The organism is Erwinia sp. JUb26 (assembly GCF_003751505.1).
In the GTDB taxonomy this organism is placed as follows: Bacteria; Pseudomonadota; Gammaproteobacteria; order Enterobacterales; family Enterobacteriaceae; genus Erwinia.
In genome coordinates this window covers 1-57,671 of sequence record NZ_RJVB01000004.1, presented here as the reverse complement: position 1 = coordinate 57,671, position 57,671 = coordinate 1, and the positions used below count along the sequence as shown (strand labels likewise).

Annotated in this window: 50 protein-coding genes and 2 pseudogenes (1 of these 52 running past the window's edge); 26 read left to right on the top strand and 26 right to left on the bottom strand. The window is 56.7% G+C overall.

The genetic code is table 11. The annotated features are described in order from the left end of the window. Positions 1–304 carry the start of a LysR family transcriptional regulator gene (locus EC836_RS11865; RefSeq protein ID WP_123333294.1) on the bottom strand. Its footprint begins 611 nt before the window's first position, so only the first 304 of its 915 coding nucleotides appear in the window; it begins with the start codon at positions 302–304; its stop codon lies off the left edge, out of view. Positions 305–1,045: 741 nt separating this feature from the next. Between EC836_RS11865 and EC836_RS11850 the strand changes: the two genes are divergently transcribed. Together EC836_RS11850 and EC836_RS11845 are read left to right on the top strand one after the other, a co-directional pair. After that, positions 1,046–1,255 (top strand): type I toxin-antitoxin system Hok family toxin, encoded by a 210-nt coding sequence (locus tag EC836_RS11850; protein ID WP_370347542.1) that lies wholly within the window; start codon positions 1,046–1,048, stop codon positions 1,253–1,255. A 635-nt stretch (positions 1,256–1,890) separates the two neighbouring features. Then, the gene (locus EC836_RS11845; RefSeq protein WP_123333289.1) at positions 1,891–2,043 is read left to right on the top strand and encodes a type I toxin-antitoxin system Hok family toxin; all 153 of its coding nucleotides are present in this window, start codon (positions 1,891–1,893) and stop codon (positions 2,041–2,043) included. Positions 2,044–2,171: 128 nt separating this feature from the next. Here EC836_RS11845 and attM read toward each other — a convergent pair whose 3' ends face one another. Genes attM through EC836_RS11830 form a run of 3 tightly spaced genes read right to left on the bottom strand, consistent with a single transcriptional unit; the run spans position 2,172 to position 5,658 of the window. Then, positions 2,172–2,963 carry an N-acyl homoserine lactonase AttM gene (attM, locus tag EC836_RS11840; protein WP_172606559.1) on the bottom strand — a complete coding sequence of 264 codons (792 nt, stop codon included), beginning with the start codon at positions 2,961–2,963 and terminating at the stop codon, positions 2,172–2,174. Between the two features lie 54 nt (positions 2,964–3,017). Further along, positions 3,018–4,178, bottom strand: a complete 1,161-nt coding sequence (locus EC836_RS11835; RefSeq protein ID WP_123333287.1) for an iron-containing alcohol dehydrogenase — start codon at positions 4,176–4,178, stop codon at positions 3,018–3,020. A 28-nt stretch (positions 4,179–4,206) separates the two neighbouring features. Continuing rightward, positions 4,207–5,658: an NAD-dependent succinate-semialdehyde dehydrogenase gene (locus EC836_RS11830; protein ID WP_304466145.1), complete on the bottom strand. Its 1,452-nt coding sequence runs from the start codon at positions 5,656–5,658 to the stop codon at positions 4,207–4,209. 74 nt (positions 5,659–5,732) lie between these two features. Here EC836_RS11830 and EC836_RS11825 point away from each other — a divergent pair, with 74 nt between their 5' ends. Further along, positions 5,733–6,536, top strand: coding sequence for an IclR family transcriptional regulator (locus EC836_RS11825; protein ID WP_123333283.1), 804 nt, complete (start codon positions 5,733–5,735; stop codon positions 6,534–6,536). Between the two features lie 71 nt (positions 6,537–6,607). Here the strand turns inward: EC836_RS11825 and EC836_RS11820 are convergent, their stop codons facing one another. Next, positions 6,608–7,480, bottom strand: a complete 873-nt coding sequence (locus tag EC836_RS11820) for a LysR family transcriptional regulator (protein ID WP_123333281.1) — start codon at positions 7,478–7,480, stop codon at positions 6,608–6,610. A gap of 93 nt (positions 7,481–7,573) precedes the next feature. Between EC836_RS11820 and EC836_RS11815 the strand changes: the two genes are divergently transcribed. Continuing rightward, positions 7,574–8,071 (top strand): lactoylglutathione lyase family protein, encoded by a 498-nt coding sequence (locus EC836_RS11815; RefSeq protein WP_233599281.1) that lies wholly within the window; start codon positions 7,574–7,576, stop codon positions 8,069–8,071. A gap of 10 nt (positions 8,072–8,081) precedes the next feature. Beyond that, positions 8,082–9,233: an L-dopachrome tautomerase-related protein gene (locus EC836_RS11810; protein ID WP_158612785.1), complete on the top strand. Its 1,152-nt coding sequence runs from the start codon at positions 8,082–8,084 to the stop codon at positions 9,231–9,233. A gap of 74 nt (positions 9,234–9,307) precedes the next feature. On the opposite strand, the gene EC836_RS11805 is transcribed toward EC836_RS11810, so the two are convergent. Then, positions 9,308–9,796, bottom strand: coding sequence for an Lrp/AsnC family transcriptional regulator (locus tag EC836_RS11805; RefSeq protein WP_123333275.1), 489 nt, complete (start codon positions 9,794–9,796; stop codon positions 9,308–9,310). A gap of 132 nt (positions 9,797–9,928) precedes the next feature. Between EC836_RS11805 and EC836_RS11800 the strand changes: the two genes are divergently transcribed. Beyond that, entirely contained in the window at positions 9,929–10,858 is a 930-nt protein-coding gene (locus tag EC836_RS11800) for a DMT family transporter (protein WP_123333273.1), read from the top strand. Between the two features lie 72 nt (positions 10,859–10,930). On the opposite strand, the gene EC836_RS11795 is transcribed toward EC836_RS11800, so the two are convergent. Continuing rightward, a complete protein-coding gene (locus tag EC836_RS11795) occupies positions 10,931–12,052 on the bottom strand; it encodes a nitronate monooxygenase family protein (protein WP_255416843.1) in 1,122 nt (373 codons plus the stop codon). Between the two features lie 337 nt (positions 12,053–12,389). On the opposite strand from EC836_RS11795, the gene EC836_RS11790 reads away from it, so the two are divergent. Beyond that, on the top strand, positions 12,390–12,824 hold the full coding sequence (locus EC836_RS11790; RefSeq protein WP_123333269.1) for a DoxX family protein: 435 nt from the start codon (positions 12,390–12,392) through the stop codon (positions 12,822–12,824). A gap of 65 nt (positions 12,825–12,889) precedes the next feature. Here EC836_RS11790 and EC836_RS11785 read toward each other — a convergent pair whose 3' ends face one another. Then, complete coding sequence (locus EC836_RS11785) at positions 12,890–14,092, bottom strand: MFS transporter (RefSeq protein WP_123333267.1); 1,203 nt, start codon at positions 14,090–14,092, stop codon at positions 12,890–12,892. Positions 14,093–14,600: 508 nt separating this feature from the next. Here EC836_RS11785 and EC836_RS11780 point away from each other — a divergent pair. The 3 genes from EC836_RS11780 to EC836_RS11770 all read left to right on the top strand — a co-directional run bounded on the left by EC836_RS11780 (position 14,601) and on the right by EC836_RS11770 (position 18,277). Further along, positions 14,601–15,083, top strand: a complete 483-nt coding sequence (locus EC836_RS11780) for a helix-turn-helix domain-containing protein (protein ID WP_123333265.1) — start codon at positions 14,601–14,603, stop codon at positions 15,081–15,083. 325 nt (positions 15,084–15,408) lie between these two features. After that, positions 15,409–16,770, top strand: a complete 1,362-nt coding sequence (locus EC836_RS11775) for a glycoside-pentoside-hexuronide (GPH):cation symporter (RefSeq protein ID WP_123333263.1) — start codon at positions 15,409–15,411, stop codon at positions 16,768–16,770. Positions 16,771–16,786: 16 nt separating this feature from the next. Then, complete coding sequence (locus tag EC836_RS11770) at positions 16,787–18,277, top strand: DUF5605 domain-containing protein (RefSeq protein WP_158612784.1); 1,491 nt, start codon at positions 16,787–16,789, stop codon at positions 18,275–18,277. Here EC836_RS11770 and EC836_RS11765 read toward each other — a convergent pair. Then, positions 18,274–19,224 (bottom strand): sugar-binding transcriptional regulator, encoded by a 951-nt coding sequence (locus EC836_RS11765; protein WP_123333259.1) that lies wholly within the window; start codon positions 19,222–19,224, stop codon positions 18,274–18,276. The two genes, EC836_RS11770 and EC836_RS11765, sit on opposite strands and share 4 nt — an antisense overlap. A gap of 313 nt (positions 19,225–19,537) precedes the next feature. Here EC836_RS11765 and EC836_RS11760 point away from each other — a divergent pair, with 313 nt between their 5' ends. Genes EC836_RS11760 through EC836_RS11750 form a run of 3 tightly spaced genes read left to right on the top strand, consistent with a single transcriptional unit; the run spans position 19,538 to position 22,792 of the window. After that, complete coding sequence (locus EC836_RS11760) at positions 19,538–20,368, top strand: transketolase (RefSeq protein WP_123333257.1); 831 nt, start codon at positions 19,538–19,540, stop codon at positions 20,366–20,368. Further along, the gene (locus EC836_RS11755) at positions 20,361–21,311 is read left to right on the top strand and encodes a transketolase family protein (protein WP_123333255.1); all 951 of its coding nucleotides are present in this window, start codon (positions 20,361–20,363) and stop codon (positions 21,309–21,311) included. Before EC836_RS11760 ends, EC836_RS11755 begins: the two co-directional genes overlap by 8 nt. Continuing rightward, positions 21,308–22,792 (top strand): FGGY family carbohydrate kinase, encoded by a 1,485-nt coding sequence (locus EC836_RS11750; protein WP_123333253.1) that lies wholly within the window; start codon positions 21,308–21,310, stop codon positions 22,790–22,792. Before EC836_RS11755 ends, EC836_RS11750 begins: the two co-directional genes overlap by 4 nt. A 23-nt stretch (positions 22,793–22,815) precedes the next feature. Here EC836_RS11750 and EC836_RS11745 read toward each other — a convergent pair whose 3' ends face one another. Then, a complete protein-coding gene (locus EC836_RS11745; protein WP_123333251.1) occupies positions 22,816–23,403 on the bottom strand; it encodes a TetR/AcrR family transcriptional regulator in 588 nt (195 codons plus the stop codon). Between the two features lie 119 nt (positions 23,404–23,522). Then, a complete protein-coding gene (locus EC836_RS11740; RefSeq protein ID WP_233599279.1) occupies positions 23,523–24,923 on the bottom strand; it encodes a sugar porter family MFS transporter in 1,401 nt (466 codons plus the stop codon). Positions 24,924–25,620: 697 nt separating this feature from the next. Here EC836_RS11740 and iolG point away from each other — a divergent pair. Next, complete coding sequence (gene iolG, locus EC836_RS11735) at positions 25,621–26,622, top strand: inositol 2-dehydrogenase (RefSeq protein ID WP_123333247.1); 1,002 nt, start codon at positions 25,621–25,623, stop codon at positions 26,620–26,622. Between the two features lie 3 nt (positions 26,623–26,625). Further along, a complete protein-coding gene (locus EC836_RS11730) occupies positions 26,626–27,585 on the top strand; it encodes a sugar phosphate isomerase/epimerase (RefSeq protein WP_123333245.1) in 960 nt (319 codons plus the stop codon). 49 nt (positions 27,586–27,634) lie between these two features. On the opposite strand, the gene EC836_RS11725 is transcribed toward EC836_RS11730, so the two are convergent. Then, complete coding sequence (locus EC836_RS11725) at positions 27,635–28,510, bottom strand: AraC family transcriptional regulator (protein ID WP_123333243.1); 876 nt, start codon at positions 28,508–28,510, stop codon at positions 27,635–27,637. A gap of 502 nt (positions 28,511–29,012) precedes the next feature. Here EC836_RS11725 and EC836_RS24975 point away from each other — a divergent pair. Beyond that, a pseudogene (locus EC836_RS24975) lies at positions 29,013–29,117 on the top strand (MOFRL family protein); the annotation flags it as partial. A gap of 17 nt (positions 29,118–29,134) precedes the next feature. On the opposite strand, the gene EC836_RS11715 reads toward EC836_RS24975, so the two are convergent. Genes EC836_RS11715 through hisD form a run of 4 tightly spaced genes read right to left on the bottom strand, consistent with a single transcriptional unit; the run spans position 29,135 to position 33,586 of the window. Then, the gene (locus tag EC836_RS11715) at positions 29,135–30,142 is read right to left on the bottom strand and encodes an alcohol dehydrogenase catalytic domain-containing protein (protein ID WP_123333241.1); all 1,008 of its coding nucleotides are present in this window, start codon (positions 30,140–30,142) and stop codon (positions 29,135–29,137) included. A 6-nt stretch (positions 30,143–30,148) separates the two neighbouring features. Then, on the bottom strand, positions 30,149–31,477 hold the full coding sequence (locus tag EC836_RS11710; protein ID WP_123333239.1) for an MFS transporter: 1,329 nt from the start codon (positions 31,475–31,477) through the stop codon (positions 30,149–30,151). A 30-nt stretch (positions 31,478–31,507) separates the two neighbouring features. Further along, positions 31,508–32,263, bottom strand: a complete 756-nt coding sequence (locus EC836_RS11705) for an SDR family NAD(P)-dependent oxidoreductase (RefSeq protein ID WP_123333237.1) — start codon at positions 32,261–32,263, stop codon at positions 31,508–31,510. A 9-nt stretch (positions 32,264–32,272) separates the two neighbouring features. Beyond that, positions 32,273–33,586 carry a histidinol dehydrogenase gene (gene hisD, locus EC836_RS11700; RefSeq protein WP_123333235.1) on the bottom strand — a complete coding sequence of 438 codons (1,314 nt, stop codon included), beginning with the start codon at positions 33,584–33,586 and terminating at the stop codon, positions 32,273–32,275. Between the two features lie 405 nt (positions 33,587–33,991). On the opposite strand from hisD, the gene EC836_RS11695 reads away from it, so the two are divergent. From EC836_RS11695 to EC836_RS11680, 4 genes are all read left to right on the top strand, one after another. Then, positions 33,992–34,276, top strand: a complete 285-nt coding sequence (locus tag EC836_RS11695) for a UxaA family hydrolase (protein WP_105591934.1) — start codon at positions 33,992–33,994, stop codon at positions 34,274–34,276. 2 nt (positions 34,277–34,278) lie between these two features. Then, positions 34,279–35,448, top strand: coding sequence for a UxaA family hydrolase (locus EC836_RS11690; protein WP_199735132.1), 1,170 nt, complete (start codon positions 34,279–34,281; stop codon positions 35,446–35,448). A 92-nt stretch (positions 35,449–35,540) separates the two neighbouring features. Next, complete coding sequence (dctA, locus tag EC836_RS11685; protein ID WP_370347743.1) at positions 35,541–36,854, top strand: C4-dicarboxylate transporter DctA; 1,314 nt, start codon at positions 35,541–35,543, stop codon at positions 36,852–36,854. After that, entirely contained in the window at positions 36,851–37,846 is a 996-nt protein-coding gene (locus EC836_RS11680) for an Ldh family oxidoreductase (protein ID WP_123333229.1), read from the top strand. Before dctA ends, EC836_RS11680 begins: the two co-directional genes overlap by 4 nt. On the opposite strand, the gene EC836_RS11675 is transcribed toward EC836_RS11680, so the two are convergent. Further along, entirely contained in the window at positions 37,833–38,579 is a 747-nt protein-coding gene (locus EC836_RS11675) for a GntR family transcriptional regulator (protein ID WP_123333227.1), read from the bottom strand. The two genes, EC836_RS11680 and EC836_RS11675, sit on opposite strands and share 14 nt — an antisense overlap. Before the next feature lie 413 nt (positions 38,580–38,992). On the opposite strand from EC836_RS11675, the gene EC836_RS11670 reads away from it, so the two are divergent. Together EC836_RS11670 and EC836_RS11665 are read left to right on the top strand one after the other, a co-directional pair. Further along, a complete protein-coding gene (locus tag EC836_RS11670; protein WP_123333225.1) occupies positions 38,993–40,051 on the top strand; it encodes a YeiH family protein in 1,059 nt (352 codons plus the stop codon). 131 nt (positions 40,052–40,182) lie between these two features. After that, positions 40,183–40,860 (top strand): type 1 glutamine amidotransferase domain-containing protein, encoded by a 678-nt coding sequence (locus EC836_RS11665; RefSeq protein ID WP_123333223.1) that lies wholly within the window; start codon positions 40,183–40,185, stop codon positions 40,858–40,860. A 65-nt stretch (positions 40,861–40,925) separates the two neighbouring features. Here the strand turns inward: EC836_RS11665 and EC836_RS11660 are convergent, their stop codons facing one another. The 6 genes from EC836_RS11660 to EC836_RS11635 all read right to left on the bottom strand — a co-directional run bounded on the left by EC836_RS11660 (position 40,926) and on the right by EC836_RS11635 (position 49,856). Then, positions 40,926–43,001, bottom strand: a complete 2,076-nt coding sequence (locus EC836_RS11660) for an FAD-binding protein (RefSeq protein ID WP_123333221.1) — start codon at positions 42,999–43,001, stop codon at positions 40,926–40,928. 27 nt (positions 43,002–43,028) lie between these two features. After that, a complete protein-coding gene (locus tag EC836_RS11655) occupies positions 43,029–44,258 on the bottom strand; it encodes an MFS transporter (RefSeq protein WP_233599277.1) in 1,230 nt (409 codons plus the stop codon). 31 nt (positions 44,259–44,289) lie between these two features. Then, on the bottom strand, positions 44,290–45,894 hold the full coding sequence (locus EC836_RS11650; protein WP_123333219.1) for a GMC family oxidoreductase: 1,605 nt from the start codon (positions 45,892–45,894) through the stop codon (positions 44,290–44,292). Positions 45,895–45,966: 72 nt separating this feature from the next. Next, the gene (locus EC836_RS11645) at positions 45,967–47,487 is read right to left on the bottom strand and encodes an aldehyde dehydrogenase family protein (RefSeq protein ID WP_123333217.1); all 1,521 of its coding nucleotides are present in this window, start codon (positions 47,485–47,487) and stop codon (positions 45,967–45,969) included. 1 nt (position 47,488) lies between these two features. Beyond that, the gene (locus EC836_RS11640; RefSeq protein ID WP_123333215.1) at positions 47,489–48,274 is read right to left on the bottom strand and encodes an enoyl-CoA hydratase/isomerase family protein; all 786 of its coding nucleotides are present in this window, start codon (positions 48,272–48,274) and stop codon (positions 47,489–47,491) included. After that, positions 48,267–49,856, bottom strand: coding sequence for an acyl CoA:acetate/3-ketoacid CoA transferase (locus EC836_RS11635; protein WP_123333920.1), 1,590 nt, complete (start codon positions 49,854–49,856; stop codon positions 48,267–48,269). The genes EC836_RS11640 and EC836_RS11635 overlap by 8 nt, the downstream gene beginning before the upstream one ends. Positions 49,857–50,354: 498 nt before the next feature. Between EC836_RS11635 and EC836_RS11630 the strand changes: the two genes are divergently transcribed. Further along, the gene (locus EC836_RS11630; protein WP_123333213.1) at positions 50,355–51,347 is read left to right on the top strand and encodes a LacI family DNA-binding transcriptional regulator; all 993 of its coding nucleotides are present in this window, start codon (positions 50,355–50,357) and stop codon (positions 51,345–51,347) included. Positions 51,348–51,451: 104 nt separating this feature from the next. On the opposite strand, the gene EC836_RS11625 is transcribed toward EC836_RS11630, so the two are convergent. Continuing rightward, positions 51,452–51,676, bottom strand: a complete 225-nt coding sequence (locus EC836_RS11625) for a hypothetical protein (RefSeq protein WP_123333211.1) — start codon at positions 51,674–51,676, stop codon at positions 51,452–51,454. Between the two features lie 187 nt (positions 51,677–51,863). On the opposite strand from EC836_RS11625, the gene EC836_RS11620 reads away from it, so the two are divergent. From EC836_RS11620 to EC836_RS11610, 3 genes are all read left to right on the top strand, one after another. Then, positions 51,864–53,123: a DUF1479 domain-containing protein gene (locus tag EC836_RS11620; RefSeq protein WP_123333209.1), complete on the top strand. Its 1,260-nt coding sequence runs from the start codon at positions 51,864–51,866 to the stop codon at positions 53,121–53,123. A gap of 124 nt (positions 53,124–53,247) precedes the next feature. Continuing rightward, positions 53,248–54,000 (top strand): DNA-binding transcriptional regulator YciT, encoded by a 753-nt coding sequence (locus EC836_RS11615; RefSeq protein WP_123333207.1) that lies wholly within the window; start codon positions 53,248–53,250, stop codon positions 53,998–54,000. An 85-nt stretch (positions 54,001–54,085) separates the two neighbouring features. Beyond that, positions 54,086–55,864, top strand: a complete 1,779-nt coding sequence (locus tag EC836_RS11610; protein ID WP_123333203.1) for a cold-shock protein — start codon at positions 54,086–54,088, stop codon at positions 55,862–55,864. A 44-nt stretch (positions 55,865–55,908) separates the two neighbouring features. Here EC836_RS11610 and EC836_RS11605 read toward each other — a convergent pair whose 3' ends face one another. Both EC836_RS11605 and EC836_RS24970 read right to left on the bottom strand, forming a co-directional pair. Continuing rightward, positions 55,909–56,802 carry a LysR family transcriptional regulator gene (locus EC836_RS11605; RefSeq protein WP_123333201.1) on the bottom strand — a complete coding sequence of 298 codons (894 nt, stop codon included), beginning with the start codon at positions 56,800–56,802 and terminating at the stop codon, positions 55,909–55,911. Between the two features lie 656 nt (positions 56,803–57,458). Then, positions 57,459–57,671 (bottom strand): annotated as a pseudogene (locus EC836_RS24970) (IS110 family transposase); the annotation flags it as partial.

Below are 57,671 nucleotides of genomic sequence, written 5' to 3'. Positions count from 1 at the left end.
GTATCGCTAACCTGACCTGACCGCGTGGCTGGACGGAGAGTTCGTGAGCCTCACTCTCTACCTCTTCTGCCTGACGATAAATATCCGCGGCTTTCGCCGCCATGCTGTGGCCAAACTCCGTCAGCGCCAGCTGTCGCGAAGTACGGTTAAAAAGCCTTCCACCTAACCGCTCTTCAAGCCGCGCTACCGCCCGGGAAACGGTGGGAACGGAAACGCCCATAACGCTGGCTGCCGCTGCGAAGGATCCCTCTTCCGCCACTTTGGCAAACATCGCCAGCCCTTCAAAATCAGGAAGTTTACTCATTTCAATTCTGCAATGATGGATTTCAAACCATTCTATTTTGAAAAGATCGACTCGTCGATATGCTTCTTCCATCGCGACAGACCGTCGCAGAACATCCAGCCCTATGAGGCGATTAGACAAACAAACGGGAGCAAACCGATGAAAAAATTTAGCGTACACTTAACCGCCTTCGCCTCAGCTCTACTACTAGGTGCGGCATCGCTTTCCACAACGGCATTCGGTGCGCGGCCTGAGGACGCTGAATGAACCTGTTACCAATGCTGATGGTACTCGGTGGTTTTACTTCCTGACACCGTGGGGATCGCAGATTGAGCTGGTGACTAATACGGGTAAAACTGCATAATAGTTTGCTTATTCCTGAGTTCCCAATCTGAAATAATAACGTGAACAGGTTAAAGGTGATAATAACACCCCTGCGTTAATTTAATTATCACCAACAAAAATGCTGAATTAAATTAATGACCAAGCCACATAAACAGGATGAATAACAAATTTAACTACAAACCCGAATACGATACCAATCAAAAAATGAATACTAAAAAAAATTACATGGAGTTTGCGATACCGTACGCAATTTCACGCATGGAGAACAGAAACAAATTTAATAACTCATGCGCTAAAGTATAATCCCGCCCGGTGCTTGAGGCTTTTTATCTCAGGTGACCGGCAGTACGAGGTTGTTGAGGGATAAAAAGAAGAAAGCCCCGAAGGTAATGTTAATCACCAACGAGGCCCACTCTTATGCCTAGACAACATCAGAGTAGTCTCTTACCCGCAGCAATGCAAGGAGCAAGAGCGATGAAACTGCCCCCCCTAATCATTATCGTGTTAATACTCTGTATTACCGGTTTGATATTTACTTACTTTACCCGTGAGACGCTGTGCGAATTACACTGGAAAAGTGGTGACAGGGAGGTGGCTGCCTTCATGGCTTGCGAATCCGGTAAGTAGCGACCTGCACGGGGGAGCAATCCCCCGTTTTCAGGCTGATGCGTCAGGGCATAGCTCACAGCACCAGCAATACGGGGCTATCAGTGAACGCTGATAGTCCCGTCCTTTTTAGAGCAACAAAAGTACTTACCTTATGTCGCCTGGGAATGGTTAGAGGGCCAGTAAGGAAAATAGCGTGGATGGTTTGGCTATCTACGATTCTCGTCGCTGGAGAAAGTAAAGTGAATCGATTACAGCCATTAATAATATCACCGAGTTAATTAATTTAATAAAAATAAAACCATCTCTATAAAACCAATAACCAAGTCACATAACACAAACAAATAACAAACTGACCTTAATTAATAGCATCAGTTCAATGCGCAGATGAAATAATAAATTAATTACACGAAAATTGCGATACCGTACTCAATTTCACGCATAGGGAGCAGAAACAAATTTAATAACTCATGCGCTAAAGTATAATCCCGCCCGGTGCTTGAGGCTTTTTATCTCAGGTAACTGGCAGTAACAGGTTGTGAGGGATAAAAAGAAGAAAGCCCCGAAGGTAATATTAATCACCAACGAGGCCCACTCTTATGCCCAAGAAACATCAGAGTAGCCTCTTACCCGCAGTAATGCAAGGAGCAAGAGCGATGAAAATACCACCCATAATCACTATCGTGTTAATACTCTGTATTACCGTTTTGATATTTACCTACTTTACCCGTGAGACGCTTTGCGAATTACGCTGGAAGAGTGGTGACAGAGAGGTGGCTGCATTCATGGCTTACGAATCCGGTAAGTAGCGACCTGGACGGGGGAGCAATCCCCCGTTTTTAGGCTGATGCATCAGGGCATAGCTGACGGCACCATCAAAACGGGGTTATCAGTAAACGCTGATAGCCCCGTCCTTATCGAATTTTCTCAACGCCTGTCAGGAATAATACTCAGGAGCTTTCTTAAAGCCCGCCCAGGCATCCGGATCGTGCCCGGTGACCACGATTGCATCGTTACGCTCGGCAACGTTACGCAACTTCTGCACCGAGCGCACGGAATCTACCGCCGAGGCCAGGAATCCCGGCAGCGCCTTTTCTTCCCAGTGATCTACCGTATAGGCGGCATCGATGGTCAGCAGCAGCGGTTTACTGTTGGGCAACCGCACCAGGAACGACTGGTGCCCGGGCGCATGTCCGGGAGAGAAGATGGTGGTCAGGGTGCCGTCGCCGTACACATCGTAAAAATCATCCTCGGTGCCGTTGAGGAACTGCCAGTTCAGCCCCGGCTTGTCGAAGTCTTTACGAATATAGCCACCGGCGGCAAACCAGTCCGGCGTGAAGGCATATTCATACTCCACGCGCTGCACGATATGTTTGGCATTCGGGAAGCGGCCAATGGCGCCGGTATGGTCAAGGTGCAGATGCGACTGCACGACGTATTTCACATCCGCCGGATCGATGCCCAGCGCCTTAATCTGATCGACACAGCCCTGATCTTCCGCCAGAACCGGCCAGTAGACATCGCAGATACCGCCCCAGTGGCCGCGAGGATCGGTGGCGACTTCAATGGCGTTGCCGCCATCAATAATAGTGTGCCCGTCAGGATGGGTGATCAGGAAAAACGGTACCGGAATTTCATAATCCGCGCCGCTGCCCTGATTCATTTTTATGTTGTGCACTTTGCATTTCAGGGTGCCGGACTGAAGCATATAGAGTCGGATATCGTTCATACTGGGCTTGCCTCTTTTTTATAGTGGGTACAGTGATACGTTTGAGTCAGGTCGTCAGAATGCTTGTTGATACAGAGTCAGTGCGTCTTGTTCCTGCACATCTACCGGGTTGTTGGTCAGCAGACGCGTTTGCAGCATGGCATCCGCCGCCAGGCGCGAGAGGCTTTCCTCCGTAACACCCACATCGCGCAGACGGCGCGGCGCTCCGCTCTCCTCCATCAGCGTCAGCATATGCTCAACAAAGGCGGTGGAACGCTGGTCGGCGTTGCCGCTGCCCGGAACGCCCAGCACGTCCGCCAGTTCGGCATACAGCGGTGCGGCGGCGCTGGCGTTGTAGCGCAGTACCGGGCCGAGCATCAGCGCGTTCGAAAGGCCGTGCGCAATGTGATAGTGCCCACCGAGCGGATAGGCAAGCGCATGTACGGCGGCCACCGGCGAGTTGGCAAATGCCTGACCGGCCAGCGTTGCGCCCAGCAGCATCCCCTCACGCGCCGCGCGATTTTTACCGTCGCGGCAGGCGGCTATCAGGTTGGCACCGAGCAGACGCAGCGCTTCGCGCGCCAGCGCATCGGACAGCGGGTTCTTTTTATGTTTGCTGGTATAGGCCTCGATCGCATGCACCATGGCATCAATGCCCGTTGCGGCGGTATGGATCTGCGGCAGCCCCACGGTGAGTTCGGCGTCTAAAAGGACGAAATCCGCGTACAGCTGCGGCGATACCACGCCCATTTTGGTGGTTTCACCGGTAGTGATGATCGAAATATTGGTCACTTCCGATCCGGTCCCGGCGGTTGTCGGGATCAGCACCAGCGGCAGGCGGGATCCGCTCACCTTACCGATGCCATACATCTCCGCCAGCGGCTGTTCGCTTTCCACCAGAATCGCCGCCAGCTTGGCAATATCCAGCGATGATCCGCCGCCAAGACCAATCACGATATCGGCATTTGCCCCACGTGCCGCGTCGGCACAGGCGTGAACAATCTGCTCCGGCGGATCGGCGACCACCTGGTCAAACAGGGTCACGGTAAATCCCGCTCCCTTCAACGAAGCCTCGATAGGCGCAATCAGTCCGGCCTTAATCAGCCCGGCATCGGTCACCAGCAGGGCATTTCGCGCCTTAAACCGGGCCGCAACGATCGTACCCAGTTCCTGAGCACCTCCCCATTTCACTTCAATGGAGGGCACGGTGCGGAACTCAAAGGGATTGATAGTCATTATTCCTCCTCTCAGGTAACGGGCATGCTCAGGCGATGACCGAGCACAGATATTTAATTTCCAGATATTCATCAATGCCGTGGTGCGAACCTTCACGCCCCAGCCCGGACTGCTTCACACCACCAAACGGCGCAACCTCATTGGATATCAGTCCGCTGTTGTGGCCCACCATGCCGTACTCCAGCGCTTCTGCCACCCGCCAGGTGCGGCGTACGTTTTCGGTATAGAAGTAGGCCGCCAGGCCAAATTCGGTATCGTTAGCCATCGCAATCACCTCTTCTTCCGTTTCAAAACGGAAAAGCGGCGCGACCGGCCCAAAGGTTTCCTCACGGGCGATTTTCATTTGCTGGGTGGCTTCGGCCAGCACGGTCGGCTGATAAAAAGTGGCCCCCAGCGCGTGGCGTTGTCCGCCGATCAGCAGCTTTGCCCCTTTAGCCAGCGCATCGGCGATATGATCTTCCACTTTTTCAACGGCGCTGGCGTCAATCAGTGGTCCGATAGTGACGCCCGGCTGGTGACCGTCCCCAACTTCCAGTGCGGCAACGCGCGCCACTAGCTTCTCGGCGAAGGCGTCATAAACACCGGACTGAACGTAAATACGGTTGGAACAGACGCAGGTCTGGCCCGCATTGCGATATTTCGACGCCAGCGCGCCTTCGACGGCCGCATCCAGGTCGGCATCGTCAAAGACGATAAATGGCGCGTTGCCGCCCAACTCCAGCGACAGCTTCTTGATCGTGGGTGCCGACTGCGCCATCAGGATCCGGCCGACTTCCGTCGAACCGGTAAAGGAGAGTTTTCTGACCGTGTCGCTGGCGGTGAGTACCCCGCCAATTTCTTTTGCATCACCGGTGATCACCTGCAACACGCCCGCAGGGATTCCTGCCTGCTCCGCCAGCACGCCCAGCGCCAGCGCGGTCAGCGGCGTCTGTTCGGCGGGTTTCACGATCATCGTGCAGCCTGCGGCCAGGGCCGGTGCGGCTTTTCGGGTGATCATCGCCGCCGGGAAGTTCCACGGGGTGATCGCCGCACAGACGCCGATCGGCTGCTTCATCACGATGATGCGTTTATCGCTGGTGGGTGCAGGAACGGTTTCGCCGTACACGCGTTTGGCTTCTTCCGCGAACCACTCAACGAAGGAGGCGGCGTACAGCGCTTCTCCTTTTGCTTCCGCCAGCGGCTTACCCTGCTCGGCGGTCATCAGCGCGGCGAGATCGTCAGCATTCTCAACCATCAGCGTAAACCAGCGGCGAAGAATGGCGGTTCTGTCCTTCGCCGCCATGCGACTCCAGGCAGGCAGCGCGGCTTTCGCGGCGGCGATGGCGCTTTCCGTCTCGCGGCCTGTCAGCGAGGGCACCCGAGCAATAATGTTGCCGCTGGCCGGATTATCCACCTCAATCTCACGGCCATCGCTGGCAGAAATCCATTCTCCATTAATCAGGCAGCGGTCACGCAGCAGTGCTGAATTCTTGAGCTTGATCATAGCTTCTCCCGTCAAATTAGTTCAACATATTGAACCAAGGTCTGTATTATGAACTTTATGCGAGGGGCAGTATGTCAGGGATTTCCAGTGCAAAAAGCGATCAACCGCTCAAAAGCGTCGATTCGGTGCCCGCTCTGCGGCGCGCGGTGACCATCCTCGATCTGGTGGCGGCAGCCGGCGGTTCGCTCTCGGCGGCGGAGATCACCCGGCAGCTGGCACTGCCCAAAAGCACGGCACACGGCCAGATTAACGTTCTCACCGAGCTGGGATTACTGGTCAGAACGGCGGAAGGCACCTATCGTCTGGGGCCACACCTCATGCACTGGGCGGACGGTTTCCTGTCGCAGATGGATTTTGTTGCACTGTTTCGCGACTACTTCGCCACGGATAGCGAGCTGGACGGCTACACCATCACCCTGACCGTGCTCGATCGCGATGAGGTGGTATACGTCAGCTGTCGTAATGCCGATCAGCCGCTGGGGCACAGCTTCCGCATCGGCAAGCGTCTGCCCGCCCCCTTCACCGCCACCGGTAAAGTGCTGCTCAGCGAGCTGGAATATGGCGAACTCGAACGGATCTTTGCCGATCGCTTTCCCGCGCCGCTGACGGCCTCCAGCGTCAGCAACCTTACTGAACTGCAGACGGAATTTCCCGGCATCCGGGAACGGGGATTTTCGATTGATAACGGGCAGATCCACGAAGCGATGACCTGCGTCGGCGCGGCAATTTACGATCATAGCGGCAAAGTAGTGGCCGGGATTGCCACCAGCTTTCTCAGCAGCGAGGCCCGTTCGGATATGACCACGCGTCTGGGAGAGAAGATCCGCCATGCCGCGATCGCGCTGTCGCGGCAGAGTGGCTATCGCGGAGGGTAAGCAACAGGGTGAGGATGGCACTTTTCTGCATGGGATATCACGGCACGTCGCTTTTATCCGAAACGCGTGCTTCAGCGTTCCAGATGATCTTTCAGCCACGCCAGCGCCTTCTGCGCCCGGCCCGAAAGCGGCCATTCCGCTCGATGAATCAACCAGATCCTGTCCACCACCGGCACGGTACAGGGCATCACTTCAATTTCGTGCTGCCCGGCAAACGCCAGGCGTGCAAAGCGGGGGAGTACGGTAAAACCCAGGCCGCGGGCAACCGGGCTGAGGATCAGGGCAATCTGATTGCTGAAGCCGTGGCACGGCAGCGAGCGCACGCCGGGGTTGCCGGGAAAGACCCGACTCAACAGCCTTGTGGCCATTGCCTGGCCGTCGGGGTGATCGATAAATCCCAGCGCGGCCAGATCCTGCCAGCTTTCCACTTTTTTCCCTGCCGGAAAGACCAGCTCCAGCGGTTCCCGGGCGAACGGTTCAGCAACCAGGCGTGCGTCGTCGGGCTGGCGGGTCATCAGGCCCAGCTCATAGCGATTCTCCAGCACCGCTGACAGTACCTCATCATCGGGTGCAAAACGGTGGCGGATTGCCAGACCGGGCAACGACTGCTGCAAACTCAGCAGCAGCGGATAACAGCGCAGCCCGATGCTGCCGGGGGTGATCAGGCTGATATCGCCACAATCCCGGTCATTTTCCTGTAACCGCATCTCCAGCCGCTGGCTGGCTTTTTCCATTTCCCGGCAGAACTCCAGCAGCGCAATCCCTGCTGGCGTCAAATCGAACCGCCGTCGGCTGCGAACGATCAGCTGACCGTAGTGATTTTCCAGATAGCGCAGATGCTGACTAACGGCCGCCTGGGTGATCCCCAGGCTGTCGGCGGTGCGGGTAAAGCTCTCCTGCTGGCAAAGCAGGGCAAACGAGCGGAGCCATTGCGGATTGACCATAATGATATTTTATAAAAACCATAAGTCTGACGATATTTTCATATTACACCTGCACGCTTACTCTACGCTTTTCTGTTCGCCACGAGGCATATCATGACCCCTTACCCGCGCAGTTTTTCCCATATCGGCCTGTCGGTCACCGACCTGGACGCCGCCGTTAAATTTTATACCGAAGTGATGGGCTGGTATCTGATTATGCCGCCGACGGAAATTACCGAAGACGACTCCGCAATTGGCGTGATGTGCAGCGACGTGTTCGGTGCGGGCTGGCATTCATTCCGCATTGCGCACCTGTCCACCGGCGACCGTGTCGGGGTGGAGATCTTCCAGTTCATGGATGCGGTGAAGCCGGAAAACAACTTCGACTTTCGTAAGTCAGGCGTTTTCCACTTCTGTATTCAGGATCCGGATGTGGAAGGGCTGGCGGAGAAAATCGTGGCGGCCGGCGGCAAACAGCGCATGCCGGTGCGCGAATACTTCCCGGGCGAAAAGCCCTATCGCATGGTGTATATGGAAGATCCGTTCGGCAATATTATTGAGGTCTACAGCCACAGCTACGAGCTGACCTATTCCGCTGGTGCCTACGCCTGATGAGGTCATGATGATCGCACTTTCCCGACGTTCGCTGCTGATTAATCTGGCAGCAGCTAGCCTGAGCAGCGCACTTCCCCGGATCTCTGCGGCGGCTACCAACACAACGCTGCCGCTAAAAGTCGCCGCGCGATCGCCGTGGATGGCGAACCAGGTGGCCCTCACACGTGACAACGTCATGTTTCTTGGCCTGCCGCGCTACGCCAAAGATAAATCCACACCGTCACTGGTGCGACGGGATGCCAGCGGCGAGTTCCAGCCTTTTCCCGGTAACGCCTGGAATGACTGGCAGCGGGGAAAGGATGGTGCGAACGCCTTTGTCTATCTCAATTCGGTGCATATCTTCGCCGATGATACGGTATGGTGCGTCGATCAGGGGTCGTTAAGCGCCGGCGTTTTCTCTGCGGCCGATGCCGTTCCGCAACCGGGCGCGCAAAAGCTGGTACAGCTGGATGCCCGCTCCGGTGAAATCCTGCGCATCCTGCGCTTCGACAAGACGATCCTGCCTGCGGGCGCGCAGCTGAACGACATGCGTTTCCACGGCTCCACGCTGTATCTCTCCGACTCCGGGCTGGGTGGGATCATTGTTCACGATATGCAGAGTGGACAGACGCTGCGCCGCCTGTCAGGGGCCAGCGTAGTGAAAGCCTCGGCGGCAAAAATCCCGTCAATCCTGGCGCACGTCAAGGGAGGGAAAACCTTCCATCCGCCCAACAGCGACCTGCTGGAAATCACCGCAGACGGCAAATGGCTGTACTGGGCCGCGCCGACCGGGCCGCTTTACCGCATCGAAACACACTGGCTGAAGGATCGGGCACTTAATGATGGACAGTTAGCGGAGCATGTCGAACAGGTGTATGCCAATAACTTTGCCGGTGGCTGCTGTATGGACTCGCGCGGCAATGTCTATTTTTCGGAAACCGTCACAGGCAATATCACCCTGCTGTCACCCGAAGGGAAAACGGTGGTTATCGCCTCCGATCCTTCGCTTATCCGGCCGGATGGCACCTTTATCAGCGCCGATTGTAAACTGTACATCCCGGTGAAACAGCCCATTCCGGACGCCAGCAGCCTGGATACGCCCTTTGTGATTTACGCCGTCGACCTGCCTGAATCATTTGCCGGTATAGCGATTGGCGGTGCGGTGAATGGCCGCGCGTGAGTGCCGTTCAGATTCGCCGGGTATCCCCAGGTGGCAAATACGGCCGACATCAACCGCCCGCATCTGCCTCATCATTAGCGCAGCAGATGCTCGGTCGGCAGTGCGGTAGTGTACTTCACCTGGCTCAGGGCAAAGCTGGAACGGATACTCGCCACGCTGCGGATTTGCGTCAGGCACTCCTGAATAAACACCTGATATTTCTTCAGGTTTTCCACCACCACGCGCAAAAGATAATCGGCTTCCCCGGTCATCAGATAGCATTCCATCACTTCAGGCCGGTTGCTGACGGTGCTGGTGAACTCCTCCAGCGACTGTTTATCCTGATGCCTGAGGGTGACGTGGACGAAAACGTTGACCTCCAGCCCCAGACTTTCCGGATCCACCAGCATCACCGAGCCACGGATTACCCCTTTTTCGCGCATTTCGGTCACCCGTCGCCAGCACGGAGACACCGACAGCCCGACCCGCTCGGCCAGTTCGGCATTGCTGATATCGGCCTGCTGCTGCAGGATATCGAGGATTTTAAGACTGACTTCATCCAGCTGCGGCTTCTGTTGCGGCATAGTTTTCCTTTCTTGATAGCTTTTAGCGTTAATTTTTTCTTTAACGACGCAAGACAAGAACAAAATAGCACGGTTTTACCTGATGAAGCGGCATAGCATTATCGTATTCATGCTGATTTATCTGGAAACCCGATGAGCGTTATCACTTCCGAAGCCCTGAAACAAAATGCAGCCCGTTACGCCGGGCGATCCACCCTGTTATGGCTGCTGCTGATGGTGGTGCTGTGGGGCTTAAGCTGGCCCGCGACGAAACTGGCACTGAACGTCACGCCCCCGCTGTGGCTGGCCGCGATCCGCTTCGGCTCGGCCGGGATCTGCCTGTTTGCTTTTGTCGCCCTGCGCGGCCAGCTCAGACTGCCGTCGCGTCAGGATCTGCCTATCGTCGCCTCGGTGGGGATTATGCAGATGATGGTGTTCACCGGGCTGGGGATGATCGCCATGCGCCACACCGACACCAGCCATGCGGTACTGCTGGCGTACACCACGCCGCTGTGGGGGATCCTCACTTCATGGATGCTGCTGAAACATGCACCGTCTAAACTCCAGCTGGTGGCGCTACTGACCGGAATGGCCGGTATCGGGCTTATCTGCTCGCCGTGGGAAATGCAGTGGGATAACCCCGAGGTACTGATGGGCGCGGCGCTGTTGATTATCGGCGCAATTTCCTGGTCGCTGGTGATCGTCCACGTGCGCCATCACCGTTGGGCATCATCGCCGCTGTCGCTGGCCCCGTGGCAAATGCTGCTGGCTGCGGTTCCGCTGGCGCTGATCGCCTGGGGTGTGGAAGGCTCACCGGCGACGATTGCATTCAATGCGAACCTGCTCTGGCTACTGCTGTTTATCGGCCCGGTGGCGACGTCGCTGTGCTTTGTGATCTCATCCGAGCATGGCCGCCGGGTGAGCGTGTTTACCATGTCCAATGTCACCCTCGGCGTACCTCTGATCGGGGCGGTGGCCGCCGTCGTGTTTCTGCACAACACGCTGTCATCGCTGTATATCGCCGGGCTGCTGCTGATTTTCTCCGGCGTGATGTTGACCACGTTTGCCGCCGTGAAAAAGTAAATTTTCTCAGAGGCCCAACCGGGCCTCTTACCCCGTTAAATCCAGCACATCACCGTTTTTCGACGCCCGACATCAACCCATCGTCAAATCTTCCGCGGCCTGCCACTCGGCTACCAGCGCGTTCACCAGTTCAGCCGCGGGCAGCTCGCGGGCAAGCGGGGCACCCTGACCTGCCCACTGCGCACCGTAGCCGTGATCGCCTTTTGCACTGGCCGCACCCGCCAGCGCTTTGCCAAGCGCATAGGTCAGCGGATAATCCGGGATAGCCTGCACCGGAACATCCTGCATCATGCGGCAAAAGTCGTTGGTAATGCAGCGCGCCGGTCGCCCGGATATCGCCGCCGTCATGACAGTACTGGCTGACTGTGCGCTTTTCATCAACTGCCGGTAAGCCGCATTCGCCGCAGATTCCGGGCACAATACAAAGGCGGTACCCAGCTGTACGCCCGTTACACCCAGCGTCATCATCGCCGCGATTCCCGCACCGTCCATCACGCCGCCTGCGGCAATCACCGGCAGCCGGGAAACCTGGCGTATCGCCTGTACCAGCGTAAAGGTGCTGAGCGCCCGATCTTCAGCACGCGGGTTAAAAATACCCCGATGCCCTCCGGCCTCAATGCCCTGTGCAACGATGAAGTCGATACCTGCGGCCTCAATGACCTGCGCTTCCTCAGGACTGGTCGCCGTCGCCAGCGTGACGATGCCCTGCGATTTCAGCCGCCGGATAAAGTCCGCCGAAGGCAGGCCGAAATGGAAGCTGACGGCGGCCGGACGGGTGGCCAGTAACACTTCCAGCATCGCGTCATTGCCGCAGAAGGTCTGATAAATCTCGGACAGTTCTGCCGGAGGAGCCGCATCAAAGCGCCTGAAGCGCTCGTCAAAACGTGCAATCCACGCGCTTTCCCGCTGCGCATCGCGCTGCGCCGGGGCGTGGCAAAAAACATTGACGTTGAGCGGGCCGCTGGTCAGCGCCAGCGACTGCCGTATCATCGCCTCCGCCTGCTGCGGCGTTGATGCTCCTACGCCGATCGAGCCCAGCGCCCCGGCATTGCTGACGGCGGCGGCCAGTTCAGGCGTGGAGACACCGGCCATCGGCGCCTGAATCAGCGGAAAGCGGAGGTTAAGGGTTTTGCAGAGCTCATTGTCCATTCGATCATCCTTTGCGGCGTTGCGGGACGGACCATAAAAACGAATGGCAAGAGTATAAGATCGTTTGTGCGGGCTGGCGCTCTCAATATTACTTTTATGAGTACAAAAGGATGCGCAATAGAGAATTGAAAATATATTTAATGTGAGATAATTGTTATTATATTGTTCAATTCAATTATTCTAAAAAAGAATTTAAAATATGATTGCCTGCGGTAAAAATTTACACTAAGTTAATTATCGTAAATGATTCTCTTTACTCTCTAAAATAACTCTGCAGCCAGGTATTAATGGCGAGGATGCCATTAACCGCTTTCGGAGTGGATATCTCATTGAACACAGCATTAGCCGTTATATTTGAATTATAAAAAATCGGAGCTGAATCATGATTGAAAATATCCTCGCGAATATCAATAGTCGCCTTAACAATAAAGACGTCGCCGCCTTATTGTTAAGGATAACCCTGGGTGGCTTATTACTGTTTCACGGCTGGCACAAGGTCCATAGCGGTATCAGTTTTATTTTAAACACCCTCGGCGAACATGGCGTTCCCGCCTTTGTTGGCTACGGCGTTTACCTGGGTGAAGTGGTGGCTCCGATACTGATTATTCTCGGTATCCTCTGCCGCCCCTCCGCGTTGGCAATCATTGGTACGATGGTAGTGGCATGGCTGCTGGTGGACGTTGATAATACGCTGGCGCTGAGTGAAACCGGCGCATGGGCTATAGAAGACCTGGTATTCTACGTGATGCTGTCGGTTATCTTACTGTTCCTCGGCAGCGGCAGATACTCAGTGATAGCGAATCCCAACTGGCGGTAAAAAAACGGGCGGCCCGCCTGTCGCGAAAGCTGCCCGATTTATTGCTGAACCCACTGAACGCGGGTTTATGCGTTGTCGATTTTAGGCAAGAACCACGCCAGTAGCCCCGCCAGCGGCAGGAATGAACACAGCCAGTAGACATTCTCAATACCGGTTTTATCCGCCAGCGCGCCCAGTACCGCCGCAGCAATCCCGCCCAGACCAAAGTTCAGCCCGTAAAATAATCCGCCGACCAGACCGATTCGATTCGGTGCCAGCTCCATGGCGTAAATCAGAATGGCGGCAAAGGCACTGGCCATGATCAGGTTGATCAGAATTGTCAGCACTACCGTCCAGTGGAAATCCGCATACGGCAGTATCAGCGTCAGCGGCAGCGGGCCAAGAATCGAAATCCAGATGATTTTATAGCGGCCGATGCGGTCACCCAGAATCCCGCCCAGCAGCGCACCCACCGCCGAAGCGGCGAGGAACAGGAACAGCATAAACTGGGATGTGGTGATCGAGGCACCAAAATGGTCCATCAGATAGAACGTGTAAAATGAGCGGAAGCTTTCGTTATAGGCGTTTTTGGAAAACATCAGCAGGGTCAGCACGATCAGCCCGGTTGCCACCACCGCCGGCGGGTAGGTTTTGGACTTGTGTCCGCTTTTTGCCTTTGCTTTTACCGACTGAATAAAGCTGTGCTTCATGGCATCGTGGCGTCCGGCGGTCCAGATCATCAGCGCCACGGCGAACAGCGCCAGCACCGCAAACCACGCCAGACTTTCCTGCCCGCGCTGCACGATAATCAGCGCCGCAAACAGTGGCCCCATCGCCCCGCCGGCCTGCCCGCCCACCTGGAAGATGCCCTGAGCCAGCCCCTGCCTGCCGCCGGATGCGTAGCGCGCCATACGGGTCGCTTCCGGGTGGAAAATGGAGGAACCAATACCGATGCTGGCAGCGGAAAGCAGGATCAGATGATAGCTTGGTGCATACGCCAGCCCCACCAGTCCGGCCAGGGTAAACATCATGCCGAGCACGGTGGAATAAGGATACGGGCGACGATCGGTAATCGCGCCCACGACCGGCTGCAGGAGCGATCCGGCAATCTGGAAAGTCAGGGTGATAATACCGATCTGCACAAAATCGAGCTGATATTTCTCTCTTAGTATCGGGTAAACGGCGGGTATCAGAGACTGAATAAGATCGTTAAGTAAATGCGTTAACCCCAGAACAAGCAGCACGCTCATCCAGGTTTTTGGCCGCGCAACGGCCGCAGTATTATTCATTTTTATACCAGTAAGATAGTTTTAATACGTTATTGTTCTAACGCAGGAGAATTGAATTTGCCATGAATCAGATGCCGTCCTGGCAACCCCTTTTTAGCAGATGTTAAAGATTGGAAACAAGTTAAAAAAGTGACGGGTGATGGAGTTTTGAACGAAAAAAATAACTCCGCAAATCCTTAGCAGAAAAATCGCTTAGCCGCGAAAGATGGCGTGCGTTTCTATACCGCCCGCAAAACTATCACCCAGCGCTGGCCGAAACAGACAGCGCATGAAGCTTCTCAGTTTGCGTTCCCCAGCCATTAACTGACGGCCTGGCGGTTTCCGCCTGACCAGTCATGACATGACACTTCACTTTCAGGCGGCAGAATTTACGGTCGTCTGTTGACCAAAAAAGATATCGGGGAAACAAACCGCGTCATCTTCCCTCCCACGCCAAAAACTAAGCCTCACATCAATAAGTGCTAATATTTCATCATTAACAGTACTGAAATGATAAATTATTAGCACTATGGCAAAAAAAACCGCCCCACTTCTTCCGCAAACCATCGATCTTCTCAATGCATTGGGAGAACGCCTGATGCTTGCTCGAAAACGCCGTAAGTTAACCGCTAAGCAGGTAGCAGAGCGCGCAGGTATGACTGCGATGACTTTAAGATCGCTGGAGTCAGGAGGATCGGGAGTGACCATCGGTGCCTATTTGTCGGTAATGCAGGTGCTGGGCCTGGAGCAGGATTTGAACCTGCTGCCGGCCAACGACCTGCTGGGCCGTCAGCTTCAGGATTCGCAGCTGTCTTCACCAACAAAAAAATCGAAACGCGAGGCGCGTTCCAGCTTTGTCCCATCATCTGAGGATAGTAATGCGCGAGAAGAGAAAGCCGCGCCATACTCTATCGCCACTGCCAAAAAGAGTAATGATGCTACTCCGGCAGATGTACCGCTCACCTCAGCGGGTCTTGCTGGTCTGCTTAAAACGCGAAGTCACTCGAAATAACCAACAAAGGAACCGACGATGACAACGATCTCCGTCTGGGCAGACTGGGATGGACTTTCGCAGACCAGATTGTTAGGGACTTTGCATTGATCTCGTATCCTGCACCTCGCCCCCAAAATACTACTTACCAATAACATTTATTTTTGTAAAATAAATCATTAAATATCATCATGATAATGACATTATCATTGCAAAAATTATCTAGCTGACTAAAAAAATAATGTGAGCCTTCTTCCAGAATCCACTTTGTCCACTGGCAGGCTGTTACCGGTATCCCGCAGAATAGAATATATAATCCCAATTGAATATATATTCAGGAGTAGAAATGGAACCGGTTCACAAGCTGTCCGTGCGGGAAAAAATCTGTTTTGGTCTGGGAGATTCGTCCGCCAATATCTTCCTCGGCATGACGATGATGTTTCTGCCCTATTTCTATACCGACGTGCTGGGTATCTCGGCGGCGGCAATGGGCCTGCTGTTCGTTATCGCTCGCCTGGTGGATGCGTTTTACGATCCCTTTATCGGTAACGTCGCCGACCGGCTGCAAACCCGGCATGGGCACTACCGCCCCTGGCTGCTGTGGCTGGCGGTGCCGTATGGCCTCTCCTGCCTGTTGGTGTTCCTGGCACCCGATTTTTCCCCGACGGGAAAACTGGTCTATGCCTATGCCACCTATCTGTTCCTGATCCTGATGTATGCCTCAACGGTGGTTCCCTACGTCGCGCTGCTGTCGGCGCTGACCAGCGATCCGCAGGAACGGCTGGCCGCCAACGCCTGGCGCTTCCCGCTGGCGAAGATGTCCTTCCTGATCTGCTCGGTGACGGTGCCGATGTTCGTTGCCTGGTACGGCAAGGATAATGAAGCGCAGGCCTATATGGTGGCAATGAGCATGATTGCCGTGCTGGCCACCGCCATGATGCTGAGCTGCTTCTTCGGCACCAAAGAGCGTGTGAAACCCGCATCGTTGGCGTCAAACGTTTCCTTTAAGCAGCAGCTGCGTATCACGCTTTCCGCGCGCCCGGTGGTGATTTTCTACATTTTCAAAATCACCAGCTCAATCGCCTTCGTGATTAAGGGCAGCGCGACGATTTACTTCGTGAAGTACTTCCTCGGCCGCAGCGACGGCTTCGTCTCCGGGCTGCTCTCCGCCACCGCCATCGCCGGGATTATTGCGCCGATGATCGCCCTGCAGCTGATAAAACGTAAGAAAGTCAGTGCGCTGGGCACGCTCAAGCTGGCCCAGGCCGGAGGATGCATTGCTGCGCTGGCGCTGTTTTTTGTCAGCCCGGAAAATATCTGGCTGGCGGTGGCATTACTGGTGGTCTCGGTCCTGCTCGCCGAAATCGGTGCCATCACCGCCTGGGCGCTGCCGTCGGAATGCGCGGACTACTGCGAGCGTAAAAGCGGCCTGAAGATGTCCGGATTTATCGCCGCCGGCACCCTGTTCACGATGAAAATCGGCCTGGCTATTGCCGGAGGGCTGGTGGGCTTTGTCTTAAGCATGAGTGGCTATCACGCCGGTGTTGCCATCACTCCCGAGATCCTGAAAGGCATTATTTTCCTGATTGCTGGCGTACCCGCCATCTTCCACGGCATCAGCCTGGTGCTGATTATGTTCTTTAATCTGGATGACAGCCAGGCGGCGCACGCGTCGTCATCGCTGCCACACCAGCCCGGTATTCACTAAGCTGAGGAATCCTGAGATGTTAGTTTCCCCTTCCATACTGACCACCGCGAAATGGTCGCGTGCCGAATTCGTTTTTACCGCAGATAACGATCCGGCACATTTTACACTGTCCTGGATCGCGGCCACCTTCCGCAATGGCGACGACCGGAAGGTGGTGCGCGGGTTTTACGATGACCATGGCCGGTTCCTGCTGCGCTTTATGCCGCAAAGTGAAGGCATCTGGACGTTTTGTACCGACAGTAATATCGCCAGCCTCAGCGGCATTACCGGCAGCGTTAACTGCACGCCGGCAGACGCTGATGCCAGCGGACCGATAGAAACGGATGAAACCTTCCACTTCCGGACCGCCAGCGGCAAGGCCTGGTATCCGTTCGGCACCACCGCCTACGTCTGGAACTATCAGTCTGACGCCGTGCAGGAGCAGACGCTGGCCTCGCTGACGGCCTCGCCGTTTAACAAGATCAGAATGTGCGTGTTCCCAAAACACTACACCTATAACTTTAACGAGCCGCAGCGGTTCCCGTTCCCGGGCAATATCACCGACGGGTTTGATTTTTCACGCTTCGACTGCGCCTTCTTCCACCAGCTGGAAAACCAGATCGACGCGCTGAAGGATCGGGGGATTGAAGCCGACCTGATTATCTTTCATCCCTATGACCGCTGGGGCTTTGCGGAGATGGAGGCCGAAACGGATCGCCGCTATGTGGACTATCTGGTGGCCCGCCTCTCCAGCTTCAGCAACGTCTGGTGGTCGCTGGCCAACGAGTTCGATCTGCTGCGTAAAAAACCCCTGTCGTTCTGGGACGGTGTGTTTAAGCAGATTACGGCGGACGATCCCTACGGGCATCTTATCTCGATCCATAACTGGCATAACCCGCCGATTCATTACACCAGCAACGACCACTGGTACGATCAGACTGACCCGCTGATTACCCACGCCAGCATCCAGCACCACGATCTGTGGTTCGTTCCCGCCTGGCGCGAGCAGTTCGGTAAACCGATCGTCATTGATGAATGCCGCTATGAAGGCGACGTTGACTGCGGCTGGGGCAATATCAGCGGCCGCAAGATGCTCAACCTGACCTGGGAGGGCGTCTGCGCCGGGGGCTACGTGACCCATGGCGAAAGCTATCTGAGCGACGATGAAATCATCTGGTGGTCGCACGGCGGCAAACTCAAAGGCGAAAGCCCCGAACGCATCGCGTTCCTGCGCAATATCCTTGAAGATGGCGAAGCAAAACGCCTGTCGCCGTGGAAGGGCCGCAGCCACTCGCAGTGGGATGTCACCATCGGTCATATGGGTGACGATTACTGGCTGCTGTGGTTCGGCGACAACCAGCCGGGCTTTAAGCTGCTGACCATGCTGCCGGAAGGGAAAGAGTTTGTGGTCGAGATTATCGACGCCTGGGCAATGACCGTGGAACGCGTGCCCGGAACGTGGCGCAGCGGCGACAGGCTGCCGCTGCCCGGCCGCCCCGGCATCGCCCTGCGCATAACCGCCGTTTAATCTTCAATTAGCGCGCGCGCCGTGGGGTAGTCGGTAATCAGCACGTTCAGATACCCGCCACTCAGCGCCGCTTTAATCGCCGTCACCTTCTCCTGCCCGCCCGCCAGCGCAATGGCATGCGGGCAGCTTTTTAGCTGTGCCAGCGTCATGCCAATCGCCGGATCTTCATCCTCATCCAACACGGGCTGGCCCGCCTCGTTGAAATAATGCAGGCAGATATCGCCTACCGCGCCTTTTTCGGTCAGCGACAGCAGCATCGTTTTATCGTAGTAATTGCCCGAGTGGCGCAGCAGCTGCGACGGTTCCATATCGCCGATGCCGACCACGGCAGTGGTCACTTCATTAAACTTGTGCAGCACCTCACTGACATCCTTACTCGCCGCCAGCAGATCGCGGCTGGTCACCGAGCCTTCGATAGACTGCGCCGGAAGCAGCCACGCGCGGCAACTGAGCCGGTTTGCCAGGTCCTGGGTCAGAATGGTGGCCTGCACGTTGCCGTTAACGCCTACGCCGCCAAGCAGCTGGATCACGCCGTCAACTTTGACCGTTTGCGGGTGCATTTCACTGACCATCGCTTTGATGGTGCTGCTCCAGGATGAAATCCCGACCAGCTCGCCGTTGCGCAGCCGCGTTTCCAGATAATGCGCGGCGGCGGCACCGATGGCCTTGCGCACCTGTGCGGCATCGTCATCTTCCGCAACGTCCACCACGATCGCCTGCTGGATGCCGTATCGCTGTTCAATGCCGCGCTCGAGCTGCGGAAACACGTTATCAGGCTGGACCACACTGATTTTAACAATCCCCTCGCGAACGCTGCGATTCAGCATGCGGGAGACAAAAGACTGAGAAAGATTCAGCGCGGTGGCGATCTCAGCCTGCTTGGCGCCTTCGTTGTAATAAAGGTTGGCGATTTTCACCATCAATCTGATTTCGTTTTGCCTGATCATAAAGCCTCGTAGTTAAACATTCCTGACTGCGCAGAGCGTAAGCTAAAGTCAGCACCATGGCGGCGGATAATATCTGCGGTTAAATTGTGATCGCGATCTCAATTATAGGCTGAAGCGATAGTTTGCCCCTGTTACTGCGGTCATAATAATAAATATAAAATCAATAGTGAATATATATTCAATCCCGAACGTAAAAAAACCTGCGAACTGCAGTTAACACGGTTTCAAAACTGAACGGCCGCTGACAAACGGTCTTTATTTTTACCCCGCATGAATATTTATTCATGCATGAATTAGTATTCAGGAGTAGCAGATGAATCCTTTCAGATATGATGTGCCGGAACTGCAGAAAAAGGCGCGCGCCATACGTCGCCGCATCATTGAGCTGAACGCCAACAGCCCGGCGGGCGGCCACACCGGCGCGGACCTGTCGCAGGTTGAAATCCTGACGGCGCTCTATTTTCGCATACTGAACTGCGCGCCGGACCGCACCGACTCGGAGGATCGGGATATCTATATCCAGTCCAAAGGGCATGCGGTGGGCGGCTATTATTGCGTCCTGGCCGAAGCAGGATATTTTCCGACCGAGTGGCTGCCCACCTACCAGCACGCGGATTCGCGCCTGCCGGGCCATCCGGTGCGGCAAAAAACCCCGGGTATCGAACTGAATACCGGTGCGCTTGGCCATGGTTTACCGGTTGCGGTTGGCCTGGCGCTGGCGGCGAAAAAAAGCAATCACGCTCGCCGCATCTTTGTGGTGACCGGGGACGGCGAACTGGCCGAAGGCAGTAACTGGGAAGCCGCTCTGGTCGCTGCCCATTACGGGCTGGATAACCTGATTATCATCAACGATAAAAATAAACTGCAGCTGGCCGGTGCCACCCGCGACATCCTGAATACCGATCCGCTGGCGGAAAAGTGGCGTGCCTTTGGCCTGGATGTGACCGAGTGCCAGGGCAATGATATGCAGGACGTCGTGGACACGCTGGAGGGGTTAAAACCCGCCGGAAAACCACAGGTTATTATCGCCAATACGGAAAAAGGCTTCGGGATCTCGTTTATCCAGGGGCAGCCGGAATGGCATCACCGCGTGCCAAAAGGCGAAGAGATCGCGCTGGCGCTGGAGGAACTGAACGATGAGTAATGCAGAACACCTGGCAAGCGTGATGGTTGACGCCTTTATAGACGCCGTGAACGAAGGGATCGATCTGGTTCCGGTGGTGGCCGACTCCACCTCAACCGCAAAAATCAGTCCGTTTGTTAAAGCGTTCCCCGGCAGGCTGGTCAACGTCGGGATCGCCGAGCAGACGCTGGTGGGCACCGCCGCAGGCCTGGCGCTGGGCGGCAAAGTCGCCGTTACCTGCAACGCCGCACCCTTCCTGATTTCCCGCGCCAACGAGCAGGTGAAGGTCGATGTCTGCTATAACAATACCAACGTAAAATTGTTCGGGCTGAACGCCGGTGCCAGCTACGGCCCGCTGGCCAGCACCCATCACAGCACCGACGATATCGCCATCATGCGCGGCTTCGGCAACATTGAAATCTACGCGCCGTCCTGCCCGGTGGAATGCCGTAAAATCATTGACTATGCCCTGCGCCACACCGGTCCGGTTTACATCCGCCTGGATGGCAAAGCGCTGCCGGTACTGCACGACGACGATTATGCGTTTGTACCGGGTAAAATCGATACCCTTCGCGAGGGTTCGGACGTGGCGCTGGTGGCGCTGGGTTCTACCGTGCATGAAGCGGTCAGCGCGGCGGAGATCCTCAACGAGCAGGGCATTTCTGCCAAAGTGATTTCCGTGTCTTCGGTGCGTCCGTGCGATACTCAGGCGCTGTTTGAACAGCTGAAAGACGTGCCGTACGTCGTCTCGGCTGAAGAACATAACATTAACGGCGGCGTCGGCAGTCTGGTGGCGGAAGTGCTGGCGGAACACGGTCTGGGCATTCGCCTGAAGCGACTGGGTCTGGCGGACGGGCAGTACGCGATCGCCGGCGACCGCGCCGCAACGCGTGACCGGCTGGGGATTGATGCGCAGGGCATCGCCCGCACGGCACAGCATCTTATTCGCGGAGAAAATGTATGACCTCACCGGTGATACTGGCGATTGATGAAGGCACGACCAACGCCAAGGTTCTGGCAATCAACGGTGAAGGCGAGGTGGTCGCACGCAGTAGCCGCCTTCTTTCTTTGTCTCACCCGCAGCCCGGCTGGTCCGAGCAGGATCCGTGGACGATCTGGCTGGCGGTGAAGGATGCCATTGAGGAGTGTATCCGCCTGAGCGGTGAGCCGGTGGCGGGCATTGCGATCAGCAATCAGCGTGAATCGGTGCTGATCTGGGATCGTAAAACCGGCGAACCCGTTACGCCACTGATCAGCTGGCAGGATCGTCGTTCTGAAGCCTTTTGTCAGCAGCTGCAGGAAAGCGGCCAGAACGCCAGAATTACCGCACTTACCGGGCTGGCGGTAGACCCGATGTTTCCGGCCGCCAAGCTCACCGGCATGCTGCAGTCCATCGCGGACGGCTATCGCCGCGCGCAGAACGGTGAACTGTGCATCGGCACCGTCGACAGCTGGCTGAGCTGGCGACTGAGCGGCGGCGCGGTGTTTGTCACCGACCACGCCAACGCGGCCCGCACTCAGCTCTACAGCCTGGAGAAAAAAGAGTGGGACGATGAGCTGCTGGAACTGTTCCATATTCCGCGTGCCGCCCTGCCTCAGGTCATCGCTTCGGCCGAATCCTGCGGTGAAACCGCCGCCGATGCCGCTGTAGGGCTGCCTGTGGGCGTGCCGCTGCTGTCTCGCGTTGGCGACTCTCACGCCGCGCTGTATGCGCGCGCCAGACCGGGCGTGGACACCATCAAATCCACCTACGGCACCGGATCGTCGCTGATGATGTCCACCGATCGCCCGGTACAGAACGAATCCGGGTTAAGCACGACGGTGGCCTGGCACGACAGTACGCTGCGCTATGCGCTGGAAGGCAATATCACCCATACGGGATCGGGGGCCGCCTGGGTATCAAAAATGCTGGGCATCGACAGCCCAACCCGCCTGACCGAGATGGCGAAAACGGCCGGATCGAACCAGGGCATTTACTTTGTGCCCGCGCTATCCGGCCTGGGTGCGCCGTGGTGGGATCTGAAGGCGCGCGGCCTGATCTGCGGCCTCACCGATGCGGCCACGCCGGAAACGCTGGCGCGGGTGGCGCTGGAATCGATTGTGTTCCAGATAGCGGATGTGTTCTTCGCGATGGAGCAGGCGTGCGGCCATGCCCTGCCGGAACTCTACGTTGACGGCAGCGCTACCGCCAATCGCTGGCTGATGCAGCTACAGGCCGATGTCCTGCAGCGCCCGCTGCGCTGCGCGCCAACGCCTGAAGTCTCTGCATTAGGGGCGGCGGTGATGGCGGGGAAAGTGCTGGGCTGGTGGCAGCATGGGCGTGACCTGGCCGCGCTACAGGGCGGTGCGGTGATCGTACCGAGGCCCGAGCAGGCCGAAGCGATGGCGCAGAGCTACGCAGGCTGGCGGGAGGCTATCGCCCGCTGCCGTTTCCAGCCGGGTTGAAAGCAGGTGTTATTCATTCCACATTAACGACGAAACGTCAGGCCGCCATAGATAAAGCGGCCTCGTTCCTCACTGATTTGCTGCAGCTCGTTTGCCTCGGTGGCAATCAGCATGGTTTGCAGCAGCACGCCGAGATAGCAGTCCGCCATAATCTCCACCGGAATATCCGGGCTGAAAAACCCCCGCTGCTGTTCAATCAGCATGTTGCGCGCGATCCAGCGCTTCAGCTTATCGCGCGTTTCCCGATCCTGCGGCTGCTGGAAAAGGCTGATCATTGTCAGCTCGCGGTTGCGGTGGAAGAATTCAAGGTAGCGCAGGAAGCTGGCGGACACGTTTTCCAGCACGTTTTCCTTCGGCAGCGAGGCATCGATCAGCATCGAAGCCACCAGTTCTTCCAGCTCGCGATCGAACTTATCGATCAGCAGGCTGTAGATTTCGTCCTTGCTCTGAAAATAGCTGTAAAAACTGGGCTGCGTGACGCCAGCGGCTTTGACGATGTCGCTGATACGGGTACCGTGAAACTGCTTTTTCGCAAACAGCGTTGCGGAAACCGCCAGCAATCGTTCCCGGGTCTTTTCACCTTTTCGCATGGGCGGGGTCGCGTTTTTCATGGAGGCTCCGTGGCAAAAATCATGCAATACAGTAACATAATTATGTTGCCCTGCCTAAGAATGTCCTGCGGCAAAACCCGGCCTGGGCCGGGTTTATTGGGGACTTTCGGGAATTTACCCTACTCCCTGAACTTCCTCTCAATTTCTTCCAGCGACAGGCCGCGCGTTTCCGGCAGATACTTAAACAGCAGCACCAGCATCACCACATTGCACAGGGCAAACACGCCGAAGGTTGAGCCGCCGCCCCAGGCGTTAAGCATAATCGGGAACAGCGACTGGATAATAAAGTCGAAGCCGAACAGGCCAAATACCGCAATGCCCATCCCCAGCCCGCGTATCCGCAGCGGATAGATTTCCGAGAGCATCAGCCAGAATACCGGCGCAATCCAGCCCTGCATAAACACCAGAAACAATGACATCAGCGCCAGAATGATGTAGCTGGCACCGGCAAAGTTACCCTGCAGTACGCTCACCCCGTTATGATCTTCGTAGTGGAAGCAGAGTTTGAACGCCAGGCCAATCATCACCAGCACCAGCGTTACGGCGATCTGGCCGCTGAGGAACATTTTGCGTCGGGGGATTTTGCCGATGATTGCCATGCCCAGCACGGTGGCGATAATCGATATCAACCCATTGGCAACGGCGGCGGTAACGGCGGCGGCATCGCCCAGTCCGGTGGATTTCAGCACGCTCGGCGCGTAGTACATGATGGTGTTAACCCCGGTAACGCGGGTCGCCAGCACGATCATCAGGCCAATCAGAATCAGCTTAATTACCCATTTCTTGCTCAGCTCCTCGCGAATGCTCGGAGCGTTGGCATCCAGCGCGATAATCTGACGAATATCGGCAATCTCTTTCTCCACCTCTTCCGGCTGGCGCACCATCGACAGCACACTGCGCGCCTCTTTCTCTTTGCCGCGCTGCAGGAAGAATCGCGGTGATTCCGGCATCATCATCATCCCGAACCACAGCAGCACGCCGGGGATCGCCGGGATAGCCAGCATAATGCGCCAGTTGTGGCTCAGTTCGGGATACGCGTTGACGATCCCGGCGTTAACCGAGTAGGCCAGGAACTGGCCGGTGACGATCATCAGCTCGTTAACCGTCACCAGCCGTTCTCGCTGGTTGGCCGGGGCCAGTTCGGCAATATAGACCGGCACGGTCACCGAGGCGCAGCCTACGGCCAGCCCGAGAATAAAGCGAGCCGCCAGCATGGAGGGAATGTCCCAGGCCACCGCCGTTGCCAGCGCGCCGAAGATAAAGATAATCGCCACCCACAGCAGATTTTTCCTGCGCCCCTGGCGGTCCGACAGCATGCCGCCGAACAGGGAGCCAAACGCCGCACCAAACAGCAGCGAAGACGTAATAAACCCTTCCGCCGCCGGGCTCAGCCCGAGATCGCGGTTCATAAACAGTAATGCGCCGGAGATCACCCCGGTATCGTAGCCAAAACATAAACCGCCAATCGTCGACACCAGCGTAATGCGTTTTATATTTTTCCCGGAGGATTGATCCTGCACGGCTGTATTCTGTCGAGCCAGTTTTTCTTCCATCGTGATTATCTCATCCTGGTAGTCAGATAATATCAGGCAGCGTATTGAGGTAATTAATGGCTGCCTGTTTTCAGGTACAAACACCAACGTCAATAAGTCGTTTTTAAACGCCGCACACCCCTGTGTCGTTTGTTCTATTATTAATCACGAATGAAATTTATATTCCAATGACGGAAGTTGCTCTGCAACGGAAAGCCGTGAAGAGCTGTGAGGCCTTTCACAAAGATCGGCGCTGTGTACAAAAAATCGCCAAATCCACTAAAAACACAATGCATTGATTTTAATCCATTTTATAGGTAGCCGTGCTGATTTCAAGATCTAAAAATAAACATCTACCTCACAAATAATTCCTCATTGAAACGCCCATTTAACACTCATCTCAGTAAGGACTTAGGACAAATTCACGACGATAATCTTCATTTATCTATATTTAATAATAAGTTATATCACAGCAACTTTTCGCACCCGGTGAGAAATGTTACCTGTGTAACAAAATAAAAATTCCACAAACAAATTTATTGAAACGTAAAATTCACAGATATATTCTTGGGTTTGTGCACGAGGGAGGAATAAGTAGGATTTACCGCCGTTCTTTCCCTCACCATTAAAAGTTGCTCTTCGGGCAAACGTTTTTGCACTTAATTTCATTCTGCTGAGGTTTAACATGCTAAAAGTTGCTTTATTAGGTGCCGGGCGCATTGCTCAGGTTCACGCTCGCCATATTCACGACCATCCGGACACGGTGCTTTATTCGGTATCGGATATTTACGCAGAGGCGGCGTCAACCCTCGCCGAAAAGTATGCCGCTCGCGTACTCTCAGCAGATGAAGCGATCGCCGACCCGCAGGTTGACGTGGTGCTGGTTGCCACCTCCACCGATACTCATGCCGGTTTTTCCCTGCAGGCCGCCCGCGCGGGCAAAGCGATATTCTGTGAGAAGCCGATCGACCTGAACATCGAGCGCGTGAAGTCCTGCGTGGCCGAAATCAAAGCGCTCGGCGTGCCGTTTATGATTGGCTTTAACCGCCGTTTCGATCCGAACCACGCCCACCTTAACCGTGCCCTGCGCGGCGGCGAGATTGGTGAACTGGAACATCTGCAAATCTGCTCGCGCGATCCGTCGCCGCTGCCGGACGACTACCTGCTGGTTTCCGGCGGTATGTTCCGCGATATGACCATTCACGATTTCGACATGGCGCGCTTCCAGCTGGGCGAAGAGCCGGTGTCGGTGTCGGCCATCGCCTCCGCGCTGGTCAGCCCGACGGTGAAAGCGGCCGGGGATGTTGATACGGCGGTGATCACCCTGCAGACCGCCTCCGGCAAGATTGCGGTGATCAACAACAGCCGCCGTTCAGGCTATGGCTACGATCAGCGCATCGAAGCACACGGACAGAAAGGCTGCCTGTACGTTCACAACGTGCCGACCACCACGCTGGTGAAAGTGACCGAAGAATTCGGCGCGCAGGCGCAAAAGCCACTGCACTTCTTCCTTGAGCGCTATCAGGAGGCGTTCAGCGAGCAGTGGAAAGCCTTTGTTGCCGCGCTGAAAGACAATCGCCCGGTACCCACCAACGCGGACGACGGGCTACGCGCGCTGCTGCTGGCCGAAGCGGCGATCGAATCGTTTAAAACGCAGAAAGTCGTTAGCGTTAACCTGGAGGGATAAAAGATGAAAATCGGATTAGTGTCTGACAGCCTCGCCCATCTCCCGGTGGATGAGGTGATCAAAACCGCAGCGGAACTGAAGCTGGACTGCATCGAGTTTGCCACCGGCAACTGGTCAACCGCCCCGCACCTCAACCTGGAAAAACTGCTTTCCAGCACCTACGCCCGGGCGGAGCTGAAGAGCAGGCTGGACGATAACGGGCTGACGCTCTCCGCGCTGAACGCCAACGGCAACCCGATGCATCCGGGTGAAACCGGGAAGATCCACTCCGACTGCCTGTATAAAACCCTGGAGCTGGCTAACCTGCTGGGCGTGGAAAACGTCATCACCATGTCCGGCCTGCCGGGCGCGCCGGGCGACAGCTATCCCAACTGGATTGTCACCTCATGGCCACCTGAAACGCAGACCATCCTGAAACATCAGTGGGAAGTGGCCGAAGGCTACTGGGGCAAAACCGCCGAGGCGGCGCGTACCTACGGCGTGAAAATCTGCATCGAACTGCACGGCCAGCAGCTGGCCTACAACCTGCCGACCTTCCTGCAGCTGCGGGAGATTACCGGTGATGTGGTGGGCCTGAACTTCGACCCGAGCCACATTATGTGGATGGGCGGCGATCCGCTGGCGTTTATTCGCCAGGCGGGCAGCATGATCTATCACGTCCACGCCAAGGATACCTTTATCGACACGGTTAACCGCGCCACCGCCACGGCGCTAGATAATCGCCCGATGACGCAGAGCCGCGAACGCAGCTGGTCCTACGTGACGCTGGGCTACGGCCAGACGGAACCGTGGTGGAATGCCTTCTGCTACCATCTGGCGCATTTTGCCAGCCCGGATCTGACCCTGAGCATCGAGCATGAAGATATGAATCTGTCGAGGATGGAAGGCGTGATTAAATCGGTGAATCTGCTGAAGCGCACGGCAACCATTGAGAAGTCAGACTACGTGTTACCGGCTATCTGATCGAAAAACAGCCGCCGCACTCAAGCCCGCCACCCGGCGGGCTTTCTCGTTATCCCGCCTTTACCTGAATCCCCTCCATCCACAGCTTTTTGTACTGCGTAGGCGGAATGCCGACCACCATTTTAAATACCCGATGGAAGTTGTTGACGCTCTCATAGCCCACCTCGCCGGCGATGGTGGTAACGTCCATATCGGTATTCACCAGCAGCGACTGGGCTTCCCCTACCCGTCGCCGAATCAGGTATTGCTTCGGCGTGTAGCCGGAGAACTTCTTGAACAGGTGGATCAGGTAGAAGCGGGTGATCCCGGACGCCGCCATAATCGACTCCAGGTTAATCGGCTCTTTATAGTGCTCATCAATAAACTGCTTAATCGACAATCCCAGCGAGGCGTCGGTTTTTTCCAGCTGTTCATGGCGCGCCAGGCAGATATTGCGACAGATCACCACGATCGCATTCAGCAGGTGATGCGTGACCACACCGTGGTGGCGCTCATTATTAAAAATTTGCGCACAAAGCGCATCAAACAGGCCACACAGCGCCTGGCTTTGCTCCCCTGCCGCAATCACCGCGCTTTTATCGCGCCCTATCAGGTGATTTTCAGGCAGCCCGTCGATGTGCAGCTGGCTGATACCGCAGCTGTAGATCAGCGAATCCTCGCTGACATGCGGACGCTCATCATGGACCACGCCCTGGTTAAAAATCAGGATATCGCCCTGCTGCGCGAGGTACTGACGGCCCCCGATCAGGTACTGGCCGCTGCCCCTGGCAACAAACATGATTTCCAGTCGGTCGTCATGCTTATGCATCACACGCGGGATGGCGGACTCTTCGCCCTGGGTTTTACAAACAAACAGCAGCTTCGGCGCGGTGTGCGCGACGTAATCGGGATAGACGGTGACGTCATCCTGGCAGTGGGTCAGCATAACAGCCTCACAGTATTATTTTCGCAGCGCGGAACGCTGGCAGGGTCGGGTTTATTCTCTCTGAATATGCACAAGTTGCAAGGCGGGAAGTTGTGGCAGGTATCACGCTAAGATGATGAAATGATTGATTTAGATAGTCAGGGTTACATCACTAATGGTTAAAAATTGCTTTTACGTGATAAGGGTCACACTCAGAAGCGAGCGATGAACTGCTCCGCCAGGCCGTAGTTGCCGGGCTGGAAAGCGGCGAAAGCGAACTGACGCTGAAGTAAATTGCAGAACAAAGGAAGTTAAAGCATCGTGTATAAACTCACCCGACGTACGGCTTAAGATTTCACCGATATCTATGATGTTACAGCCCACCGGTCAACGCCCCTTTGTGCTCGTTCAGCAGCCGCAGCATATCCCGCAGATATTACCTTGTCACCGTTCATATTGCAGCAGCAGACGGCCAGGCGGTCGCAATACCGGGTTTATGCTCAAGCCTGGCCTGTGCTTTGAAGATGCCCACGACAGCTACAGCTATTTCCACGCCACCGGCGATCTGCTGATCACCGGCCCGACGCTGACCAACGTTAACGACATCCGCGCGATTCTGATTGCCTGAAATGCACGATCCCCGAGTCAGGGGATCAGCAGAATCTTCGCCGCCGAAACCCGCTGCGATTCCAGATCGTCAAACGCCTGCTGGCCCTCCGCCAGCGGGCGCGTTTCCACCCAGTCCAGCGGCCCAAGCGCCCCTTCCCCCAGCATTTTCAGCGTGACGCAGAAATCATCCATGGTATAGGTGTAGGTGCCGAGCAGGGTGATCTCCGCCAGCGTCAGCTTGCGCATATCGATTTCGCTGGCCCACGCCTGCAGGCCGATGTGCATCACCACCCCGCCGGGTTTCACCGCCTGTAGCGCCATCTGCCGCGTCGGGGCCGCACCCACCGCATCAACCACCAGCTGCATCCGCGCCTCATCAACCGGGGTTTCCAGCGGATTGATGCCGACGCAGCCGGTATGCCGCACCGCCGCCTCCCGCCGCAGGCCGTTGGTTTCCGCCAGGGTGATATCCCGGCAGCCCCAGGCGCGCAGCACCAGCACCGTCAGCAGGCCGATAGCCCCGCCGCCAATCACCAGCGCCCGCGTTTCCGCCAGCGGCAGGGTTAACGCTCGCTGCGTCAACTTCAGCGCGTGAACCACCGTGGCGGCGGGCTCCGTCAGGGCGGCGTGCTGCACGGAGAGCGAATCGGGCAGCTTCACCACCGAGCGCGCGGGGATCTTCATAAACTCGGCAAACGCGCCCGCCCAGTCCATGCCCACCATATGGCGGTCGCTGCACAGATTATCGCGCCCCTGGCGACAGAATTCGCACTGCCCGCAGGTAATCAGCGGATTGGCCGTGACACGGTCACCGATGCGGAAACGCGCGGACTGGCTTTCCACCACCTCGCCCGCCAGTTCATGGCCGAGGACCAGCCCGGGCTGACGACGGGGATCGCTGCCGTGGAACGCGTGCATATCCGAACCGCAGATCCCGGCGGCCCCGATGCGGATCAGCACCAACTCGCTGCCGTCCTCCAGCTGGGGATAAGGGCGTTCCTCAACGCTGACCCGGTAAGGTTGGGTATAAACTAATGCTTTCATCGTTCCTCACTTCATCGTTAAGGTCTGGCCCATCGCCAGACGACCGGCACCGTGGGTACGACGCCATAAATAGAGCGCACAGGCCGCGCTGATCAGGCCGATAATCAGGACATAGGCGCAGATCAGCCACGGTTTCCCGCCGAGCATTTCGGAGAAAATCGTCGCCAGCACCGGGGTCAGTCCGCCGGCAAAAACGCCGGAAATCTGATAGGCAAAGGAGATGCCCGTATAGCGAATCGAGGCGTCAAAGCAGTCCGAATACACCGACGACAGCGTGCCGAAGACCGCCGCATGGAAGATGCCGAACGGAATAACAATCGATGCCCAGATAATCCAGATGTTATCCGCATGGCCGTGCATCAGCGCAAACGCCGGGAAGGCAGACAACCCGGAGAGCGTGGCGCCCATGGCGAAGATCTTCGCCCGACCGTAGCGGTCGGCCATATAGCCCCAGAACGGAATAAAGAAGCTCATTACAAAGGCGCTGGCGAGGATGGCCACAATGGCCTGCCCCCGGGGAATATCCAGCGTCTGGGTCAGCCAGGTCAGCGAGAACACGCCGAAAATATTGAAGAACACGCCGTCGATCAGCCGCATCCCCATGCAGGTAAAGACCAGCCCGGTATGCTTACGGAACAGCTCCACCAGCGGAATGCGCTTCGGCTTATCCTTCTGCGCCTCTTTCGCTCTGAGGAAATCTTCGGTTTCCGCCACGTTGTTGCGGATGTAGGTACCGATGATCACGAACACGCCGCTGAGCAGGAACGGCACCCGCCAGCCCCAGGACATAAACGCCTCGTCCGTCAGCAAAAGTGACGCCAGACCAATCGCCCCCGAGGCCAGCAGCAGCCCGAGCGACATGCCGATCTGCGGAATGCTGGCGAAGAAGGCCCGGTGTTTTTCCGGTGCCGACTCATAGGTCATCAGTATCGCGCCGCCCCATTCACCGCCCAGGCCAATCCCCTGAATCAGGCGACACAGCACCAGCAGGCACGGTGCCCACAGCCCGATCTGGTGATAGCTGGGTATCAGGCCGATAAACACCGTGGCCCCGCCCATAATCACCAGCGTCAGGATCAGCATTTTTTTGCGGCCCAGCGTATCGCCAAAGTGACCAAAAATAATGGCCCCCAGCGGACGCGTTAAGAAACCAATGGCGAACACGCCGTAGGAAAGCAGCGTGGTGATAAAGGGATCGCCCTCCGGGAAATAGAGCTTGTTAAACACCATGCCGGCGACGGTGCCGTACAGGAAAAAGTCGTACCACTCGATTGTCGATCCGAACAGGCTCGACACCGTGACGCGCCGCAGGTTACCGCTGGCTGGCTGTTGCATAATGTGTTCCTCTGCGCTGAGAAGTCAGGGTCAGACGGCGCTGTAGCCGCCGTCGACCATCAGTGTTTGCCCGGTGATGTAGGCGCTGGCCTGGCTGGCGAGAAACAGCGTGACGCCGTGCAGATCGGCCATCTCGCCGTTGCGCCCCAGACAGGTGTGGGCCGCATGGCGCTCGCGCAGTTCGTCACTGGCAAACACCGGCCCGGTCAGCGCCGTGGAGAAGAATCCGGGGCCGATGGCGTTACAGTTCACGCCGTCGCGCCCCCAGCGCTGGGCGATGGCCCGCGTCAGCTGCACAATACCGCCCTTACCCGCGCCGTAGGGTGCGCTGTTGTCAAAGGCGCGCAGGGACTGCAGCGAAGCAATATTGATTATTCGCCCCCAGCCGCGCTGCGCCATGCCCGGGGCCAGTGCCTGGGTCATGAAAAACGGTGCTTTAAGATGCAACGCCAGCTGCTGGTCCCAGGCGGCTTCGCTGACGTCCTCAAACGGCTGCCGCAGATTAATCCCTGCCGCGTTGACCAGGATATCCACCGCACCGCACTGCGACGCCAGCGCATTGATTTCACTGACGCTGCTGACGTCGGCACAGAAATAACGCACCGTCGGTCCCCGCTCGTTCAGCCGCTGCGCCGTTTCCGCCAGCGGCCCTTCGCGGCGGGCGGCGAGGATCACCGAGGCACCGGCCCGGGCTAACGCCTCCGCCATCGCCGCGCCAATCCCACTTCCGCCGCCGGTAACCAGCGCCGTTTTGCCCTGTAGATCAAATAAGGATGCAGGATGCATAAGTTCTCCTTAGCGCGTCACCGGCGTGCCGAGCTGGAAAGCGATGCCGGGGAAATATTTTTCCAGGCGGATTTCGGCGGTGCGGGCGTGGGCTTCCATCCCTTCCAGGCGCGATATCCGCGCGGTGGCCTCACCGATTTGCGGGACTGCTTCACGCGGCATACGTTGCCAGGTCAGCGTTTTCAGGAATTTATGCACCGACAGGCCGCCGGAGTAGCGCGCCGCGCCTTTGGTCGGCAGCACGTGGTTAGGCCCGCTGCATTTATCACCAAAGGCCACGGTGGTTTCTTCCCCGAGGAACAGCGAGCCGTAGCAGCTGAGAGAGTCCAGCCACCAGTTCAGATCGCGGGTATGCACCTCCAGATGTTCGGACGCGTAGCGGTCGGAGATCGCCACCACCTCTTCGCGGGTGTCGCACAGGATCACTTCGCCGTAGTCACGCCACGCACAGCTCGCCGCATCGCGCGCCACCGGCGGCAGCAGATCGATCAGCCGGGGAACCTCCGCCATCACCGCCTCGGCCAGCGCGCGGGAGGTGGTAAACAGCCAGGCGGGCGATTCATGCCCGTGCTCCGCCTGGCCGACCAGATCGCAGGCCACCACGCGGGCATCGGCGCTGTCGTCGGCAATCACCGCCACTTCCGACGGCCCGGCAAACACATCAATGCCCACCTGTCCAAACAGGGTACGTTTGGCTTCGGCAACAAATTTATTGCCCGGCCCCACCACCACATCGGCAGGCGTACCGGTGAACAGCCCCCACGCCATGGTGGAAATCGCCTGCACGCCGCCGAGGGTCATGATGGTGCTGGCTCCCGCCCGGTGGAAGGCGTAAAGCACGCAGGGATGAATCGACTGGCCGAGGTAAGGCCCGGAGCAGGCGATAATATTTTTCACTCCGGCGGCCCTGGCGGTCGCCACGCCCATATAGGCCGAGGCGATGTGGGCATAGCGCCCTGCCGGGGCGTAGCAGCCGACGGTATTGACCGGCAGCACTTTCTGCCCGGCGATCAGCCCGGAAGGCAGCGTCACCTCGATATCCTTCACCGACTCACGCTGGGCACAGGCGAAGGTGTAAACCTGCTCAATGGCATAGTCGATATCCCGACGGACGTCGGCGGGGACTTCGCGTATCTGCGCCGCAATCTGTTCCGGGGTCAGAACGATCTCCCCGCTCCATTTATCCAGCGTGTGGGCATAGCGGCGCACCGCCTCTTCCCCTTCGGCTTTTATTGTCGTGAGCATCTCTTCAACCACACGACGAGCTTCTGAAGTATTGGACTCCGGGGTCTTAGTTGCTTTTTTTAACCAGGTTACAGACATACGCATCTCCGAGGTTTAAATGTGCCCGACGGCTGTTCATCGCGTCGATACTCCTGTGTCATATATATGACTCACCTATATCTATAATGAGCATTTCCCCGAAGCGCAAAAAACAATCGTATAAAAAGTGATCGCGATCGGCTTCATCCCTCAGAAGTTTATCTGCGATCACATTTTAAGCGGGTTTTGTTATCACCTAATCAATAAAGTGATATCAATCATCGATTTAATCGATTTACTTTTGTTGGGCGCCTCCCACCGCCTGCCCCTGCCCCGATCGGCCTTTATTCGTGAAGTCCCTCGCAAAAAAGTAAGCGGGCGGCGAAAAAAATTTTGCTTTCCGCAAGTCATGTAATATATGTCATATACATGAGTTGCATTATTGTTCAAACAGCGGAGGCAGTGATGAGTATTGATTTTGTCGTACATGATGATGGCGATTCTGTTGGGGTGGTCGTGGTGGAAGGCGTGGAAGCAGGCCAGAAACTGACGGGCTGGATCATGGATCAAAACAAAACGATCGAGTTTGCGGTGAAAGATGCCATTCCGATTGGCCATAAGTTAGCCATTCGCGATCTGGCCGTGGATGACACGGTGATCAAATACGGCGAAGACATCGGCCGCGTGGTGGCGGCAATCAAACAGGGCGAGCATCTCCACGTTCACAACGTTAAAACCAAAAGGTGGTAATCATGGAAATCCAGGGAAGCAAGTTTGCAGGCTATCGCCGCGAAAACGGTCGCGTGGGCATTCGCAATCATGTGATTGTGCTGCCGGTGGATGATATCTCCAACGCCGCGGCGGAAGCGGTCGCGAACAATATTAAAGGCACCGTTGCACTGCCGCATCCCTACGGTCGCCTGCAGTTTGGTGAGGATCTGGAGCTGCACTTCCGCACGCTGATCGGCACCGGCTGTAACCCGAACGTGGCGGCGGTGATCGTCATCGGCATCGAGCCGGGCTGGACCCAGCGCGTGGTCGACGGTATTAAAGCCACGGGCAAGCCGGTGGCGGGATTCTGGATTGAGCAGAACGGGGATCACAACACCATCTGCGCCGCATCGCGTAAGGCACGGGAATTTTCGCAGTACGCCTCTGAACTGCAGCGCGAAACATGCGATATCAGCGAGCTGTGGGTGTCGACCAAGTGCGGCGAGTCCGATACCACCTCCGGCTGCGGTGCAAACCCGTCGGTGGGCAACCTGTTCGATCGCCTGCACGCCAACGGCAATACGCTGCTGTTTGGGGAAACCTCCGAGCTGACCGGGGGCGAGCACCTGGTGGCCGCGCGCTGCATCAATGACGACGTGCGCACGAAGTTCCAGTTTATGTTCGATCGCTACAGCGCGATGATCGACCGCTGGAAGACCAGCGATCTCTCCGAGTCGCAGCCGACCAAAGGCAACATCGAAGGCGGGCTGACCACCATTGAAGAGAAAGCGCTGGGCAATATCCAGAAAATCGGCAAAAAGTGCTCCGTGGACGGCGTGCTGGATAAAGCCGAAACGCCGACCGGGCCGGGGCTGTGGTTTATGGATTCCTCCTCCGCCGCCGCCGAAATGGTGACGCTCTGCGCCGCCGCGGGCTATGTGGCGCACTTCTTCCCCACCGGCCAGGGGAACGTGATCGGTAACCCGATCCTGCCGGTGATAAAAATCTGCGCCAACCCGCGCACCGTGCGAACGATGTCCGAGCACATTGATGTGGATGTCTCCGCCCTGCTGCGCCGCGAAATGACCATGGACGGCGCGGGCGACGCGCTGCTGGAGTGCCTGATGCGTACCGCCAACGGTCGCCTGACCGCCGCTGAAGCGCTGGGCCATCGGGAATTTGTTCTGACCCGTATCTTCGAAAGTGCGTAATCTTCCGCCCGCCGCTTCCGGCGGGCATGGCTTTCCCGATCGCCTGCGGCGGTAACCCATCCCGGTTCGCCGCCGCCAGGCACTGCGAGGACATCCGCATGCGATTTCTCAAGCACCTGTACGTCCAGGTCCTCATCGGCCTGGTCGCCGGGGTTGCTGTGGGGTACGCGTTTCCTGATTTAGCCGTTCAGATGAAACCCCTTGGCGATACCTTTATCCGTCTGATTAAAATGGTGGTCACCCTGGTGATCTTCTGCACCGTCGCCATTGGCATTGCCCGCATGGAAAGCCTGAAGCAGGTGGGAAAAGTGGGGGGTAAAACCCTGCTCTACTTTGAGCTGATCACCACCCTGGCGCTGATTATCGGCATGGTGGTGGCCAACGTGATGCAGCCCGGCCGGGGGATGAACGTCGATGCCACGAAGCTCGACGACAGTGCAATGAGCCACTACGTTAACGTCAGCGAGCACAGTAAAGGTTTCCTTGAGCAGATTATCCCCGACTCGGTGATCGGTGCCTTTGCTCAGGGCAATCTGCTGCAGGTGCTGCTGTTTTCGGTGCTGTTTGGCGTGGCGCTGTCGCTGGCCTCTAACCGCAGCGCCTTCCTGACCCAGACCATTGAACAGTGCGGCGAGGTGCTGATGCGCATCGTGGAGCTGATCATGCGGCTGGCCCCGCTCGGGGCGTTTGGCGCAATTGCCTTTACCGTCGGTAAATACGGCCTGACCTCGCTGCAGCATCTCGGTATGCTGATCGTCTGCCTGTATATCACCAGCTTCTTGTTTATCGGCGGCGTGCTCGGCCTGATCTGTAAGCTGGTCGGCGTCAGCCTGTGGCGGCTGATCGTTTACTTCCGTGAAGAGCTGCTGATCGTGTTGGGTACTTCGACCACCGAGTCGGTGCTGCCGCGCCTGATGGTGAAAATGGAAAAACTCGGCTGCGACCGGGCCATCGTTGGCCTGGTGCTTCCCACCGGATATTCCTTTAATCTGGACGGCGCGGCGATTTACCTCACCATGACGTCGTTGTTTATCGCCCAGGCCACCAATACGGACCTTACCCTTTGGCAGCAGATGGGCCTGCTGGTGATCCTGCTGCTGACCTCCAAAGGCGGCGCGGGGGTGGCCGGGGCGGCGCTGATTGCGCTGACCGCGACGCTGGCAACGCATAATATTATTCCCCTGGCGGGGATCACCCTGGTGCTGGGGATAGACCGGATCCTTAATGAAATGCGCGCGGTGACCAATATGATTGGCAACGTGGTGGCCACGCTGGTGATCGCCCGCTGGGAAAATAAGCTGGACCTGGCCCAGGCGCTGGAAGAGCTGCGGACCGGACCCGGTAAAATGGTCCTGCCGGATGCGCCTCTGCCCGATACCGAAGAAGAAGGAAGCACAACACGATGAGCCACGAAACGATTGCCCTGGACGACCTTACCCGCCTGGGGCAACGCACGCTGCTGAAGCTGGGGGTGGAAGTTCAGGCCGCCGCCGATACCTGTGCGGCGCTGATGGCCGCCGAGCGGGCGGGCATTCCCTCGCACGGGTTTGCCCGGCTGCCTTTCTACCTCGATCAGCTGGCCAGCGGCAAGCTGAACGCCCGCGCGCAGCCTTCCATCAGCCAGCGCGGCGCGGTGGTTAACGTCAACGCCGATTCCGGGCTGGCCTTCCCCGCCGTGCAGCGCGGGCTGGATCGCGGCATGGCGCTGGCGCAGGAGTCCGGCATCGTCAGCGTGGCGATCGGTCATTCGCATCACTTTGGCATGGCGGGCTACTACGTCGAACAGGCCGCACGTCAGGGTTTGGTGTGCCTGGCGCTCAGCAACGGTCCGGCGGCGATGGCCCCCTGGGGCGGCAATGCGCCGCTGTACGGCACCAATCCGGTGGCGTTTGCTTCACCGCGCGAGCAGGGAGAGCCGCTGGTGATCGACCTGTCGCTGTCGGAAGTGGCGCGCGGCAAAATCATGCTGGCCAGCCAGAAAAAGGAAGCGATACCGCTGGGCTGGGCTATCGATCGCCAGGGCAACCCGACTCAGGACGCAGACGCCGCGCTGGCGGGCAGCATGGCACCGGCCGGAGGGGCCAAGGGCGCCGCGCTGGCGCTGATGGTGGAGCTGCTGACGGCGGGGCTGACCGGTAGCCACTTTGGCTTCCAGGCCAGTTCATTCTTCAGCGCCGAAGGCGAACCGCCGCATATCGCCCAGCTGCTGCTGCTACTGAATCCGGCGTTTTTCTCAGCGGGCTATTTGCAGCATACCGAAGCGTTGTTTCGGGCGATGCTCGGGCAGCCCGGCGTGCGTCTGCCCGGGGAGCGGCGCCAGGCTCTCGCCAGGCAGAACAGCGCGACGCTGGACCTGCCCGCAGCGCTGCTGGCAACGCTGCGCCTCAGAGCTGATTAAAGTAGGCGTGATGCCGGGTGAGTACGGTGGAAACGCGGTACTCAACCGGTTTATCCTGAAAATCCCTTGCCGTGCGCCAGATGCGCAGCAGCGCCTCGCCTTCGGTGGCATCAAGATGCAGTACCTCATCCGGCCCGGCATTCACCGCGGTAATCTGCTCGTGGGCGTTAGCCACCGTGCAGGCATACTTTTGCTGATACAGCTGATAGAGCGTATTCGGCAGGATCTCCGGTTCGCGGTCCATACCGGAGAAGCGCGCCGCATCCACGTAAACGTGCTCCAGTATCGCCGGCGCTCCGTCGAGATCGCGTACCCGCCAGATGTGAATCACCTTGCTGCCCGGCGCAATATCCAGCGCCGCGGCCTCTTCTGCGGAGGCGGAGCGCAAATGCCTCGCCAGCACCCGGGATAGCGGCAGCGAGCGCTCGCCGTTCTCGCGCAGCACGTTAAAAAAGCGAAACAGCGCGCTGTCCGAATCATGGGCGGCCACCACGGTGCCCTTGCCCTGATAGCGGATCACCACGTTGTTGCTTACCAGCTCGTTCAGCGCCTTGCGCAGCGTGCCGATGCTGACGTTGTAGGCGTCAGCAAGGCTCGCTTCGCTGGGAATATAGGTGCCCGCAGGCCACTCGCCGGAGGCAATTCTTTCCAGCAGCAGCTGGCTGATTTGCAGGTAAAGCGGCTGGAATATCGCCGATTTCACTTCAGCGGATGATGAAATATCCTGATTCATACTGTCTTCCTCCGACCGACAGGCGCTGAATAGTTTTGACAGACATACTATGACATATACAGGAGTTGCAGACATCTTTCCGCGCTGAAATTATGCGCAAAAAGGCAGATTTCACCGGAACTGTGAACTCTGTCGACTATTGTACCGGCAGGCCTTCTTAAGCGGATTTGCGTGGATAACCCTCCGTGCCCGAGGAGTAAAAACGAAGAAGCTTTATTTTTATTCATCTGAATATTATCAATAAATTTAGTTTTTGCGCCCGGCTCATCTCCGTCTTGCGCTATTCATTACGCCGGCTAAATACCCTGAAAACTGTACGTTTACCTGATATTCAGATTAGTTATAACGATATAATAAATTGTTTTTTCAAACCGATTCGTCGCATCCTCAGTCCTATACATGAGGAGAGAGCCATGACCGATATCCCGCTGGTACAGTATTCACACACGGCAAAACGCTTTATCCCGGGCATTCTGCTCACGCTTGCCATTGCACTCAGCACCGCCTGGCTGGGTAATCAGCCGGTGATGTCGGGCCTCGGCCTGGGAGCGCTGACTCTGGCGATTATCGTGGGTATCGTGCTGGGCAACACGGTTTATCCCCTGCTCCACCCGCAGTGCGATGAGGGCGTACAGTTCGCCAAGCAGAAACTGCTGCGGCTGGGCATTATCCTCTACGGCTTCCGGCTGACCTTTCAGCAGGTGATGGATGTCGGGCTGAGCGGCGTGGTGGTCGATGTGGTGATGCTGAGCAGCACCTTTTTGATAGCCAGTTATATGGGGTCACGCCTGCTCGGTATCGATCGCCAGACCGCCTGGCTGATCGGCGCGGGTAGCAGTATCTGCGGTGCGGCGGCGGTACTGGCTACGGCCCCGGTAGTGAAAGCGGAATCTTCTAAAGTCGCCGTGGCGGTCGCCACCGTAGTGATTTTTGGTACCGCCGGGATCTTCCTATATCCGTGGATCTGGCATCACTTTGCACCGCTGATCCCGGGGATATCCGCAACGCAGTTTGGGGTGTACACCGGTTCCACCATGCATGAAGTTGCCCAGGTGGTGGCCGCAGGCCACGCCGTCAGCCCGGAAACCGAAAATGCGGCAGTGATTGCTAAAATGCTGCGCGTGATGATGCTTGCGCCGTTCCTGCTGGTGCTGAGCATCTTCATCAGCCGGGGCACAGCGGAGAGCGGCGCTTCGGCACAGCGCATCGTCTTCCCGTGGTTCGCGCTGATGTTTATCGTGGTGGCGCTGTTTAACTCATTCCACCTGCTGCCGCTGCCGCTGGTCGCCGCCGTCAACAGCCTGGATAACGTGCTGCTGGCGATGGCGATGGCCGCGCTGGGGCTGAGCACGCGTATCAGCCAGCTGATGAAGGCCGGTACCCGTCCGTTTGTACTGGGGTTGCTGCTGTTTGTCTGGCTGATTATCGGCGGCGGCGCGATCAATCTGCTGGTACATCATGCGCTGGCTTAAGGCGTAAAGCGTATTGCATGCCACCCGCTCACTATTCTCTGCCCGGGCGATCCGTATCAGAACAAAACTTCCGTCGTGGCGGCTATGCTTAATCAATATCCGCTATTCATCTGATCATCGGAGAACCCGTAATGAAAATTTTAATGGTACTGACCTCACACGCCGAGCTGGGTAATACCGGAGAAAAAACCGGTTTCTGGCTGGAAGAGTTTGCCGCGCCCTACTACGTCTTCAGGGATGCGGGTGCAGACGTGGTGCTGGCCTCGCCTGCCGGTGGCCAGCCGCCGCTGGATCCCAAAAGCGATCTGCCGGACTTCCAGACGGCAATGACCGATCGCTTCAAGGCCGACAGCACCGCCCAGCAGGCGCTGGCCAGCACCGTCAGGCTGGATACAGTCAGCCATCAGGACTTTGATGCGGTATTTTATCCCGGCGGCCACGGCCCGCTGTGGGATCTGGCCGAATCCGCCGACTCCATTGCGCTGATTGAAGCCTTTGATCGCGCCGCTAAGCCCATCAGCTTTGTCTGCCACGCGCCGGGCGTGCTGCGCCACGTGAAATCCACCGGCGGCGCACCGCGCGTTCAGGGCAAACAGGTGACCGGCTTCAGCAACAGTGAAGAAGCGGCGGTGCAGCTGACCGACGTGGTGCCTCTCCTGATTGAGGATGAATTTATTGCCGCAGGCGCACACTATCAGAAAGGTGCCGACTGGGCCCCGTTCGTGGTGGAAGATGGCAATCTGATCACCGGTCAGAACCCAGCCAGTTCGGAAGCCGTGGCGAAGGCACTGCTGAAAAAACTGGGCTGAAAGTTTGCATTTCGAACCGCGTGAGAATGCCGGGCCAGTCACTGGCCCGGCAGTTTTCGTTAAGATTAGCGGTAGATTTTCCCCATCAGGAAATCCGGCCAGTTCTTTTCAAAAAAGACCTTACTTAAATTAACCGGATCGTTCACCGGTCGCGATGAAGAGTGGAAGCCTTTACCATCCCAGGCTATCAATAATTTACTGTCCTGAACTGCGGTGGTTTCAGAACGAAAACGCCATTTTTCAATCGGCCCACTGCGGCCTTCGGGAACCGAGTCGCCCTGTTCATCAAGAATAATGCGGGCACCACGACTGCCGCCGCCCGCCTCAATATAGGTATTCAGCATGGTCATCACCGCTGCAGAGGTCAGTGCAAAGTGCCGCCAGAGCAGATTTTCGGTCAGACGAGTCAGGCTTGAAAGCTTCATGCCTTTCGCCAGCACCTCGTTCAGCAGCACGTCAGCACGCTGCCGCTCTATTGCCGTGTCTTCGGCTGCGACAACAAATCCGGCCTGGTCCGACATGCGGTTACGAATTTCGGTTTTCAGCGCAACGGGATCGATAGCGTCTTCCGACAGTGATTTTTCAGCCCACTGAATGATATCCGCCATCACATCCGCATAATCGATTTCCCCTTCACGCGCGGCCAGCCGCTGGCGCTGCTGCACGTCGTGCGCCACCTTCTGCGCCACCCGCACACCAAATACCTGTCCGGAGTTCAGCGCCGCACCGCCGGGCCGGGTGACGCCATGGGTGCCAGCCACTTCACCCAGCGCAAAGCAGCCGGCCAGGCTGGTTTCCCCCCAGATGTCCACCTCAATACCGCCGTTCATATGCTGATTATTGACCGCAAATTCCAGCGGGCTGCGCGTGATATCACAGCCGTGCATGGCATAAAGCTCGATGGCCAGCGGATTCATCTGTTTCAGCCGATCGATGGGCAGTTCAGCCGCGCATTCGTTATTGGCGAGGTAGCTGCTGACGTCCGCATCAAGCCGCGCCAGCGAGAACGGCAGATCCCCCGGAACCGGCTGCGGATTGCGGTTGAAATCCATATACACCCGGTGCCCGTTTTTCACCTCTTCGGCAATCGCCATATCCACCAGGCTGGAGCCGTGTTCCAGCGTGCGCGTGGCGTGGAACGGCCACTGATAGCCTTTGCGAAAGACGTTCGAGGCCAGCTCCTGCGTGGTGCGATAATACTGCGCAAGGAAATTATGCTCGTTACCCTGCGCATCCACCGAATAGATATAAGGGATAACCTGCACATAGGTCCCTGACAGATTCCAGGGAAACGCCGTGCGTGGCGTACCGATGCCAAACTGGCTCTCAATAATATTGGCTAACTTCAGTCCGCCTTCCAACGCCAGCCCCAGCGAACCGTAACACTTCTTCGGGTAAACGCTGTCGCGATACATATCCCCCGGCCCGCCGGTGGCCAGCACCACCGATGCGGCATTGATAACCCCAAAGCGATAGGGATTGTGAATCGCGCTGCCGGTGCTGACCAGCAAACCGGCACAGTGCTCCACACCTGCGCTGTCCCGCTGCTTGATCAGCTTTAGCGCCGTTGTGGCGGTCAGCATCGGTATCGCCAGGCGCTGCGTCTCCTCCAGCAACACTTTCACCATCAGCCGCGAGGTACGCGGACCGCAGCTGGTGGCGCGACCAGCCTCATCATGATCGGTTTGATAGCGCAATATCGAACCGAATCGGTCTTCCGGCAGTTCAAGCCCCAGATACTGCAACCCCGCCAGAGTGTGTATGGACCCCACGGCCTCTACGTAGGCGATATCTTTGTCCATCGCGCCGCCGGAACTCAGCGCCGCCGCCAACTGATGGAAGTTATCACCATTTTTGCCGGTCGCCGCGGTAAACAACGTCTGCTTGTCCGAACCCGAACAAGCCGAGGTCCCCATATACAGCCCCGATGTCACCAGCAGAACGTTGACGTTTTTTCGCTTCAGCTCCACAGCGGCACGCAGACCGGCAGCCCCGGTACCGACCACCACCGCGTCATAGTGATAAAACGGAATATCCAGCCCATTAATATGCCTTATTTCGCTTTCCCGGACTTTATTAAATGATTTAGGAAAGGATACCTGCGTCAGGTTATCCAGAATCTGTTGATCAACAGCACTCATATTTTTTTCCACAAAAATTTTATTTAATTAACGCGTACACTTCACGGCATAGAACAGAATGACGCCGAAGCTGAACACCGGAATAATAAACGCGGTTGCCATTGAGGAGTAATCGGCAATCATACCCATCAGATATGGCGAAATTGCACCACCAACCAATGTCATCACCAGATAAGATCCCGCACGCTTTGACTGTGCGCCGAGGTTTTTCACCCCCATGGCAAAAATGCACGGATACATAATCGACAGGAAGAAGAAAATCACCACCAGTCCGATAACGGAAATTTTTTCCACCCCCATCACCGCCAGCGAGCACAGCAGAATATTAATAATGCTGTAGGTAATTAACATGCTGCGTGGCGCGAAATACTTCATCACCCAGGTGCTGACAAAACGACCAACCATAAAGGTCAACATCGCACAGGAGAGCAGATAAGAGGCGTCCTGCACGCTGGTACCTTTCCAGTGGTCAATCGCGTAGTTGATAAAGAATGAGGCGATCCCCACGTGCGCGGCCATATAAAAGAACTGGGCGGCCAGCGCGCCGGTAAAGCTCGGTTTTTTCCAGATACTCTGCTTAACAGCACCGACGCGGCTGTCATCGCGTGCTTCCTGAACTTCCGGCAGGCGGGTGACGATAAACACCACCATCAGCAGCAGTACCACAGCAGCCAGCACCACGTAGGTGGTCATCACCGGATCAAAGTCGTGCCCGGCAATGCGGATATCCGGCGCGAAGAACAGCGTACCGCCGATAATTGGCCCCATAAACACGCCAAGACCGTTAAAGGACTGGGCGAAATTCAGGCGACGTTCAGCATTATCGGCATCCCCCAGTACGGATGCATACAGATTGGCCGAAGTTTCCAGACAACCCAGCCCGCAGGCCAGAATAAAAAGCGCAAACAGGAAAAAGGCAAACGTACCGACTGACGTTGCCGGAACAAACAATAACGCGCCAGCGGCAAACAGTAATAATCCGCAGATAACGCCAAGCTTGTAGCCATAACGCTGCATCACCGCGCCGACCGGGATCGCCACGAGGAAATAAGCACCGTAATAGGCCATCTGCAAATAGCCGGACTGCGCCTTGCTGACGTTTAAGGAGTCCTGGAAATGTTTATTTAAAACATCCAGCAGGCCGTGGGAAAGCCCCCACAGGAAAAACAACGAGGTGATCATGCCAAAAGCCAGCTTTACCGAAACAGTCTTATTATTAAATGCAGGAACAGAAGCGATGTTATTATCAATACTCATACAGACCTCTTCGCAGATGTTTTTTTAGTGTTTAGTGACTGCCCAACCGACCGAGAATGGCATCCGCTGCCTTTTCGGCAATCATGATGGTCGGTGCGTTGGTATTACTGCTCGGGACGCGTGGTATCACGGATGAATCCGCAATGCGCAGGCCTTCAAGACCAAAGACCTTCAGATGCTCATCCACTACCGCATCAGGATCGCTCTCTACACCCAGGCGGCAGGTGCCTACAGGGTGATGATCGGTTTTTGCGTTCTGGCAGGCATACTCGAAGAGCTCGTCATCGGTACGGATCTGCGGCGAAGGCAGACGAATTTCCTTCACGTAAGGCTTGAACGCATCCTGCGACAGGATTTCACGCACCAGCTTCAGGCCGCGCAGTGACATTTCGCGATCGTAAGGGTCCGCCCAGTAGTTGGGATCGATCAGCGGCGCATCGGCCGGATTGCCGCTCGCCAGCCGCAGCGTGCCGCGCGAGCGCGGGCGCAGGAATGCGGAGTTCAGCGTCACGCCGGAGTTTTTCATCTGCTCAACGCCCGCTTCAATGCCGGACCCCAGCCCCAGGTGGAACTGCACGTCCGGTGACCGCGCGTTGCTGTCCAGATACCAGAACCCCCCGGTTTCAAACAGGCTTGAGGCCACCGGCCCCTTCTTCAGCAGCAGATACTGCAAACCGGCCCAGGCCGCATGATGAATTTTCAGGCAGGGGTCGTAGGTATGGTCGCCGGTACACTCGGCAATAGCGAACAGGTCGAGGTGATCCTGCAGATTGCTTCCCACGCCCGCCAGATCATGTTTCACAGTAATACCCTGCTCTTCCAGATGCCGGGCCGGGCCGATCCCGGAAAGCATCAGCAGCTTAGGCGAACCAAAGGCACCGGAGGTGACGATCACCTCCCGCGTAGCGCGTACCTGCTGCGTCCCGCCGCTGCCGGTGGCAATTTCCACACCGGTCGCCCGCTTGCCTTCGAGCAAAATGCGCAGGGTGAAAGTATTCAGCTTCACGGTCAGGTTTGGCCGCGACTGCGCCGGACGCAAATATGCCACCGACGTTGAGGAGCGTTTAGCATTGAGCTGGGTAAGCTGGTAATAACCTAACCCGCCCTGATGCTCACCGTTAAAGTCCGGGTTATAGGGAATATTTAATTCCTGTCCGGCCTGGAAAAAAGCTTCGCAAATAGGCAACGGGCTGATGGGATTTGATACGCCAAGCGGACCGCGATAATCATGATATTCATTAACGAAACGCTGGTTTTTTTCGGATTTTTTAAAATAGGGCAGCACATCTTTATAAGCCCAGTTTTTTACGCCGCAGGCCTGTTCCCATTCGTCATAATCATGTTTCGATCCACGAGTATAAACCTGCGCGTTAACCGATGATCCACCGCCAATCACTTTCGCCTGGGTAAATCTTAATACGCGATTATTCAAATGCTTCTGCGGCACAGTGTGCCAGCCCCAGCTGCTACGGCCCTTGGTCATTTTGGCAAAGCCGGCGGGCATGCTGAACAGCGGATGGGTATCACCCCCGCCCGCCTCCAGCAGCAACACCTTAATTGCCGGGTCCTCGCTGAGCCGGTTCGCCAAAACGCAACCGGCAGATCCTCCGCCGATAATAATATAATCGTATTCCACGTTGACCTCACGTCATGAGACGGCAGCCATCTTATTCGGATGGCCGCATTATTATTTAATTCAAGAATTGAATCAGCTGGCGTTATTTATCCACCAGTTGGTTCTGGCGCCAATATGTAATTGCACGGTTTTCTGCTCAGTATAATCTTCTACCGCGCTCTTGCCTAATTCACGCCCCAGACCGGATTGTTTAAATCCGCCAAACGGTAATTCCGGCGTACCGTCAAGGAAGGTATTGACCCAGACCGTACCGGCATTAATTTTCCGCGCGGCTTCCAGGCATATATCAATATCCTTGCTCCACACGGCGGCGGAAAGTCCGTACAGCGTGTTATTGGCAATATTGATTGCCTCTTGATAATCGGCAAAGGTCAGAATGGCTAATACAGGACCAAATACTTCCTCCTGTGCAATCTGCATCTCTGCCTTCACGCCACCGACCACGGTGGGGGCCATAAACAGTCCCTGCCCGCCCGTTACCCGCTCACCGCCGAGCAGAATTTCAGCGCCGTCTTCACGGGCCGAGCGGATAGCGTCTTCAATCACCGCCATCTGGTTATCATTGATAATGGAACCGACCCTGACCTCGGGATGCAGCGGATCGCCGACCTTCACCCGGCGGGCTTTTTCCACCACCGCGCGGGTAAACTTCTCAGCAATATCCTGATGTACCAGCACGCGACTGCCGCTGTTGCAGCATTCACCGGCGTTGAAATAGACGCCAAACACCACCGCATCAACCGCCGCGTCAAAATCGCAGTCCGGGAAGATGATTTGCGGATTTTTGCCCCCCAGTTCCAGCGAGACTTTCTTCAGCTTGCGCCCGGCTTCCGCCGCGATATGCCTGCCTACCCGGGTGGAACCGGTAAACGACACCATGTCGACATCGTCGTGATCCACCAGCGGGCTGCCCACGTTAGTGCCCAGGCCGGTGACAATGTTGACGACGCCCGCAGGCACGCCCGCATCGGTGAGAATCTCGCCCAGCATCAGCGTGGTTCCGCTGGTGAACTCACTCGGTTTAATCACTACGGTACAGCCCGCCGCCAGCGCAAACGGCAGCTTCTGGCTCAGTATCCAGATAGGGAAATTCCACGGCGTGATCATCGATACCACACCCACCGGCTGGCGCAGCACCAGGCCCAGCATCTGGTCGCCCAGCGTGTTGTAGCTTTCACCGTGCAGCGTGCGGGCCAGCGAGGCGGCATAGCGCCATAAATCCACGCAGCCGGACACTTCGCCGCGCGCCTGCGCCAGCGGTTTACCGGTCTCAAGACATTCGATAATCGCCATCTCTTCACTGCGCTGCGCAATGCCGTCGGCAATCTTCAGCAGCAGCTCCGCGCGCTCTTTCGCGGTAAACGCCGTCCATGTTCCTTCATCAAACGCCCGGCGCGCCGCAGAAATGGCCAGCAGGGCGTCCTCCGCGCTGCCGTCAGCATAGGTTCCGGCGATGATGCCGTGCGCAGGCCCGATGCGGTCGATACGCTTGCCGCCAACTGAGTCACGAAACTCTCCGTTAATCAGCATAGTGCCGTGATAAGGCCGGTAACCGTTCAGGACTGACTGATCTGCGGTTAAAAAAGTGGTCATCTTATTCTCCCAGGTATTCTGCTTTACGCCGCTCAGAAAAACTCGCCAGTCCTTCTTTCGCATCACGTGTGGTTGCTGCCAGCGCACCGGCAATGGACTCCAGCGCCATCGCCGTATCCGTTCCTGCGCCAGCATCGATAATTTGCCGGGTCAGCTGAACGGAAACCGGTGCCTGCTCGCTGATCTTCTCCGCCAGGGCAATAGCCGTTGCCAGCACGTTGCCCGGCTCGCTGATTTCCTGTACCAGGCCCGTCTCATACGCGCGGTCGGCGTTGATGCGGATGCCGGTCAGTGCCATATATTTCACCTGCCCTGGGCCGATAAGCTGCACCAGACGCTGGGTGCCTGACCATCCCGGACAGGTAGCAATCCCCGCTTCCGGCAGGGCGAAAGTGGCCGCCGGATCGGTGACGCGAATATCGCAGGTTGCCAGCAGTTCGAGCCCGCCGCCAAAAGCGTGGCCATTGATTGCCGCAATGACCGGTATTCTGAGCGTGGCCCAGCGGTCGAAAACACGATGGCCTTTACGCACCCAGTTGCGCCACATATCCAACGCTTCCAGCGATGACCAGACTTTGATATCCGCACCCACGCAGAAAGCGCGTTCCCCGCCTGCGGTCAGCACCACGGCACGCAGCACAGGATGCTCTTCAATCTCATCCGCAATCCGCGCCAGTTCGCTCAGCATAAAAGGCGTCAGCGCGTTGAGCTTTTCAGGGCGATTCAGCGTAACAATGGCAATCGTGCCGCGCGTCTCCAGCGTGACGCTGCCCATATTTTCAGCCATGGGTCACCTCCGGTAGTTCCAGTCCCATTACCGCGTCGTAAAACATACGAGGATCCATAATCTTCAGGTTCTGAGCTACCCGCAGCGGGAAGTCGGCCTGCTCGAGCACGTCCCGGGTCAAATCCATGCCTGGCGCGATTTCCGTAACCATCAGCCCGTCTTTAGTCAGTTGCATCACGCAGCGCTCGGTGACATAGATAACGTCCTGTCCGCGTTCCAGCGCCATCCGGCCGCTGAACGTCACATGATCGACATCGTTAACCAGCTTGCGCATTTTGCCTTCCTGATCGATGACCAGTTCCCCACCCTCAATCCGCTGCCTGGCGCCGGCTTTAAAGAATCCGGAGAACACCAGTTTTTTCGCATGGGTGGTAATGTCGACAAAGCCGCCGCAGCCGGCGGTCAGGTAAGGTTTGCCAGGGAGTTTCGACACGTTCACGTTGCCGAAGCGGTCGATCTGCAGGAATGACAGCATTGCCAGATCGAAACCGCCGCCCTGGAAATAGGTGAACTGGGTGGATGCCGGGACGATCGCGTCAGCGTTGGCCGCACAGCCAAAGGCGAAGCCTAGCAGCGGCATGCCGCCCACCGCACCCTGCTCAATCACCCAGGTCACCTCGCCGTTCATTCCTTCTTCCAGCAGAATACGCGGAACGTTGGCGGAAATACCAAAGCCGAGGTTAACGGTCATGCCTTTTTTCAGCTGCATGGCGGCGCGGCGGGCAATCAGTTTTTCCGTTCCCCACTCCGGCACTTCAAAGCTGCTTTCCGGGTGGAATATTTCGCCACTGATCGCCGGATCGTAGGCAATCATGGTGGTCTGCATCTGGTCCGGAGCCACCACAATATGGTCCACCAGGTTGCAGGGCACATGGACATGGTGCGGTTTCAGCGTGCCGGCTTTGGTCAGGCGCTTGACCTGCGCAATCACCGTGCCGCCGTTGTTTCTCACCGCCAGCGCCTGTTCCACCACGCCAAGCACACCACCTTCATGTTCAAAGGACAGGTTGCCACGCTCGTCAGCGGTGGTGGCGCGAATAATTGCCACATCCGGCACCAGCGGATGGAAGTGCAGCCAGGTTTGACCGGAAAAATCAACTTTGCTGACCAGCGGTTCCGCGGCGGCAAGTTCGTTCATCGCGCAGCCCTGACGATCCGGGTCAACGAAGGTATCCAGACCCACTTTGGTCAGAACGCCGGGACGTTTTGCCGCCGCGTCCTTATGCAGATCGAACAGCACGCCGCTGGGTACGTTGTAACCGGCGATTTCGTTGTCGATAATCATTCGCCAGATTTCCGGCATCGGTAAGGATGACGGGCCGCTGGGCAGCGAACCTGCGATCACTTTTTTCAGCAGTCCGGCCTGGGCAAGATGCTCAATCCCCGGAATGCCGTACATATCCCCCGCGGCAATCGGGTGGATCATGGTAAGGTTGACCGGTTTCCCTTCATTTTTGTAGCGCTTGCCCAGCGCAGCCAGCACCGCATCCGGGCAGTTCAGGCCGCTGGCCGAACTGACGGTGACCGAAGCATTATCGCCGACCAGCGCAGCGGCTTCGTCAGCAGTGAGTAGTTTTTTCATCGCGTTCACTTATTGTTTGATTAAAATCGGTAAAACATACATTTCCCTTCACGAATCCGCGCTATTCCTACTCATCCCCTTCTTCAACCAGAACCAATCTTTGTTGAGATAAAACAAAATTAATGATGTAAAACATGAACATAATTAACCACCTCTTGCTCTGACTGGTTTATGCATGATGCGGAGCCACTTCAAATCCTGTGCTCATTTCGGCATAAAAAAACCAAACAAATCTAAAATTGGATCGTTCCAATTTCTTTTGGAACGTTCCAAAACACTATAGATGGCATCATAAAGAGTCAATCCGCCATAACAGATAAGATCCAAAATATGATCTTCGTCGCAAACTTCTTGTAAGCGCGTTCACTTGCAGGGCATTAATTGGGGATACCGCAGGGGGAAAGGTGGATTTTGACCAGTACCGCGATTACTCTTAGGGAAATTTTTTCTTGAGGTTACAGAGTGAGACTTCCTACGGGTGACGGTAAAGTGACAATCATGGATATAGCTCGCGCTGCTGGCGTGTCCAAATCTACTGTCTCACTTGTGCTGAACAACAGCGAACTGGTGAAGCCGGAAACGGCGGCAAAGGTAAAACTGGCGGCTGAAAGCATCGGTTACGTCTATAACCGCAGCGCGGCCAGCCTGCGACAGGGAACCAGCAACGTTGTGGCGATGGTGGTGAACGATCTTACCAACTCCTTCTTTGTTGAGCTGCTGATCGGTGCCGAACGCCGCCTGCTGGAATCGGGATTTATCACCCTGCTCTCCCATACCGGGGAAGATATTCCGCTTCAGGAACAGGTTCTTAACTCGATGCGTGAGCAAAAGGCTGCAGGACTAATCCTCTGCCCGGCGCTCAGCACACCGCCGGGACTCACCCGAACGCTGAAAAGCTGGAAACTGCCGTTTGTCACCGTGATGCGCCCGTTAGAAGGTGAAGACTCCGATTTTATCGGCTGTGATAACTACGAAGGCATCAAGCTAGCCACGCAGCATCTGATTGACCTCGGTCATCAAAAAATTGCCTTTATCGGCCGCAATCGTATTAACTCCGTCAGCGTTGTTCGCCAGGATGGCTACGAGCACTGTCTGCTGAACAACGGGTTTAGCATCAATCCGTCGTGGATCGTAGAGAGTAAAATCAGCATGGCAGGCGGCAAAGAAGCGATGAAGCAGCTATTGCAGCTTAGCGATCGCCCGACGGCGGTGGTCTGCTATAACGATCTGATTGCCACCGGTGTACTCAGTGAAATCGGGGAACAGGGCCTGATTGCCGGCAAGGATATTGCCGTGGTCGGCAGCGATGGTGTGGCGAATACCGCCTTTACCAATCCACCGCTGACCACCGTTGCCCTGCAAAGCCACAAAGTTGGCGAACTGGCCAGCCAGATACTCCTTAACCGGCTGAAAGATCCCGCCGCTCCCTTTACGCACACTTTGCTGAAGCCCGAGCTGATTATCCGCAAATCCTGCGGCGCTGGCGGCTGAAGCCAAAACCCTCTGCTGTCCGGCGATCGGGCTTCAGGCTTCAGGCTTCAGGCTTCAGGCTTCAGGCTTCAGGTAGTTTTTAACAGAGCACAAACGAAGTCGGCTTATTTTGTCCGCCTGTCACCGCCATCATTTTCATGCCGCTGCCTGCTTCGCTTCTCATTACTCAGCCCGTTGTCATCGGTTTCATCCGCCGACCACTGTAATAGCGCCGCTAAATAGCCGTAGCGTGCCTCCGGGCTGAACCCCTGCCAGATACGGCCACTGTCGGCTGCGGACAGCCTGAAGTAGTCGCGGAAATAGTGCGCGCTGTTTCTCAACATACTCATTTTCTATCCCCCACGTTTCGCTATCGACCTGAACAAAGCGGATCGTCCCGCATCCGGAGCGTTCACGATCCGTGATCCGGCTCACTTCCGGCTTGTTGCAATTTTGTTGGAATCACCGCCATAATTACGAACGAAGATAATAAAACTTTCATTCGAAGACTAACACACCTGAAGCGGAGCTGTCACGATGAGCAATTTCACCTCGAACACCCTACCCGAAGACCACAAGGCTCTTATCCGGCTGATGAAAAAGCAGCTACGCCAGCAGATTGGTGACGTGGAAGGGCTTTTTGCCCAGGTTAAACACAAGATTACGACTGAAATCTCACGCGCCAGGGCAGAAGAGGCCGAGAACGGCACGGCCTGGCCGGTGATTAACTGGGCGGATATCGCCGAAAAACGCGTCACTGCGGAACAAATCGCAGCGATCAAGCGGCGTGGCTGCGTGGTGGTGAAGCAAACCTTCCCACGGGATAAAACTCTGGCGTGGGATACCTCCATGCTCGACTACCTCGACCGCAACGATTTCGATGCGCAGTACCGCGGACCGGGCGATACGTTCTTTGGCAGCCTTGAGGCATCACGACCGGAGATTTACCCGATTTACTGGTCCACCGCGCAGATGGAAGCGCGGCAAAGTGAGGCGATGGCTGAAACGCAGTCGTTCCTTAATCGCCTGTGGAAATTCGAATCGGAAGGAGTGAAGTGGTTTAACCCGGACGTCAGCATCATCTATCCAGACCGAATTCGCCGCCGCCTGCCGGGAACCACCTCGAAAGGGCTGGGCGCACATACCGACTCCGGCGCGCTGGAGCGCTGGCTGCTGCCCGCCTATCAGCAGGTTTTCAGCAAAATATTCAACAATCAGTTTGACGCGTACGACCCGTGGGATGCGGCGCATCGTACCGAGGTTCATGAATATGATGTTGATAATACTACCAAATGTTCCGCCTTCCGCACCTTCCAGGGTTGGACCGCGCTGTCGGATATGCAGCAGGGCCAGGGGCTGCTGCACGTGGTACCGGTGCCGGAAGCGATGGCCTATGTCCTGTTGCGGCCGCTGCTGGACGACGTGCCGGAGGATGAACTGTGCGGCGTGGCACCGGGCAAAGTTCTGCCGGTTTCACCGCAGTGGCATCCTGATTTGATTGAGGGGCTGAGTTCGATACCGTCACTGCAGGCGGGCGATTCGGTCTGGTGGCACTGCGATGTGATCCACTCGGTGGCCCCGGTAACCGAACAGCAGGGCTGGGGCAACGTGATGTATATCCCCGCCGCACCGCTCTGTGAGAAGAATCTGGCCTACGCACACAACGTGGCGCAGGCGCTGGACCAAGGCACTTCACCGGACGATTTCCCGCGAGAAGACTACGAACGCGACTGGCAGCAGCGCTTTACCACTGCCGATTTGAATACTATCGGCAAGCGTAGCCTCGGGTTGGATTAAGAACCAAAACGGCTGGTCTGGAGGTTTGGGCCAGCCGCACGCAGGACACCTGGTGCAGACGTGGTATGCCATCAAGAATATCTGTTAGACTGGGGCGAATTAATCCAGCCTTATCAAGGCCTGAATGAACAGCAGACACGAACAGATCATCCAGTTGGTGAACGAAAGAGGCAGCATCAGCGTCAGCGAACTGGCGCAGCTGACCGGCGTTTCCGAAGTCACTATCCGCCAGGATCTCAACGCGCTGGAACGCGATAATTTCCTGAAGCGCGTTCATGGCTCCGCCGTGGCGCCCGACAGCGATGACGTCAATTCCCGCATGCAGACCCGCTACAAAATCAAGCAGGGGCTGGCCGAATTTGCCGCCTCGCAGATCGGCGACGGCGAAGCGATCTTTATTGAAGGCGGTAGCACCAATGCCCTGCTGGCCCGCGCACTCGCCTCACGCAGCGATCTGACGATTATCACCGTCAGCCACTTTATCGCCCACCTGCTGCGCGACTCGCAGTGCGAAGTGGTGATCCTCGGCGGCCAGTATCAGAAAAGCAGCGAGTCCGTTGTCGGACCGTTAACCCGCTACTGCATCCAGCAGCTTAACTTCCACAAGGCCTTTATCGGCGTGGACGGCTGGCACGCGGACACCGGCTTTACCGGCCGCAATATGATGCGCTGCGACGTGGTGAATGCGGTGATGGCCAGAGGCACCTGGACCATCGCGCTGACGGACTCGTCCAAGTTCGGCAGCGTCCACCCCTATCCCATCTCGATCGAACACACTTTCAGTCAGATCATTACCGATGACGGCCTGGCGCCTGAGATCCGTAACACGCTGATTAAGCAAAAATATCAGCTGGATATTGTTGCACAGCGCCGCTAGCGTCGAAGTGGATGACGTCCTTTACTCAGACGTAAAGGACACACCGCTGGGCGGGCATGGCGACATCAAATAAGGAATCAGCAGTATGGCCGTAAACTCTACGGGGAGTGACAGGTGGTATCTGGGCAGCGTGCTCTGGTACGGCGGCCTGAACAATAAGACCGGCAAAGAGAACCAGTTCGGTTTTCTGCAATCAGAAAGCGGAGCCGAGCTGTTTTTTCACAAAAGTGACCTCGTCGGCAGCCAGCTTCCCGAGGAAAACTCGCCGGTATTGTTTCGCGAAGGCGTCGGTAAACACGCTAAACCCAGCGCGTATAAGGTCCATCTACTGGAGACGGCCGAAACCGCCGATCGGCTGGTCGACTATTTTAGCGCTTTTGGCCCGGAAAAAATTTATTTCGACGGCTGGGCACAGCGCGAAAAAGTCATTACCTGCTTTACTCGGGCCTGGGGAAAAAACGTCGTCAGCAGGCTGGCTTCCAGCGGCATCGCGCCCTACCATCTGCTCGCGCTGTTCCAGCAGCGGCAGCACTCTGCCGAACTGTTTGAGGCTATTGCCGCCGACAAAGATTTTAACGATCTGATCGCGCTACAGATTTCCCCGACCGTCCTGCCGCGCGCATTTATTGATGCGCATATCGACCAGTTTGCCGCGTGGGTGAAGAAATGGACCGAGGATCATCCTACCCCTTCCGTCGTTCAGGCCGCGTTGATAAGAAAGCTTCTCGGAAATATTTCGCTCAGCGCCACGCTCTATCTGGCGTTTTTCAACTGCCTGCCGGGTAAAACGATCCTGGAACATCGCGGCAGTGATATTGAAGAGTTTATCCTGCGGAGCTTCGGCCAGAATAAAATGGCGGTAGAGCAGTATGTTCGTGAAGCTTATCCACGCGCCTTTGCGTCAAAAGCGGACTATTACCGGCATCCGGTATTCAGGGACTTTATCACCCCCTGCCTGCTGAAGCAGAAGATGTTCCGCAAGGATTTCAGCTTCGTCAGCGATATCGAGGCCAGCCCCACGCTCTCCGCTATCCCGGAATTTTTTATTCTCGCTAAACTGCTGCCGCTGATTGGCCGCAACGACGATACGGTGATCCAGAGCGTGATCCTGCATGAAATCTGGCAGGCCCTGCTGTCGGGTCAGTTTACCGCTGGCCATCCCGCCATTTTCAGGTTGTTCCCGCAGTGTGCATCCTTGCAGAAACGTTTCCGGCACATCAGGCTGTCCTGCGAAGCCTTCCACTGGCGGGCAAAACAGGCCGACGGTTCAACGGAAAACCGCTTCCTCTGCCGCTCGAAAGTCTGCGATGAACCACGCGTCCTGCCCGATCTCAGTAAAGCGTTTGTGGATTTCTCGATCTATGACTGGCTGGCCCACTACGGCATGCAGTACCTTGTCGCGGGCGAGCCGTCGAAACGTGATTTCCCAATCAGGCTGGCCGGTTACTTCAACCGCATCAGGGAGCTGTTTGCGCGCCTCTGCTGCCGCAGCTGCGGTCTGCTGATGGTCCCCAATATGAAATACTCCCGCGTTGAGGCCACGGTGTGGGACCCGGAAAGCAAAGGATTTGTCCGCAGACCCTTCCAGGCGGCCTATCGTCTGACGGTATTTAAGTGCGCCAGCCACGGCTGCGAGCAATTCAATATCAGCCACTACATCAACCACTGCATTGGCTATAAATGCAGCGAGATTATTGACGCCCGCGATCTGACCGAGAAATGCGACGAAGGCCGCTATATCTGTACCTCCTGTGGCTCCTGCTGCACGCATCACCAGGAAAAATATGGCAACGTCAATAACGGCGAATCGGAAGAAGTGAAGTACGAGCGCATCTATAGCGGTTCACCGTACTACATCCCGTAAAGCGTAGGGATTGACGGCATTTATATCGATACTGCTGTTAAGTCCTACGCATCCCCTTTCACCAGTTCCACAAATCGTTCCACCAGCGGATTCTGGCGGGCAGAAGACCAGGCCACCGCCGTGGTGACCACTTCAATGCGCTCTTCCAGCGGCAGCGTCACCACGCTGGTGAGCGACAGATGTTTCAGCGAGGAAGGAACCAGCGCAATACCCTGCCCGCAGCCGACGAACGCGATCTGTAAGGCAACGGAGCGAACCTCATGGAGGATGCGCGGCGAAAAGCCCTCACTGCGGCAGGCGGTGATAATGCTGTCAAAATACCCGGGGTTGAGGTAGCGATAGAACATCACCCACTCTTCGTTCATCAGCGAGCGCAGGCTGATTCGGTTCTGCCCGGCCAGCCGGTGATCGTGCGGTAGCGTCACCACCAGCTCCGCGCTGGAGATCGGCAGCGATTCAATCCCTTCCCCCTGCTCGCCGGTCAGACGGGCGAATGCCAGGTCAATTTCACCGTTCTGCAGCGCCGGAATTGCCTCAGCGCTGTCGATCTCCTTTATGGAAATCACGATATCCGGGTTCAGCGCCTTCATCCGGCGAATGTAGCCGGGCAGCACGTCCAGCATTGCGGCGCTGATGGCGCCAATCGTCAGCACCCCGCTGTGCCCCGCCACGGCTTCGTTAATTGCCACCTCAAGCCGCTCCACCTGCTCCGCAAATTTCTTCACCGCCGGAAGGATCGCTAAACCGACCGGTGTGAGCTGCACGTTTCTTTTCGAACGGTCGAACAGCTGAACTTTCAGCGACTGTTCCAGCACCTGAATTTGCTGGGTCAGGGGAGGCTGCGTCATACCCAGTTTCTTTGCCGCACGGCCAAAGTGTTTTTCTTCTGCCACGGCAAGGAACAGCCACATATGGCGGATGATGCGAAAGTTAATCATTTTTTCTCGATAGGCTGTGGATATCAGAACCCTGCCATGATGCGGTTTTGTATATCGAACTTTAACGCCGGTGGGGTGAGATATTCAACATCCTGGTAGGGAGTTTTATGAAGGATTTCTGTGAGATGAGTCATTATCAGGGCGTGACGTAGGATGTCGGCAAACTTGATGACTGAATTGGCTGGCTGAGTTAACTGCGGATTCCTGTACGACGTGATGACTGCGATTTTAGTGAATGCTTAGTCTGGTCGGGGGACCGAACGGGCGGGTCCTCGCGCCGCTTTGCGGTGCCCTCACTTCGCTTGTCAGCCGGTCGGACCGCCACAGACGCGCGTCCTGCGCGGCTGTGACTTTCTGCCACGTCCGTGTGGCCGAATCCTGGCTTCCTCGCTACGTTCGGCGCTGTGGATTGCCCGTTCGGTCCCCCGGCCAGTCTGCTTATTACTTATGCGTTGCCTGTTTGAAAAAAGGCCACTGGCACTGGCACTTAAAATTAACGAACACGCGACCTTTAAAACAGCGATGGTAATGGTATAAGGGGCCCGGCCTCGGCGGCTGCAGGATAATCCGCAGCGCTGAGGTGAAGGCATTGGGCCAGGAGAGCGCAGCATGGATGCTGCGCTCAGGCCGGGCTTGAACAGCTACCGTCTTGAATATCAACCTGCCGCGCCGATATTTTCATCAAAATTGCACTGATGCCTGAGTACCGCATAGCACTGATGAACCAGTTTGCGCATTACTGCACCCAGCGCTGACATCTTGCACTTGCCATTCGCCAGCATGCGTTCGTACATAACCTTCAGTGGACGATTGTGCTTCATCGCCACAAGGGCACAGATAAAAAGCTTCGCCCTCAGGCGTGGAGGGCC

Coding starts and splice junctions, on each gene's coding strand:
- EC836_RS11665 (WP_123333223.1), top strand. CDS start 40,183: ATGAAAATTTTAATGGTACTGACCTCACACGCCGAGCTGGGTAATACC.
- EC836_RS11675 (WP_123333227.1), bottom strand. CDS start 38,579: ATGAATCAGGATATTTCATCATCCGCTGAAGTGAAATCGGCGATATTC.
- EC836_RS11620 (WP_123333209.1), top strand. CDS start 51,864: ATGAGCAATTTCACCTCGAACACCCTACCCGAAGACCACAAGGCTCTT.
- EC836_RS11655 (WP_233599277.1), bottom strand. CDS start 44,258: ATGAGTATTGATAATAACATCGCTTCTGTTCCTGCATTTAATAATAAG.
- EC836_RS11615 (WP_123333207.1), top strand. CDS start 53,248: ATGAACAGCAGACACGAACAGATCATCCAGTTGGTGAACGAAAGAGGC.
- EC836_RS11810 (WP_158612785.1), top strand. CDS start 8,082: ATGATCGCACTTTCCCGACGTTCGCTGCTGATTAATCTGGCAGCAGCT.
- EC836_RS11660 (WP_123333221.1), bottom strand. CDS start 43,001: ATGAGTGCTGTTGATCAACAGATTCTGGATAACCTGACGCAGGTATCC.
- EC836_RS11845 (WP_123333289.1), top strand. CDS start 1,891: ATGAAAATACCACCCATAATCACTATCGTGTTAATACTCTGTATTACC.
- EC836_RS11820 (WP_123333281.1), bottom strand. CDS start 7,480: ATGGTCAATCCGCAATGGCTCCGCTCGTTTGCCCTGCTTTGCCAGCAG.
- EC836_RS11785 (WP_123333267.1), bottom strand. CDS start 14,092: ATGAATAATACTGCGGCCGTTGCGCGGCCAAAAACCTGGATGAGCGTG.
- iolG (WP_123333247.1), top strand. CDS start 25,621: ATGCTAAAAGTTGCTTTATTAGGTGCCGGGCGCATTGCTCAGGTTCAC.
- attM (WP_172606559.1), bottom strand. CDS start 2,963: ATGAACGATATCCGACTCTATATGCTTCAGTCCGGCACCCTGAAATGC.
- EC836_RS11625 (WP_123333211.1), bottom strand. CDS start 51,676: ATGAGTATGTTGAGAAACAGCGCGCACTATTTCCGCGACTACTTCAGG.
- EC836_RS11835 (WP_123333287.1), bottom strand. CDS start 4,178: ATGACTATCAATCCCTTTGAGTTCCGCACCGTGCCCTCCATTGAAGTG.
- EC836_RS11815 (WP_233599281.1), top strand. CDS start 7,574: ATGACCCCTTACCCGCGCAGTTTTTCCCATATCGGCCTGTCGGTCACC.
- EC836_RS11640 (WP_123333215.1), bottom strand. CDS start 48,274: ATGGCTGAAAATATGGGCAGCGTCACGCTGGAGACGCGCGGCACGATT.
- EC836_RS11825 (WP_123333283.1), top strand. CDS start 5,733: ATGTCAGGGATTTCCAGTGCAAAAAGCGATCAACCGCTCAAAAGCGTC.
- EC836_RS11690 (WP_199735132.1), top strand. CDS start 34,279: ATGGAAATCCAGGGAAGCAAGTTTGCAGGCTATCGCCGCGAAAACGGT.
- EC836_RS11800 (WP_123333273.1), top strand. CDS start 9,929: ATGAGCGTTATCACTTCCGAAGCCCTGAAACAAAATGCAGCCCGTTAC.
- EC836_RS11745 (WP_123333251.1), bottom strand. CDS start 23,403: ATGAAAAACGCGACCCCGCCCATGCGAAAAGGTGAAAAGACCCGGGAA.
- EC836_RS11760 (WP_123333257.1), top strand. CDS start 19,538: ATGAATCCTTTCAGATATGATGTGCCGGAACTGCAGAAAAAGGCGCGC.
- EC836_RS11705 (WP_123333237.1), bottom strand. CDS start 32,263: ATGCATCCTGCATCCTTATTTGATCTACAGGGCAAAACGGCGCTGGTT.
- EC836_RS11670 (WP_123333225.1), top strand. CDS start 38,993: ATGACCGATATCCCGCTGGTACAGTATTCACACACGGCAAAACGCTTT.
- EC836_RS11710 (WP_123333239.1), bottom strand. CDS start 31,477: ATGCAACAGCCAGCCAGCGGTAACCTGCGGCGCGTCACGGTGTCGAGC.
- EC836_RS11610 (WP_123333203.1), top strand. CDS start 54,086: ATGGCCGTAAACTCTACGGGGAGTGACAGGTGGTATCTGGGCAGCGTG.
- EC836_RS11725 (WP_123333243.1), bottom strand. CDS start 28,510: ATGCTGACCCACTGCCAGGATGACGTCACCGTCTATCCCGATTACGTC.
- EC836_RS11715 (WP_123333241.1), bottom strand. CDS start 30,142: ATGAAAGCATTAGTTTATACCCAACCTTACCGGGTCAGCGTTGAGGAA.
- EC836_RS11850 (WP_370347542.1), top strand. CDS start 1,046: ATGCCTAGACAACATCAGAGTAGTCTCTTACCCGCAGCAATGCAAGGA.
- EC836_RS11605 (WP_123333201.1), bottom strand. CDS start 56,802: ATGATTAACTTTCGCATCATCCGCCATATGTGGCTGTTCCTTGCCGTG.
- EC836_RS11805 (WP_123333275.1), bottom strand. CDS start 9,796: ATGCCGCAACAGAAGCCGCAGCTGGATGAAGTCAGTCTTAAAATCCTC.
- EC836_RS11770 (WP_158612784.1), top strand. CDS start 16,787: ATGTTAGTTTCCCCTTCCATACTGACCACCGCGAAATGGTCGCGTGCC.
- EC836_RS11755 (WP_123333255.1), top strand. CDS start 20,361: ATGAGTAATGCAGAACACCTGGCAAGCGTGATGGTTGACGCCTTTATA.
- EC836_RS11775 (WP_123333263.1), top strand. CDS start 15,409: ATGGAACCGGTTCACAAGCTGTCCGTGCGGGAAAAAATCTGTTTTGGT.
- hisD (WP_123333235.1), bottom strand. CDS start 33,586: ATGTCTGTAACCTGGTTAAAAAAAGCAACTAAGACCCCGGAGTCCAAT.
- EC836_RS11635 (WP_123333920.1), bottom strand. CDS start 49,856: ATGAAAAAACTACTCACTGCTGACGAAGCCGCTGCGCTGGTCGGCGAT.
- EC836_RS11790 (WP_123333269.1), top strand. CDS start 12,390: ATGATTGAAAATATCCTCGCGAATATCAATAGTCGCCTTAACAATAAA.
- EC836_RS11765 (WP_123333259.1), bottom strand. CDS start 19,224: ATGATCAGGCAAAACGAAATCAGATTGATGGTGAAAATCGCCAACCTT.
- EC836_RS11630 (WP_123333213.1), top strand. CDS start 50,355: ATGGATATAGCTCGCGCTGCTGGCGTGTCCAAATCTACTGTCTCACTT.
- EC836_RS11730 (WP_123333245.1), top strand. CDS start 26,626: ATGAAAATCGGATTAGTGTCTGACAGCCTCGCCCATCTCCCGGTGGAT.
- EC836_RS11750 (WP_123333253.1), top strand. CDS start 21,308: ATGACCTCACCGGTGATACTGGCGATTGATGAAGGCACGACCAACGCC.
- EC836_RS11645 (WP_123333217.1), bottom strand. CDS start 47,487: ATGACCACTTTTTTAACCGCAGATCAGTCAGTCCTGAACGGTTACCGG.
- EC836_RS11680 (WP_123333229.1), top strand. CDS start 36,851: ATGAGCCACGAAACGATTGCCCTGGACGACCTTACCCGCCTGGGGCAA.
- EC836_RS11695 (WP_105591934.1), top strand. CDS start 33,992: ATGAGTATTGATTTTGTCGTACATGATGATGGCGATTCTGTTGGGGTG.
- EC836_RS11780 (WP_123333265.1), top strand. CDS start 14,601: ATGGCAAAAAAAACCGCCCCACTTCTTCCGCAAACCATCGATCTTCTC.